Genomic DNA, 57,671 nt, shown 5'->3' on the forward strand with positions numbered 1-57,671 from the left:
ATTGACTCAGCAGCGTAGCGAAGTGTTTCAAATTTAATTTCTTTATTTTCTAATTCAATATGTTCAAATTTCACTGGAAACCTGCCTCCTATATCATGAATATGTACTCTACTTATGATAGTATGAAAAACAATCGGTTGCAATCTATAATAGTGAATCTTTTATGGAAATTGTCTCGTAAGTGTCTTTAACTTACCAGTTATCATTAAAAATAAAATGAATTAACAATAAAAAAGGACATGTTCGACATCATCGCTGTCTTGGCGACAGAACCTTACATAGTTGTCTAAAGGATTTTATGTTGTCTACTTCGAACTTTTTAGTAAGGAGTAAAGAGAGAGGGGTATGTATGAAAAAAACGTTTTTGTTTCTAGTCTGTATTATCATCTTAATTTCCATTGTGGCTTTTGAACAAAAGTATGAAGAGCAAATTTCACAGTGGTTTCAAGAACCAGAGGCAGTTGACTTATATGAGGAAGAAATGCCAGTTGAAGAAGTAACCTCAATCTTGGAGCCAGAGGTAGAAGAAGAGCTGTTTGTATTAGCAGAACATGAAAGATTTATTGGGTTAACGTCTCAACAAATAAAAAATGAATTTGGGGAACCAAGCCGAATAGATTTATCTGCTTATGGCTATGATTGGTGGATTTATCCTATGTCATCGACTTCTTATATGCAAATTGGTATAGCCGATAATGAAGTGGTCACCGTTTTTCTAACAGGTGAGATCAGAGAACAACCCTTTTCACTAGGAACCACATATGAAGAATTAAATGATTTTTTCCACTTTGAGAGAAACGTCGATGTAAGAACAACGAATGGAGGAATTTATCAATTTGAGTTAACAAGTGAGGATGTGTTAATGAGGCCTTTAACACAAGTAGACGGACATTGGGTGCAATTTTATTTTGATACGTACACAAACGAATTATCAAGTATTCGAATGATCAACGACGATATTTTAGTGAAACAACGTCCTTATTCTGTCTCTTATATTGGTGCAGCACCAGAGAGACCTAGTTTTTCTAGTGAGGAGTGGGAGAAGATAGAGGTAGGTAATGCAAGACAAATTTTCGATTTTACAAATGTAATTCGCGCACGGCATCAATTAGATTCATTTTTATGGGAAGAGAATGTTGCAGATGTTGCTTACCTACATAGTAAGGATATGAGTGAAAATAATTACTTCTCTCATACTTCTCCTACGTTCGGGGAAATCTCAGATCGTTTTGAAAGAGGAGAAATCCCTTTTCGACTTGCCGGGGAAAATATAGCAGCAAAATATATTGATGGTTTAGCATCGGTTGAAGGATGGTTAAATAGCGAGGGGCACCGAGTTAACCTGTTACATGAAGACTTTACTCATCTCGGGGTTGGAGTTTTTCAAGATTACTACACTCAAAATTTCCTTACGCCTTGGCAACTATAAAATGAAGAGTAGGCTGTTGAGATGACTCAACAGCCTACTTGTTATGAAGGGCGATTTATAATAAAAAAAGTTCCTGTTGCCATCGCTATAAGTTTATTTTGGTCACTATATACTTTAGCTTCTGTAACACATAGTTGTTTTCCTTGATGGGAAAGGGAAGCAACACAACGTAAAAACTTTCCCACCCCTGGTTTTATATAGTGGACATTCATTTCTGCTGTCACAGCAGCAAGATCCTGCGGTAGTGATTGATTTACCAAAGATCCCATTGCTGTATCAAGTAAGGTGGCAGTCATCCCGCCATGTACCATTTTCAATGGATTTTCAATTAAAGGTTGAATAGGTAACACGACTTCAAAGTCTCCGTTTTCAAGAAAACGTGTTTCAATTTGAGTCATTGCTGCTAAATAAGTTTTAAACTTTCCTGTGCGTTTATTCTCGAAGCCTTCAACTAAATTGAAGAGGATTTTTTTCTCTTCTTCATCAGCATCGTGGATAAAATCTTGTATTTTATGTAGTAGTTCGGTTGCTTCTATCGCCATCTCATTGGGCCTCCATTAGGTAAATTCTATGCTTTCTTATTGTATCAGGGAAGTAAGTTGTTTAGTCAACCTTGAAATCTATAGGAACGTTGGACTGGGCATTTGTGTAGTATAGAAATAAAGAGAATGAAAGGAGGATGAGGTAAGGTGAGTTCAAAACAAAACTTACATCCAACCGTTCAACAATTTAAACAGTTTATAAAAGAACACCCTCTACTTTTACAAGAAGTAAAGGAAGAACGAAAATCCTTACAAGAGCTCTTTGAGGAGTGGAGTATTTTGGGAGCAGAGAACGAACAATGGATACCTTATAAAAAAGCAACATCAAAAGAGGAGATTCCCTTGGAAAATGGCTCTAAAATCGAAAAAGAGTCTGTTAAGCAAGAAGAGACTCAAACTCAAAGTGCAACGGACGCTCTCGGTCAAATAATGGGCATTGTAAAAAGAATGAATGTTCAAGATTTACAAAATCATTTAGCACAATTCAGTTCTGTTTTGGGTAATGTACAGAATGTGATCCAATCATTTCAGAAGCCGAGTAATCCAACAAATCAAAGTCCTCAAGATCATCCATTTTCTTTTCGGCGTGATTAAAGGAGTGATAGGTAATGAGAGCAGACGTTCAGCGATTATTGTATGAACGACCCGATTTACGCTCGTATGTCCGACAACATCCGAATTGGTATCGGAAGCTTAGTAGAGATCCAAGTCAAATTTCTATGTTAGAAAAAGAAGCAAACCAATTTTATGGTAGAACATTGCCACAACGGGTCGAGAAAGTACAGAATTCTCTTGGCTTGGTGATGATGATGATGGAGATGTTGAAGATGGGACAGACAACAGGAGCCGCAGGGCCTAGTCAGTAACTGGCAGGGCCTTTTTTCCAGTTAAGGAGCATAAAGAAGCTAATAATTGGAAGACTAAAGGGAAAGTAAAGGAGGAGTGTTTTGTTGATGAAACTAGTGATCCCCATTATATTACTTGTAATGTGTGTCCCATCTCTGTGTGTTCAAGCTGCAGAATTGGAATCTTTAGAGAATGTTAAGATTGTTCCTTTACAAAGTACAGGAGTGGTGAACATTTCTCCATCTAGAAATATGGAAGTCAATTATGATAAAAAAGAAGATTGGGTTTATGTGGAGTGTTTTGTGGACGGTTTTAAATTTACAGAAAATAAAGTAGGGTCCCTCCACCAAGAAGGGGAAGGACATATTCGACTATATATAAATGATGAGCATGTCGACACGTTATTTCAACCGGCTTTTATAATTGAGAATTTGCCTGAGGGAGAACATGTCGTTAAAGTAGTAGTCGTAAAAAATGATAGATCACCTTATGACTTAGAAGAATCATTTACAGTTAAGATGGAACGATAACTTCTTGCAGGTATTGATAGATCTTTTGTTCAACTGAAACACCAAGCTGTTGAAAGCCTTGATTGCCAAATAAGGTATTAAATTCAAGAAAGTAAAACTTACCACCTGCTGAAATAACATCAAAACCAGCGTGATTGACGCCAAGGTCTCTTGCAGTTTTACGTACAAGCTCGATAGCTTCCTCAGGAATGTTATCAAAAGAAATTTGAGCTCCTTGTGCGACATTATTTCTAAAGGTATTTCGTTCATTAATCCTCCAATAAGCTGCAATAACATCATCACCAACGAAGCATACTCGTAAGTCACGGTCTATTGGTAAATATTCTTGAACATAGAAATAAGGGTTGGTCTCTGTGTATTCATTAAATTGTTTATGATCTTCAATTAAAAAAACACCTTTCCCCATCGAGTTTCGTATTTCTTTGGCTACGAAAGGAAATGGAAATTCAGCAAAAATGCGATTAATATTATCATCGTTTCGACCTAGAATCACAGTTTTAGGGACATGTTCAGGACAAACGCTCCAAAGTCCACGGGTCACTTCAATTTTATTAAAACCCATCTGGATTGATTGGATGCTAGGAAAGATTTGCTTTTTCATTCCGTAAACTAAAGCATTCACTTGCCAATTCTCTGGGAAAAGACAAACATCAGCTTCTGCAATTTTCCTTCTTTCTTCGTCTTCAAACATTCGCTCTGGTTTTACATATTTGATACCAGGCATGCCGATCGTTCGAAAGGGATTAAAAGTAACAATCTTCATTAGCTACACCTTCTTCTTATAAGCATTAAAATGGAACAAGCGTTGCGAAGTGAATGCCGTATATACGCTAGACTAGCGAATACATATTTCTAATGCTCGTACCATCATTAATTTTGATTAGTTAGTTTTTCAATTCGTGTGAATTATAGTCAAAGTTCAGGGGGAAGTCAATATGGAGCAAACATTATCACTTCGCTTAGGATATGTAGCCATGAGCGTTTTACTCTCAAATGCGTCACCTTCACAAACAATGACGGTCAAACAATTCGAACAAATTATAGATAAAGAAGCGGGGATTCGAAAGCTGGAGAGAATTGCAACTTCTAATTTGGAAAATTGCTTGAGAATTTTAAAGCATAACAAAGCTCATGAAATAGAGTTTTTCCGCTTATCATCTAGACTAGTTCCTTTAGCTAACCATCCGTTAACAGAAGGTTGGAAATACGAACGTGCTTTATCTCCATTACTTAAAGAGATCGGTGATTTTGTAAAAAAGGAAAATATGAGAATTGATTTCCACCCAGACCACTTTGTTGTACTTAATGGTCAGTCAAAAGAAATTCTACAACAATCATTACGTACATTAGTTATGCATTATAAGTTGTTAAAAGAAATGGGGATTTCTCCTATACATAGATGTGTTCTTCATGTAGGTGGGAAAAAGCAAGGAAGAGAAGAGGGGTTAGAACAGTTCATCGAAAACTTTTCAATGATTCCGGTTCCTATTCAAAAGATGATCATGATTGAAAATGATGATGTAAACTATCCAATAGAGGACGTTTTATATATAGGTGAGAAATTAAACATACCAGTTGTATTTGATTTACACCATTTTGATGTTTTACATGAGGAAGATCAGCTAAATTCCCTTTGGCAAAGAGTTGTCGCAACGTGGAAAGACAGTCCTTTACCCGTGAAAATGCATATTTCTAGTCCAAAAGAGGGGGAAACTGACCGCAGACACCATGATTACATTAATGCGGATAGATTTACAAGATTTATAACAACGATCACAGGAACTGTGGATCAATTAGATGTTATGATTGAAGCTAAGCAAAAAGACGCTGCATTACTGAGATTGTTGGAGGATCTTAAAACGATGAAGGAAATAACAGTAAAGTCACCATCTTCCATAACCGTTAAAGGTACAGTATTACCTTAATTTCCTTTTACATGTTATACTGTTTTTTAGGAGGTGAGAGTGATGCTCGCAACCATAACTACTATTGAGCTGCTAGATCACGCAAGCGAACTTGGTGAAGCAATCATTCAGTCTGAGACATATTTGGCTTATATAGAGGCAAAAGCTGACTTGAAAGCTGATAAAGAAGCTCAAGAACGAATTAGACAATTCAATATGATGAAAGATCAATATGAAGAAGTACAACGATTTGGGAAGTATCATCCTGATTATGACCAAATCTCAACTAATATACGGAAAAGCAAGAGAGAGGTTGACTTAACAGAGACAGTGGTCGCTTTCAAGAAAGCTGAAAAAGAGCTTGAATCCTTATTAAATGAAATTAGTGGTTTGATTGCTAGGTCTGTGTCTGAAACGATTAAAGTTCCAACTGGTAACCCATTTTTCGATAATATGTCATGTAGTGGTGGGTGTAGTACGGGTGGAGGCTGCGGTTGTGGCTAAAAAGCCGTTAAACGGCTTTTTACTACAAAGCTTCAGGGTTCTCTCAAGAGGTCTTTAAAGACCTTTTGAGAGAACCCTTTATTGTTGTTTTAATCTTACGCAATCTGTACAGCCGTTACCACAACAGAACAATTTCTCTTGTGGTACTTTAAAGCGAGCACGATAAACAAACGTTTGAGATTTCATACGAACGAACGAGAGGTCACATGAAAGTCTTTTACCTTTCATGGATTTAGCTGCAGCATAGCTTAAAAGGTCATTTAGTTTTTGGATTTGTATTGTTTCGCTAACAGGTGTTATATAGATAAAAGGTATACCAGTGAAAACTTGTTTAGTAACAGCCTTGATATTAGGGTCTTCATCAAGTATTGTGAGGAATTTTTCCCAGATTATATTAAGATCCATTACCCACCACCTTAGTTATTGTCCTTCTATTATAAAGCAAATGACATTGTCTAGCTAATGCTCTATTGAAGGATAGGATAGAACATGCTAGACTAAAATAAGATGAAGTAAAAGGAGACCGAAAACATGTTAGGTGCAAAGCGTCAGGGTGTTGCTGTTTGGCTCACATCTTTAAAATTTGCGAGGCAACTTCGTAGATTCGGAAATGTTCATTATGTTTCCAAAAAGATGAAATATGTTGTGTTTTATTGTGACCAAGACAAATTAGAAGAAACGGTAGAAAAGTTACAAAGCTTCACATTTGTTCGTGATGTTAAGCCTTCGATGCGTCCTTATATTGCTACAGAATATCAAAATGCAAAGCCAGATAAAGCGAAAGAATATGACTATAAGATGGGTATTTAAACTCGAATAACGGATACGGTTATTAAACCGTCCATTATTCGGGTTTTTTATTATGAAAAATGGAGGAAATGCCAACAAAGATGAGTAAATAAACCTTTTTACTTTTAAAACAAAGGTTATCACAGTTGGATATTTCGTTAAACGAAATATATAATGTAGGTATATAAAGGAAGTGGTTGTGATGACAAGTTGGAAACGAAATTTATTTATTCTAGTAATTAGTCAATTTTTCGTCATAAGTGCCATGACGATGATCATTCCGTTTTTGCCATTGTTTTTGCAGGAGTTAGGTGTAAATAATCCAGAGACTCTTGGTATTTGGGCCGGAGTAATTTTTGGAGCTAATTTTCTAACTGCTTTTTTGTTTTCTCCGTTTTGGGGACGAATGGGTGACAAATATGGTCGTAAGATGATGATCTTACGTTCAGGATTTGGTATGGCAGTGATAATTAGTTTAACAGCATTTGCTATTGGGCCAATCTCTCTTCTTCTACTAAGATTGTTAAACGGAGTTGTATCAGGTTTTATTCCAGCTTCTATTGGTTTAGTTTCGACAAATACACCGAAAGAAAAAGTAGGATATGCACTAGGAATCTTGCAATCGGGTTCTGTATCAGGAGCTATTTGCGGTCCTTTAATAGGAGGCGTATTAGCTTCGAATTTTGGGTATAGTATGGTTTTTATTATAACAGGTATCTGTATTTTTTTAGCTACCATGGTTGTTTTCTTCTTTGTGAAAGAAGAATTTACACCGATTAAGGTAAGTGAAAAAACGAGTACTCTCGCTGAATTCAAGATGATCACTGAGAAAAAGCCTGTTCTTTCTTTGTTTTTAGTTGTTTTTCTTATTCAGTTTGCCATTATGGGCGTAAACCCTCTCTTATCTTTATTTGTAGAAGAATTAACGACGCCTGAGACAGTAGCTTTTTACGCTGGTGTAGCATTATCTGTCATGGGTTTTGCTAATATGATAACTTCGCCGGTACTTGGAAAGCTTAGCGACAAAAAGGGAGCACAACATGTTCTCATTTTTTCAATGATTGGGGTGGCCGTGTTTTCGATTCCGCAAGCATTTGTAACAGACATTTGGCAATTAATTAGTTTGCGTTTTATGATAGGACTTTGTTTAGGTGGACTTTTGCCAGCTGTTAATACGCTTATTCGTATGCATGCCCCGTCTGGAATGGAAAGTAGAACATATGGGTTTTCGAACAGTGCGATGTATCTTGGAACAATGATTGGACCTATTCTAGGGGGGATCGTTGTATCAAACATTGGAGTAAGAGGATTGTTTTTTGTTTGTGCAATTGTACTTTTTATTAATGTCGGTATATTGAAAACAAAAGTAATGCCTACAGCTAATAAAACGTTTTATAAGCAAAAGCAAAAAAGAAATAAAGAGAAAATATTAACTCAATAAAACGAGCAACCAACTAGGAGGTTACCCTAGTCTCAAAATACTGACATTATGGGATAACCCCACTTTCATATTTACTATTATTGAAGAGGTGGAAGGTAGCGGTTCATTCTTAGAACACCGATTAAATATTGGTAAAAAAGCTCTTTCTCTTCAAATAAATTGGAGGATTTAACTTCTAATCTGTGAATGGGTTTTGAAAGCTCTTCAGATAATTGCTCAAATAATTGATAGCGAGCTGACTTTTTAACATCCGGATTGTGAATGCCTTCTAAGCAAACGTAAAGAGGCATCATTTTCCCAGGTGTTGCTGGTTGTAAAATAACGATAAGAGAGCTTTTTTCTTCATTATTTATTTTCGTATCAAGTCTAACAAGCATATGGACTCGCGTACGATTTGACTTAGCTATTTCAAGTAACTCATATAAGTCATTGTAACCTTCTCCAAGCAATACAAAGCGTTGAACCATTTAGAGACCTACTTTCATTAGTTGTTCGAATGAAATGTAGCATGAAACGACTTGTTTTGTCTAGAAAAAAAATCCTCGCAAGGAATTCCTTGCGAGGTGCCCATACACATACTTTGTATGTAATGAGGCTATGGGAGAGGAGAAACCGGAGGAAGAACTTATGGGGAAACGTAAGCCTTCTCCGCGGTTGTAGCAACACTTTGTGAGTGCTACTAGTTCAAGTATGGCCTCTTGCTTCTTATTTCATACGTAGAAAAAGGAAGAATTTATCAACCATTTTTAAAAAGACCAATATTCTTATTAGAATATGCTTTTTGAATGGTTTTTTGGTAGGATAAAGAAGAACTTGTTAGTAGAGGATAGGTGAAGAATTTGAGAGTCATTTCAGGTGAAAAACGTGGATTGCCGTTGAAAGCTGTACCAGGTACACAAACAAGGCCAACAACAGATAAAGTAAAAGAATCTATATTCAATATTATCGGACCTTATTTTACTGGAGGTTTAGTCCTAGATCTATATGCTGGTAGTGGGGGCTTAGGAATTGAAGCTTTAAGTCGTGGGGCGGAAAAGGCGATATTCGTTGACCAAAATAGGAAAGCTGTAGAAACCGTTAAGGGCAACTTGGAGCAATGTCAGTATACTGAAAAAGCGGAAGTCTATCGCAATGATGCAACCAGGGCTTTAAAAGCCCTTTTAAAAAGAGAGATAACATTTTCTTATATATTTCTCGATCCACCATATGCAAAACAGAATCTCGTCAATGAAATAAGCATAGTGCTCGATCATAACTTGCTTCATTCTGACGGTAAAATTGTTTGTGAACATGCTACATCTGTGTCTTTACCAGATGAAGTCGGTTTAGGCTCAAAAATACGTTCAGATACATATGGAGATACAACGATTACCATTTATACATACAAATAAAGGAGGAGTATGATGGCTAGCATTGCTGTTTGCCCAGGAAGTTTTGATCCAGTTACGTTAGGTCATATAGATATTATCACAAGAGGAGCTGCAGTTTTTGATAAGGTAATTGTTGCTGTTTTACACAATCGGAATAAACAGCCAATGTTCTCAATTGAAGAACGTGTTTCGTTACTGCAGGAAGCTACAAAAGATTTACCTAATGTTGAAATTGATTCTTTCAATGGACTATTAATTGAATACATGAAAGAAAAGAACGCCAATACAATCATTAGAGGGTTAAGAGCTGTTTCAGATTTCGAATATGAGATGCAGGCTGCCTCGATAAATAAGAAACTTGGTCCGAACATAGAAACTTTTTTTATGATGACTAATAATCATTATTCTTATCTGAGCTCGAGTATTGTAAAAGAGGTGGCTAAATATAATGCCGACGTTTCTGATATTGTACCAGAAGTGGTGGCAAAGGCTTTAAAAGAAAAGTTTCAACATACAACTTAAAATTCTTTTGGAACATAGAAGAGGCTGGGACATAATTAAAGTGTTTAAATGAGCATACGAACGATGCAGAGCCTTAGCGGAGGAAAGATACATAGACTCCTGCGAGACAAAAGGAAGGCCACTGAAAAAGGTGAGTTTTTCACCTTTTCTCAGTGGCCTCACCATCAGCGCGGGAAGCGAAGTGTATTTCCGGAGCGCTTGCTAGGCTGTAAACATCTTTTCGTTCGTATTTCTCGTTATTAAAACTCTTTTGTCCCAGCTTCTATTTATTACACCTAACACCTATATTTTTAATCAGAACAATAAGGCCGTTTTAAGTTATTTAAGTTGAAGTAACTTTTTTCTAGCCGTTATCGCGATAAATAAGCTAAGCATTAACAATGTAAATAACGGACCATATAGAATAACTATATCCCAAATAGAAGTAAACCAAGTTTGCGACGTCTCACGAACGAAAACTGGAATGGCCCCCCATTCATTACTTGTTGATTGTTGATTCATGTAAACAGGTTCCCAGAGGAGAACTACTAATGTTGCAGCGAAAAAGCCGTGTATAATCCGGGCAATAAAAAAGGGTTTGAATCGGATATCAGTTTCTGCTAAAAGACTTGCAACCTGTCCTTGGATGGAGAAACCACTAAAAGCTAAAATGAAACTAGCCACAATAACTTGTTCAAGTAACCCTACTTTATTTGTTTCACTAGCCATTTGCGCACCAAGGGTCATTTCAAATAAACCAGAAATAAGTGCTGCATTTAATTCGGTTGGTAGGTGGAAAAAAGCTAGTATAAAAGATAATAGAGCCGCTAACAGGGCAACAATACCGACTAAGCTTAATATTTTATTTAATACCGAAAATAAAATAATAAATCCACCAATCATTAATAGTGTTCTTACTGAAGATTGAACAGCGTCTCCTAATAGTTGACCAATAGGGCGCCCATCTTTTAATCTCTCTTTATGAAGTAATTTAAAGGCATCTGTGATACGAGTTTTTTTAGGTTTTTCTTTAAAGTTAATAGGTCCTTCTTCTTCTCTACCGTAAAACCGCATTAGTAAACCAACAAGAATATTGCCGCCATAATGAGCAAGGGCTAAAAGAATCCCTAAAGAAGCGTTGTGAAAAAAACCTACAGCTATTGCTCCAAAAATAAAGAGAGGGTTTGAGGAACTTGTAAACGACACAAGCCGTTCTGCTTCAATTCTAGTCACTTTATTTTCTTGACGTAAGCGGGCTGTTATTTTAGCTCCAGCAGGGTTCCCAGATGCTAACCCCATTGCCCAAACAAAGCCACCTACACCTGGTACACGGAATAATGGCCGCATAAGCGGTTCAAGTAATGCACCAATAAATGTAACAACCCCAAATCCTATTAGTAGTTCAGATACAATAAAGAAAGGTAGTAGCGAAGGGAATACAACGTTCCACCAGATTTCTAACCCTCGCACAGAACCTTCAAGTGCTTCTTGAGGAAAAGCCATTAGCGAGGCAGCTAATAAAATACTCATAAGAGCAAGGATGAGGGTTTTGGTCATTGATAAGCGCATTAGAAAGCGGCCTCCTTTATGTAACGATCGAGGAACATGTCCATAATATAACTATACGTATACAAGCTCATAATAGACCATATCTTTAAATAGTGACGTTAATAATGTGAGGAGAGGATCGTTATGGGGGGCACTCGTCCGAAGATTGGCTTAGCACTTGGGGCAGGTGGAGCACGTGGTTTCGCCCATATTGGGGTGTTAAAGGTTCTAGAAAAAGAAAATATACCTATTGATTACATTGCAGGAAGTAGTATGGGGGCTTTAGTAGGTAGCTTATATGGCGTTGGTCAAAGTCCAGCTAATTTAGAGAAGTTTGCTACTTTATTTAGAAGAAAATATTTTATGGATTTTATTGTCCCAAAACTTGGATTTGTCGCTGGTCATAAAGCCAAGGAAGTTATTAGGATGTTAGCCAAAGGAATGAAATTAGAAGAATTACCTATACCGGTTTCAATTGTCGCAACAGATATTAAAAGCGGAGAAAGGGTTATTTTAGATCATGGAGATGTCGCAACAGCCGTAAGAGCTAGTATTGCCATTCCAGGTATTTTTGTACCGGAAAAAATAGGAGATCGTCTTTTGGTTGATGGAGGCGTTATTGATCGAGTTCCACTTTCAGTTGTTAGACAAATGGGGGCAGATATAACAATTGGTGTCGATGTGTTTTATTTTCAGACAAAGCCTGAGTTGTATACGATTTATGATGTTATCATGCAGAGTATGGATATTATGGCAAAACAAATGGTAAGAGTGCATGAATTTAGTAATTCTGTTATGATTAGCCCTATCGTCAAACAAAAAAGTTCACTAGATTTCTCGGATGTAGAAAGCCTAATACGTCGAGGAGAAGAAGCAACGATGGAAAAAATAGAAGAGATTAAAAGCTGCATTGCTGATTGGAAGGAGAACAAACATGACATCAAGGATTAAGAAGAGATGGATTTTTCTTGTTATTGCATTTCTTTTTCTTCATTTTTATCAACTACCTTACTATTATTCACAACCTGGTGGTGCAAAAGTTTTGGATGAGGTCATTTCAGTAGAAGGTGGTTCCGACGAGGAAAATGGTACGTTTATGTTGACTACTGTTTCAATGGGAAAGGCTAATCTTTTCTTTTATGCTTGGGCTCATCTTAGTCCGTATCGTATTTTGTATCCTGAAGAGCAAATCCGTTATCAAGGGGAGACGGATGAAGATTATCAACATCGACAATTAATGGCAATGTCTGGATCGCAGGAAGTTGCTTCGATTGTTGCATACGAGAAAGCCGGAAGATCAATACAGTATGATTATAAAGGTGTGTTAGTAACTTCTATTATTGAGGGAATGCCTGCTCATGAATTATTGAAAGTGGGTGATCATATACTTGCGGTAGATGGCGTTGAAGTTCTTACAGCAAATCAGCTAATTGAATTTTTACAAGGAAAGAGTGAAGAGGATACGGTAGAGTTATCTGTTTTAAGAGAGAATAATTTAGAACAGGTTGAAATTGGTTTCTCTGCTTTTCCTGAGGAAATGAACGTCGAAGAAGGAAGAGTTGGGATTGGTATTTCTGCACCAATAACTGATCGTGAGGTTACATTCGACCCTCCCGTTAATATAGATACGAGTCAAATAGGAGGACCGTCAGCAGGATTGATGTTCTCACTAGAAATGTATAATCAGCTAACAGAAAGCGATATAACAAAGGGATATGACATTGCAGGAACCGGGACGATAAACGAAGAGGGAATTGTAGGTAGGATTGGTGGAGCAAGTCAGAAAGTAGTTGCCGCTGATAAGGCTGGAGCAGACTATTTCTTTGCTCCTAATGAGGGTGGTATAGAAGGTTCAAACTACCAAGAAGCTTTAGAAGCAGCGGAAGATATCGGAACTAAAATGAAAGTCATTCCAATAGATCATTTTGATGATGCAATAGCGTTTCTGGAATCACTAGAAAGAAAAAATTAAATAATTCTAGTTAAGTAAGCGAGCTACGAATTAAAGTGTAGCTCGTTTACTTTTTTTATAGGACTAGTGTGTTTTGAATTAGGGACTAGTAGATAATCGGTGACCTTGAGAACTCTTGCCTCATCTCATGTAACTGGTGTTTTTTTTGAAGTGGACTTAAATAAACATTTGTTATCCGTTCCTCGATTTGTGCTTGAATTCCTTCGGCTTTTGCAAATTTGGTGATGAGAGGAGTTTCTCGATGTTGTTTCGTTTTTTTTATGAAAGTTTGTCCGTTTCTCGTCATCCCTAAAAGCCTAATGTAAGAAGGTTTTACAAAGGCACATGCTTCTTCCATCTCGACTTTTGAAGTGTTTGTTAATATATGAGTGGCTAAACGTTGTAGACGAGTCCATGTGTAGCGTTTTGTCTTGAACTCTTGCATCCATTCAGCAAAAGAAGATGCTTTTTTAATCGTTTCATAAACTCGGTATTCAAGTCCTTCTTCACATTCGTAAATCTCCCGTAACTGTTCTCTATTTGTTGAGAGAACTTTGTATTGGAGTAAGTCGAAATAGTGTTCCCAAGTATGTAGGGTTAAATAATTTCTTTTATAGGTAGCTAAAAGATTAAAGGTTTGTTTAGGAACAACATGTTCAATCTGTTGTAAATCTGTTTCTGCTATTGCTTTGCGTATACTTGTAGCACTAGCAATTGGATGAGGCGAGATCGTTGACTCATGGTAATGAGCTTGACGCCGAAGGGTCGTGGTAGCTTGAATGGCAGATCTTTGTTCTTTAATTGCTTTTACGTAATGATAGCCAAGAATGTTGTTTGGTTCTGAGAGTTGTAACACGTTAGAGTCTGTTTGAAGTTTACTGAAAGCTGAACTAGTGGCACGAGGATAACTGTACCCCAATTTAGTAAACTCTTTAACTAGTTTGTTAAATTCAGTTTGATGTTGGTTCATAAACGATACTAATTGTTTAAAAGCCAGTATATCGCCGGATTCACTACCAAAATTCACATAGTCACAACCGATGGCATCTAATATTGCGATTGCTCCGTTCGCAAACGTTTCTGCTTTTTGGGTAGAATAAATATAAGGGAGTTCAAGAACTAAATCAACTCCATTTGCAAGTGCCATTTCTGTACGGGACCATTTAGAAACGATAGCAGGCTCTCCACGTTGTAAAAAAGAAGAGCTCATGACAACAATGACTACATCGGCACCTGTTATTTCTTTAGCTTGTTCTACTTGGTACAAATGCCCATTATGAAAAGGATTGTACTCAACTACAATTCCAACGGCTTTCAACCTTCCTCACCTTCTTTCTTTTTAGTTAATTGTTCTTTTGCTTTACTTTACTCTTCTTTTTTGTCATGCTACAATAAACGTCATGCTTTAAACAAGTATTACCCCGTTTTACAAAAAGTATAGACCATTTAGTGTAAAGAAAAAAGGTTGACATTCATTTGGTGTAGAGCTATACTTAATTTTGTTGTCTTAGAGGTGATCAGAAAATGAAATGGTCATTACAGCAATTATCAGTTGCCAAACATAAACCATTTACATTCGAAGAAACAATTGATTTGTCTAGCGTAATGAAGTTAAACACAGAAATTAGGTCTGTTTCTCCAATTTCAGTAAAAGGAGAAGTCGTGTATACTGGCTCGTTGATAACTTTCAAGCTAGATATCGACGGAGAGTTAATTCTTCCTTGTTCGAGAACTCTTGCGGACGTGAAGTTCCCGATTGATATTCACGAGACGATCTACTTTCATCCAGAAGATGTTTATGTTACTGCTAGTGTAGATCCTGATGACATTCACTTTTTTGAGGGAGATGTAATTGAACTACTTCCTGCGATAGAAGAGTTAGTGTTGTTAGAGATTCCAATTTCGATTTTTGCTGACGAAGATGTCGAGGGACCTGCTCCGAAATCAGGTAAAGATTGGGAATTGTTCAAGAAAGAAGAACAAAATAATAGGATTGATCCAAGACTAGCGGATCTAGCCAAGTTTTTTGAGAAGAAGGAATAGGAAAGTCGAAGCACCGGCAAAACGTTCGGGCCTTCATTTCATATAACCAACTAAATAAAGGTTGGAACGATTAGATTTTTAAGGAGGTGGGAATGATGGCAGTACCTTTTAGAAGAACATCTAAAACTCGCAAAAATAAGCGTCGTACTCACTACAAGTTAGCAGTACCTGGTATGGTTAAATGTCCTGAGTGTGGAGAAATGAAGCTAAGCCACCGTATTTGTAAAGAGTGTGGCTCTTACAAAGGCCAAGATGTGGTTAGCAAGTAATAAATAGGTTAAAAAAGACGAAGAGATTCTTCGTCTTTTTTTTATGCCTTCATTTACCTGTGTGCAAAGGTATTGGGAATGATTGATATTTGCCCCTGTTTATCTGAGAAACAGGAGAGGTGAGAATAAATGTCGAAAAAATATATATAAGGTTATGTCGAAAAGGGGAGCTTACATATGAAAAACGTATTAATTGAACAGGAAAAAAACGGTGCAACATGGATTGTAATTAATAGAGAAAATAAAAGGAATGCCATTAATTTTGAAGTGATTGAAGAGCTAAACATAGCTTTAACGAAAGCGGAGAATGATAATAGTGGGATTGTTATCATAACTGGAGCGGGTGATCGAGCCTTTTGTTCAGGAGGAGATCTAGAGTGTTTTCGTGATTTGAAAACAAAGGAAGAGGCAAGTGGCATGCTTACGCAAATGGGAAATATTTTAGAACGTCTCATGTTTTTTCCTAAAATAACAGTAGCTGCTCTTAATGGTACGGCTGTTGGAGGAGGTTGCGAGCTATCGATGGCTTGTGACTTCAGAGTGGCTGCGCCCCATGTGAAGATGGGATTTGTCCAGGGGAAATTAGGTATTACTACAGGTTGGGGAGGAGGAACCATTCTTCTTCAAAAAATAGCTAAAGTCCGAGCTATGGAAATGTTATTGTCAGCAAATATTTATTCAATCGACACTTTAGTAGAAATAGGTGTAGTGAACAAAATCATTAACGACCCTTTTCATGAAGGGGTTATGGGATGGATTTCTTCTTTCATTGATAATGTTGAGGTACAAAAATCATATAAAGCAAGGCTATTAGACAATGTCGACCGTCAATTAATTTCTCAAAATATGAAAAGAGAAATTGAACAATGTGCAAGTCTATGGGAAAGTGATGCTCATCATGAGGCAGTGGAACGATTTTTAAAGGGACCGAAGTAAATTAGTGAATAGATAGCAAGGTTTTCGGTAATAATTGATTATTAGACTAGTGTCATTAATGAAACAAGATTGAAAAATTTAAAGTCTAGTGATTTAAGCAGATTAATCTGTTTTTGTAAAAATAATAAGTCTTTTAACTCTACTAGATGCATAGTTATAAGCAAATAAAACTTTAAGGAGGGATTCTATGACAACGATTCGCCAGGATGCATGGAGTACAGATGAAGATTTAATACTAGCTGAAGTAGTGCTAAGACATATAAGAGAAGGTAGCACACAGCTCTCAGCATTTGAAGAAGTAGGAGAGCGACTGTCTAGAACAAGTGCTGCTTGTGGTTTTAGGTGGAATTCAGCAATTAGAAAGAAATATGAGTCAGCAATAGCATTAGCGAAAAAACAACGTTCTAAAGGGAAAAAAATACAGCTCGAACAGGATGAATGGACCGTGGAAACGAGTAAAGAGTTGATAGAACCTGTTGCGAATAAGCTGGAAACGGAAGAACCTAAGAAACTTAAAGAAGAACGTAGAGAAGAACCAAAAGAAGTTGTAACAAACAATGATCAATCTTTAACAATGGAAATGGTTCTATCCTTTTTAGAAGAATATCATGAAAATACAAAAACGCACATACCAAGAGAAGAACTAGAATTACTTAGAAATGAAAATGATCAACTACGCCAGGAACTTGAGAAAATAAAACAAGAAAAGAAAGTAATGACAGAAGATTATCGTGCTCTTCTTTCAATTATGGATCGTGCTAGAAAATTATCGATCTATGAGACTGTTCAAGAAACGTAATCCAGATTGAAAAGGTAAAAAGAACCTGCTATCAACTACATAGCAGGTTCTTTTCAATTTTAATCTTCGTCTTTTTCATGTTTAGCTTGCTCAGTTGCTTCCACATTGATTGGCTCTTGTCCTGAACTTTGCTCATGAACTCCAGCTGGGTACCAAACAAACGGACTTTCGCCGCGGTCTCTTGAAGCATCGTAAGTTGCTGCTTCAAAACCCATATGATTCCAGAATTCACTAGATCCTTGCCTAGCATTTGTTTTTATTGGAAGTTCAAATGACTTGGCGAAGTTAACTAATGCTTCTCCATACCCTTGTTTTCGGTAAGGCTCCAGAACTTCTAATTTCCAAAGCTCTAAATAATCTTGAGGTGGATCAAAGTAACGGTCAAATTTTCCGGCGATTCGATATAAGCTCATACGGGCAACAAGTTTTTTACCGTAGTAAATACCGTAAAAAGGTGATTCACTATCATTTTCGATGATATTAGCTTCAAGATCGCCCTTCATTGAAAGTTCGGCAGATCCGAATTCACGAAAATTCTTAAATTCTTCTAATGTTTTATAATTTACAAGTAAACGCTTAACTTTATAGTCGTTCATCATAAAAACCCCTTTCACAATATAATTCACCTACTTATTTTACTACAAATTTGATTGTAAGCGTTTAGTTTCGTCAAAAAAAATAATGAAAGTAAAAAAATAACCTTAATCTTCAGGAAAAAATATTAGTTATTGAAGATAATGTGGTACAATTTTCATAAAAAATTAAGGAGTGTTACTTGTGAGGATTGCTGTGGTAGGGTCTGGTTCAATCGGAATGCTAGTAACATTCTATTTGTCTAAGAGTGGACATGAGGTTATATTACTAACGAATCGTAAGCAACAAGAAAAATCGGTTAATGAAAACAGCCTTAATTTACTCAGAAATGATCAAAAATATAATAGTAGCAAAGTGTATGCCCATACTATCCATAAAATAGAAAATATTGAACCAATTGATCTATTAATTATAACTGTAAAAGCTTATCAGGTAGATGAGGTGTTAGCTCATTTAGAAAATAGACAAGTTCATGTTAAAGCAATACTGTTTATGCAAAATGGAATGTCGCATGTTGAAAACATCTCATATTTAGGTTTTTCAGAGGTTGCTGTGGCTGTTATAGAGCATGGTGCGGTTAGAATAAATGACTTTACCGTTCACCATACAGGGATTGGACAACTTAAATGGTCCTACATTCGAGAAGGAGACCAGGTTATTAAAGATGTTTTTAAAACTGTTTCAAGTGTGCACTTCAACATTTCTTATAGTAGAGAGTGGAGACAAATGTTAGAGGATAAATTAATCGTCAATGCTTGTATTAATCCGTTAACGGCTCTTTTTCTTTTGAAAAATGGAGAGTTACTTAATAATACTCATTATCAACAAATGATGAAAAGGGTATTTCAGGAGGTTTCTACTGTTCTGGAAATTAAAACAGAAAAACAAGCCGATTATTGGGGATATGTTAAAGATATATGTCTCAAAACCGCAGATAATCATTCTTCTATGGTGATGGATATTAAGCATAGAAGAAAAACAGAAATAGATAGTATTATCGGATATTTAATTCGCCGTGCTGAAAAAAAACAAACACAAGTTGCTATCTTACCTTTTTTATTAGAGGGGATACGAGCGAAGGAAGCGCAAATGGGGGTACTAGAAAATGGGTGATATAGTTGCTTGGGTGATTGCCACGATTGTAACCATTCCTTTAATAGGGTGGTATATCATTTACATTACAACGGTAAAGATATCAAAAAATAAATCTAAATCTATTCGATTAGCATCAGATTGGACAACGGTCTTATTTATGGCTGCTGTCTATTTTATTATGGTAGAGTTGTGGGAGAAATCTTTTTTTTGGATCATTTTAGCTTTGTTTTTCTTTATTGCTATTCTGTTTACTTGGATACATTGGAAATTATCTGGGGATATTGAAACGTCAAAATTGTTCAGAGGAATTTGGCGATTTAATTTTCTGTTGTTTTTTGTTGTCTATCTTTTATTATTCAGTTATGGATTATTGTCAAGAATATTCTTTTCATAAGCAAGTCGTAACAGTTGGAACATAACATCATACTTTGCTATGATGAAGAAGAATTTAGTTTTACGAAGGGGACGTCTAAAGATATGGAAGTGAAGGAGATTAACCTAGTAGGTAACAATGGTTTTCTGTATGACTATACAAATGGCATTCAAACATGTAATCAATTTTTTGATTATACATATACCGACGAATTAAAATATAAAGCTAGACTAGACCATCTTAATACACGCATCTTTCATCGAGCTGAATTGGCGGATTATTTTGAACAAATTCATTCCACTCTTACTTATGCGAAAGAAGCTAGCATTCAGATAGAGAAACTTAGACAACTTAATTCTGTTGTAGTAGTGGGGGGGCAACAAGCTGGTTTATTAACTGGGCCACTATATACAGTTTATAAGGCGATGTCCATCATTCTCTTAGCAAAACAACAAGAAGAAGAGTTGAACATACCAGTTGTACCGATCTTCTGGGTTGCAGGAGAAGATCATGATTTAGATGAAATTCGTTATGTGTATATTGAGCGAAATACGAACTGGAAAAAACATATGTACCATGAACCTGCTGTTAGCTCTGCTTCGAATATTAAGTTAAATCATGAAGAAATGAGAAAGTGGCTAAAAGGAGTTTATGCTTCTTTACCTGAGACTTCACATACAAATACATTGATAGATAAAGTAAATGTGATTGTCGAGCAGGCTAAAACGATTACAGACTTTTTTAAACGTATGATGAATTGGTTCTTTGGTTGTGAAGGTTTATTACTGCTAGATGCTCATGATCCTGAGATTAGAAAATTAGAGATACCCTTTTTTAAAGAGTTGATTAATAATGTCGAGCATGTACAAGAATTTCAACAGCAAGGTGCTCGCGCTTTTGCTAATTGTGGATATGGTGAGCCAGTTGTAACGGAGAGAGAAAATGCTCATTTATTTTTGGAAGTTAAAGATGAGCGAAGACGATTAGACTTCCAAGAAGGTCATTTTCTTGTCCGAGGAACTGATATGGTTTACTCGAAAGAACAACTTCTTCAATTACTCGAGGCGCACCCGGAGAGATTTAGTAATAATGTTGTGACTAGACCTTTAATGCAGGAGTGGTTATTGCCTGTACTAGCTTTTGTATCTGGTCCAGGAGAAATTAAGTACTGGGCAACAATTAAAGAAGTGTTTAATCATTTTCATTTTAAAATGCCACCTGTTATCCCTAGAATACAAATGACTGTTGTACCATCACGTGTGAATAAGTGGTTAAAGGAATTAAACTACGATATTTTACCTTTTATGAATGGTGAAATGAAATCGTTAAGGGATTCCTGGCTGGAGGAGATTACTCCTTATCCGATTGAAGACGTGATCAGTAAAGTAAAACAAGATATTGAATATCACCATGCTCCTCTCAGACAACTAGCAGAAGAAATGGATCCTACATTAAGAGAGTTGAGTGAGAAAAATTTAGTTATTTTAAATAATCAGATAGAATTTATGGAAAGAAAAATGAAAAATTTTCATCGACAAAAACATGAACAGACTCTTTCAAAATTTACTGAATCAGGTCGGTGGTTGGCTCCGTTGAATCGACCTCAGGAAAGAGTTTTTCATCCAATATTGTTGATGAATGTCATCGGTGAAGTTGATTTAAAGCGATTATTGTCAACTGAGATGTCGTTAAACGACACACACAAAATTGTTTATTTGTAAATTCGTGTAAAGTCATTCCGTCGAATTGTGGATAAAAAAAACCTGCCTTAGGGCAGGTTTTTTTTGTTGTGGATAAATTGAAAATTTATTGTGGTGTAAAGTGGTGGATTGTGGTAACTTAAGGGTAGTAAGTGGGGGGAGATGGGTAAGCGATGTTTATGGGTGAATATCGCCATAACGCAGATGAGAAAGGTAGAATGATTGTTCCGGCTAAGTTTCGGGATAATTTAGGCTCGTCTTTTGTTGTGACCCGAGGCCTTGACCGCTGTTTATTTGTTTATCCACAGGAAGAGTGGAAGAAGTTAGAGGATCAACTTAAAAATCTCCCTTTTACAAAAAAAGATGCCAGAGCTTTTACTCGTTTCTTCTTTTCGGGTGCTACTGAATGCGAACTTGATAAACAGGGGAGAGTAAATATAGCCTCTCCACTGAGGGAGTATGCTCAAATTGATAAGGAATGTGTTGTTATTGGTGTATCAAACCGTGTGGAGATTTGGAGTAAGGCCATTTGGGAAGAGTACTTTGCAGAATCGGAAGACTCTTTTAGTGAAATAGCTGAAAATATCGTTGATTTTGATTTATAAAGATTAAGCTGTGGATAATTTCCATTCTCTTAAGTTTAAGGTAAGAGAAGCAAAGGTTGGTCGTGAACTAGATAGGATAGTCAATTATCGCTAATTAGTTCTGCAACAAAGATTGTGGAGGGTGTAATTATGTTTCATCATGTAACGGTACTTAAAAAAGAGTCAGTGGAAGGGTTAAACATTAAACCGGACGGTATTTATGTTGATTGTACCTTGGGTGGAGCTGGACATTCATCTCTAATTGCTTCGCTGTTAGGAGAAACAGGGCATTTATATGCTTTTGATCAAGATGATAAAGCTTTAGCTCATGCAAAAGAACGACTCCAACCTTATGAAGATAAAGTAAGTTTTATTCGAAGTAATTTTAGATTTTTAAAAGAGGAACTAGAAAAGGTGGGAGTTACCGAAGTTGATGGGTTCTTATTTGATCTTGGTGTCTCAAGTCCCCAGTTAGATGAAGCGGAGAGAGGATTTAGTTATCATCAAGACGCGGCCCTTGATATGCGAATGGATCAAACAGCCGAGTTAACCGCATATACAGTAGTCAATGACTGGCCTTTTGCTAAGTTAGTTTCTATCATTTCTCGTTATGGGGAAGAAAAGTTCGCTAAACAAATCGCAAGAAAAATTGAGGCGCATCGTGAAAAGAAACGAATCGAGACCACTGGAGAATTGGTAGAAATCATTAAGGAAGCTATCCCTGCTCCGGCCAGAAGAACTGGTGGACATCCAGCAAAACGGACGTTCCAAGCTATAAGAATAGCTGTTAACGATGAATTAGGGGCTTTTGAGGATGCGTTAGAAGATGCGATAACAATGCTTAAAAAAGGCGGTCGTATTTCAGTAATCACTTTTCACTCTTTAGAAGATAGATTATGTAAAGAAGTATTTAAAGAAAAAAGCAAAGGACCTGATTTGCCACCTGGTTTGCCCGTGATACCAGAAGGTTATGAACCGATTCTGAAGTTAATTACAAGAAAACCTATTATCCCTTCTGAATTTGAGTTAGAAGAAAATAATCGTGCTAGGTCAGCGAAACTAAGAGTAGCAGAGAAGAATTAAAGGAGGTATTTACATGAGTATGGTAGCTCAAAGAGTTCAAGAACAAGAACAGCATAATAAACAACAACCTGAAAAACGTATTCGCCAAGTTAGAAACACGATCACCCTTGGAGAAAAAATGATTGGAGGTATGGTCGTTTTATTTTCAATCATATTCTTATGCCTAACAGTTAATAATTATGCTACAATTTATAGTATGAATCGAGAAGTTGTTCAATTACAGGGGACAGTTCATCAACAAACTCAGATAAATGAGGGACTTAATTTACAAGTGGTAGAGTTAAGTGCCCCTGATCGTATATTACATATTGCTTCTGAGAAGCTAGGAATGTCACTTGATGATAATAAGGTGAAGGTTGTTCAAAACTAGTTCATGTTGAGCTAGTTTTTTCAGCTAGTAAGCATAGTTGTCTTGGTTGGCTTACCACCTGCACATACGTAGTAAAGAGGTGAAAGTAAGTGGAGATAAAAAGATCTGTTACAAATAAACGAGCTGTTTTATTATTAGGAATTGTCATCATATTGTTTAGTGTTTTGCTAGGTAGAATTGTTTATATTCAAACAACAAAGGAAGTAAACGGTCAAGATTTACAAGTTTTAGCTCAAGAAAGATGGACAAGGTCTGAGGTTATAGAGGGAATAAGAGGGACCATTTATGACAGATCAGGTAGTGCCTTGGCCCAGGAGTTAAAATCTTACACAGTTTTTGCTGTTCTTGATCAGACTCAGACTAATTTTGTAGACGATGTAGAGGAAACAGCCGTCAAGTTAGCTCCTCTCATTAATATGCCTGAAGAACAGTTAAGAAAAGCCTTACTTACTGGACAAGAAGAAGGGAAATTTCAAATAGAGCTTGGATCTGGAGCGAGAAATTTAACTCATGAACAGGCAACTGATATAAGAAACTTACAGTTAAGGGGCATACATTTCCGTGATGAACCAAGACGTTATTATCCTAAGCAAACATATGCTTCTCATGTTATTGGTTATACAGAGCGAGATATGGGAGAAGCGCGTATGGGGCTTGAACGTAGTTTAAATGATCTGTTAACAGCAGAAAATGGACTTTTGCATTATCAGAGTGATCGAAGAGGAATTCCTTTACCGAATCCAAATCAGCATATCACACCAGCTAAAAATGGACATGATGTCTACTTAACACTAGACTCCAATATTCAAACAGCTTTAGAACAGGTAATGACACAAGTTGAAATGGAATTTGAACCAGAAAAGATGATTGCCATTGTAGCGGACCCTAAAACAGGCGAAATTTTGGCCATGAGCAATCGGCCAAGTTTTAATCCTAATCAATATGAGCAAATTACAAACTACTTGAATTTTGCTATATCTGATCGGTTTGAGCCTGGTTCAACGATGAAAATCTTTACAGTTGCAGCAGCAATAGAAGAAGGCGTTTATAATGGTCAGGAACATTATAGATCTGGTTCGATTGAGATAGCTGACCGAACAATTAGAGACCACAATGATGCAAGAGGCTGGGGAGAGATTACTTATGATGAAGGTTTTTTAAGATCTTCTAATGTAGCGATGTCAAAGCTAGCACTTGAAAAATTAGGTGTAGAGAAACTATATGACTATCTGCATCGTTTTGGGTTTGATAGTGTTACAGGAATTGACCTTCCAAACGAAGCGAATAGTTTACTGGCGCGTAATGGCAGAATAGATGCAGCAACAACTGCATTTGGCCAAGGTTCAGCAGTAACGCCGATTCAGCAAATTCAAGCAGCAACCGCTATTGCGAATGATGGAAAAATGATGAAGCCATACATTGTAGATCGAATTGTAGACAAAGAAACAAATAAAGTAATTTCAAAAAATGAGCCGGAAGTGGTTGGGGAGCCAATTTCGAAACAAACGGCAGAACAAGTTAAGGATTTATTAGAGCAAGTGGTTACTTCTTCAGCAGGAACAGGAACTCCATATTACATTGAAGGATTTGATGTAGCAGGTAAGACAGGTACTGCTCAAATTAGAGATCCAAATGCTCCAGGTTATCTACAGGGGCATGGTAAAAATATATTCTCCTTCTTAGGAATGGCGCCAAAAGAAGATCCGCGATTAGTTGTTTATGTGGCAGTTGAAAGACCTAAAATTGATTTAACCGAAACAGGGTCTATTCCAACGTCAATGATATTCAACACCATTATGAAACATAGCTTGCAATATTTAAATATTTCTCCTAATGCTGAAAACAAAATGACCAATGTGGAAAAACAATTTGAAACAAAAGATTATGCAAAAACAACCATAGCCAAAGTTAAAGATGACCTAAATGGTAAAGAGATTGAATTAGTGCTGTTAGGGGATGGAGATAAAATAGAGGCACAACAACCTCAAGCGGGAAGAGCATTACTTCCAGGCGAGCGTTTGTTTATTAGAACAAATAGTGAATCCTATAAGATGCCTGACCTAACAGGTTGGTCTAACCGTGACGTAAGAAGGTTTGCTCAAGTTTTAGAACTTTCTCCAACATTTTTTGGGAATGGATACGTAAAAACTCAAAGTATTGATCCGGGGACGAAAATAGAAAAAGGAGATTATTTAATAATAGAACTTGAGATGACTGAATCGACGGAAGAAGTAAAAATAGACGAGGAAATAGAACAAACAGTTGAATAGTTGATACCATAGGCTCGCACTTAGTTCTAACCTTTAGCGTACAAGCATACGTTTAAACATGTTGACAAATGTTTGTAGGAGGTATAGACGGTGCGAGTTTCTAATGTAACGGTAAGAAAAAGGCTTATTCTTGTATTGTTTTTTGGACTTGCTATGTTCTTAATCATTGCCCTCAGGTTGGGTTATGTTCAATTTGCGTTAGGAGACTGGTTAACGGATAGAGCAGAGGATTCTTGGAGTCGTGATGTTCCGTTTGAAGCGAAAAGAGGAGAGATTAGAGATCGTAATGACGTGGTTCTAGCTACCAATGTTAGTGCTCCTTCGATTTTAGTCGTTCCCCGTCAAGTGAAAGATCCAGTAGATACTGCAGAAAGATTAGCACAAGTACTAAATATGGACCGAAAAAAAGCATATGAATTCGTCACTAAAAACTCTTCCATTGTTCGAATCAATCCTGAAGGCAGAAAGGTAACGAAAGAGAAAGCAAGTGAAGTTAGAGAGCTACGTTTACCAGGAGTGTATATTGCCGAAGATAGTAAAAGACATTATCCATTTGGAAGTTATTTATCCCATGTACTAGGATTTGCCGGTATAGATAATCAAGGCTTAACGGGCCTTGAGCTCTACTATGATGACCATTTAAAAGGTGAAAGTGGACATGTTTCGTTTTTCTCTACGGCTAAAGGGAATCGAATGCCAAACTTAGCTGATGAATATACTGCTCCGCGAAATGGTTTGGATTTAAGGTTGACGATTGATAGTCGAGTGCAAACGATTATTGAACGTGAACTAGATATCGCTGAAGCTACTTATAATCCTGACGGTGCCATTGCTATTGCTATGAATCCGAATACGGGAGAAGTTCTTGGGATGAGTAGCAGACCACATTACAACCCTGAAAATTTTAGAAATGTTCCACCTGAAATTTATAATCAAAATAAACCAGTATGGATGCAGTATGAACCAGGGTCAACCTTTAAAATTATTACTCTTGCTGCTGCTCTAGAAGAAGGAGAAGTAGATCTTGAAAAAGATACTTTTAATGACCCAGGCTACATTGAGGTAGCTGGTAGAAATTTAAGGTGTTGGAAAAAAGGTGGGCATGGTCATCAAACATTCTTAGAAGTTGTACAAAATTCTTGTAATCCAGGCTTTGTTGTCTTAGGTGAAAGGTTAGGTAAAGATCGTCTTTTTGACTACATCGAAGATTTTGGATTTGGGAAAAAAACGGGAATAGATTTACAAGGTGAGGGGACAGGAATTCTCTTTAATCGAGATAGAGTTGGTCCTCTTGAACAAGCGACAACAGCTTTTGGTCAAGGGGTTGCAGTAACGCCAATTCAGCAGGTAGCGGCTGTTAGTGCAGCGATCAACGGAGGCTATCTGTATCAACCATACTTAGCGAAAGAATGGGTTGATCCTCTTACAGGTGAAGTGGTTGAAAGGCAGTCTTCTATTTTGAAAAGAAGAGTAGTTTCTGAAGAAACGTCTAAAGAAGTTCGCTTTGCGCTTGAACATGTTGTTGCACTCGGATCTGGTAAAGGTGCTTACATTGATGGTTATCGTGTTGGGGGAAAAACAGGGACAGCTCAGAAAGCGAAAGATGGTCGTTATCTTGAAAATAACCATATTGTATCCTTTATTGGCTTTGCACCTGCTGATGATCCTCAGATTGTGGTATATGTGGCGATTGATAACCCGAAAAACACGGTTCAATTTGGTGGTGTAGTTGCTGCTCCGATAGTAGGCAATATTATTGGAGATAGCTTATTGGCGCTCGGTGTTGAAAAAAGAGATGGGCAGATTGAAAAAGAATTAACGTGGTCTGATGAGCCATTAATTGAGGTGCCAGATTTAGTCGGGAGAACGATGCGTGAGATCCACGAATCGTATTATGAACTTAAAGTAGAACTTGATGGCGAAGGTAAACATGTTCTTGCTCAATCTCCTGAACCTGGTGTAAAAGTGACGCAAGGTTCTACAATTCGTCTTTATATGGGTGACAAATCCGATTAGAACGTCTAAAATAATGAATGGCACGATAATCCAATTTGTAATGGATAGATAGAGAGGTTTATATGATGATGACACTACAAGAGCTTATAGAGCCCTTACGATTTCAAACAAATAAAATACATGAAAATCCACAAGTTTCTTCACTTGAGATGGATTCTAGGCAAGTTAAAGAAGGTACCGTCTTTATTTGTATTAAAGGTTATACAGTAGATGGACATGACTTTGCACAGCAGGCAGAAAAACAAGGGGCGGTCGCGATTATCGCTGAACGTCCTCTTGCTGTATCAATTCCTGTGATCATTGTCAGAGATTCTAAAAGGGCAATGGCGAGACTTGCTAGTCACTTTTACAACAATCCAACCAGTCAATTACAATTAATCGGAGTAACAGGAACAAACGGTAAAACAACGGTTACCCACTTGATAGAAGATATTATGCAAGAAGCTGGAAAGAAAACTGGGTTGATTGGGACGATGTATACGAAGGTGGGGCTCGCTGAAAAACAGACAAATAATACGACTCCTGAGTCTCTCCCCCTTCAACAATTGTTTAAAGAAATGGTTGATGAGCAGGTTGAAGTGGCGATGATGGAAGTTTCATCACACGCTCTTCATATGGGTAGAGTTCGTGGTTGTGACTTCAATGTTGCTGTTTTTACTAACTTATCTCAAGATCATTTAGATTATCATCAATCTATGGAAGCATACCTTTATGCAAAAGGCTTATTATTTGCTCAGATGGGTAATACTTTTTCCGATAAGACAGCAGTCTTTAACGCAGATGACCAAGCTTCAGTGGAATTAGCTCGTTTAACAACTGTAGATGTTATTACATATGGAATTGAAAAAGAAGCGGATGTTAAAGCAAGCAATATTAAAATTACACCGACAGGTACTAGTTTCGAATTAGATATCTTGGGAGAGAAAATAATCATTTCAATGAACTTAATTGGAATGTTCAGTGTATATAACGCTTTAGCAGCAACAGCGGCTGCTTATGTTTCAGGGATTTCACTACCGATAATTAAAGCGAGCCTTGAGAAGATTGAAGGTGTATCAGGACGATTTGAGCCTGTAGATGCTGGTCAAGACTTCACTGTAATTGTTGACTATGCCCATACAAGCGATAGCTTAGAAAATGTATTAAAAACAGTAAAAGATTTTGCGGAACAAGACATAATCGCCATTGTCGGATGTGGTGGTGATCGTGACAAAACAAAGCGACCTATTATGGCTAAGGTAGCCGTTAAATATGCTGATCGTTCGATCTTTACTTCCGATAACCCTCGATCAGAGGATCCAAAAGAGATTATAAAAGATATGGTCGTTGGTTTGAAGGAAGAGAACTATGGTGTGATTGTCGATAGGCAACAAGCGATTAGGCAGGCAATTAATGAGGCAAAGAAAGACGATATTATCGTCATTGCAGGAAAAGGCCATGAGACGTATCAAGAAATTAATGGCGTCAGAACACACTTTGATGATCGTGAAGTAGCACGTCAAGCAATTACTGACCGCTTAAATAGAAATTAACACTAGGTAAATTTGTTTTTTGGGAGAAAGAGACATATAAAAAGCGGACGAACGATAACAATAGTAGAGGCAATGTTAAAATTCGTTCGCTTATCAAATGACTGGGAAAGTTTAATAGAAAGGGGGAATGATCAGTAATGTTAGAACGCGTATTACTTCTTACCTTGCTGCTTTCATTTCTAATTGCAGTCCTCCTCTCGCCGATCTTTATTCCTTTTTTAAGAAGGTTAAAATTTGGGCAAAGTATTCGTGAAGAAGGACCTAAATCACATCAAAAGAAAACAGGTACTCCAACTATGGGTGGTATTGTCATTGTCTTATCTATTTTAGTGACAACACTCTTTATATCTAATCGGTTTTTATCATTTAGTCCAGAAATCTTATTATTACTTTTAGTAACTGTCGGATTTGGTTTGGTTGGCTTTTTAGACGATTACATCAAAGTCGTACTAAAAAGAAACTTAGGTTTAACTTCAAAACAAAAATTAGCTGGGCAATTATTAATATCAATCCTTTTTTATTTTGGACTTATTCAAATGGATATTTCTACTGCGATAAACATACCAGCTACGACTATATCAATTGATTTAGGTTGGTTATACTTACCTTTAGTGATTATCATGTTAGTAGGGGCTTCAAATGCTGTAAATTTAACAGATGGTTTAGATGGTTTACTTGCAGGGACTGGTGCGATTGCTTTTGGAGCATTTGCCATTCTAGCTTGGCATTTGGGTTATATTGATGTATCTATTTTTAGTGCTGCTATAGTTGGTGCTGTGTTAGGGTTCTTAGTTTTTAATGCACATCCAGCTAAGGTGTTTATGGGAGATACTGGTTCGCTTGCTCTTGGAGGGGCCATTGCTGCCATTGCAATTATGACGAAGCTTGAGATTCTTCTTGTCATCATAGGTGGAGTGTTTGTTATTGAAACATTGTCAGTCATTATTCAAGTGATCTCCTTTAAGACAAGAGGGAAACGTATATTTAAGATGAGCCCGTTACATCATCATTATGAATTATCTGGTTGGTCAGAGTGGCGAGTTGTTGTAACATTTTGGTTTGTTGGTATGATATTCTCTGTTATTGGAATCTATTTAGAGGTGTGGTTGTAGATGACTAAACAACAATACAACGGAAAGAACGTATTAGTCCTAGGGTTAGCGAAAAGTGGAGAAGCGGCTGCAAAGTTACTACATAGATTAGGAGCATCTGTAACCATTAATGACGCAAAGCCTTATGGGGATAACAGTCAGGCGCAAAAGTTAGAGGCATTAGGGATGACTGTCATTTGTGGTCATCATCCTCTTGAACTGCTAGATCAAGACCTAGACTTCATTGTCAAAAATCCTGGTATCCCTTATCATAATCCAATTGTAAATGAAGCAATAACCAGAGGGATACCGGTTGTAACAGAAATTGAACTTGCAGCTGCGATTACTCAAGCTGAAATTGTTGCTATTACAGGTTCTAATGGTAAAACGACGACAACTACATTAATTTTTGAGATGTTAAAAAATAGTAAACGCGAGCCTTTAGTAGCTGGGAATATAGGAACAGTTGCTTGTGAGGTGGCTGAGAAAGCTACAGAAAATAATGTAATTGTTCTTGAAGTATCTAGTTTCCAACTACTTGGAACAGAGAAATTCGCACCTAAAGTGAGTGTGTTTTTAAATTTATTTGATGCGCATCTTGATTACCACGGGACACGGAGTGACTACCAGGATGCTAAAGCTCGGGTTACGGTTAACCAAACGGATTCCGAATATCTCGTCTATAATGCTGATGACACAGATGTTTCGAATGTTGCGAAAGTGAGCAAGGCAAACCTAATACCTTTTTCAACCAGAAAGAAAGTAGACAAGGGTTTATATGTAGAAAATAACGTAATCTTTTTCGATGGACAACCAATAATTGGGCTAGAAAAAATTGTTTTACCAGGTAAACACAATATTGAAAATGTGTTAGCAGCCATAGGTGCTTCTTTGATAATGGGAGCTGAAATCGCTCAAATTCAACACGTACTTCAGACTTTTACGGGAGTAGAGCATAGATTACAGTTTGTTAAAGAGTTAGATGGAAGGCGTTTTTACAACGATTCAAAAGCGACAAACATTCTTGCTTCTCAAAAAGCGTTAGAAGCGTTTAATCAACCAACGATTTTATTAGCTGGAGGATTAGATCGTGGTAACGAATTTGATGAACTAAAAGCTTCTTTATCTCATGTTAAAGTTTTAATAACGTTTGGGGAAACAAAAGATAAATTAACTAGAGTTGCCACAGAAGCTGGTGTTAAAACAATTATTCCCGTGGAAAATATGGAGGAAGCGGTATCGCTTGCCTATGAACAATCATTACCGGGTGACGTTGTATTATTATCTCCAGCTTGTGCGAGTTGGGACCAATACAAAACGTTTGAGGAACGTGGTAAGCGATTTGTTGAAGCTGTAGAAAGTTTATCGGTTTAAAATCAAGAAAGGAGAATCATTAGGGAAATGAGCACCCTAAATGATTCTTTTTTTTCTTTTTGCTAATGAACGAATAGAGGGACATGTTTCTCTCATCTCGTGCATACGATTAGGTTGAGGGGTTGTACAGTGTACCTTTTTTCTTAATTCGTGGTGGATGAGGTGTTATTATGCCAAAGATGAAAACAGCGCCCGATTATGTTCTATTGGTTGCTACGATTGCTCTTCTCGCGATCGGGCTAATCATGGTATATAGTGCGAGTGCTGCCTGGGCCAATTATAGGTTCGATGATTCGTTTTTCTTTGCTAAGCGTCAGTTGTTTTTTGCGGGCGTTGGTGTAATCGCGATGCTGTTTATGATGCGGGTTGATTATTGGACATGGAGAACATGGTCTAAAGTTATTGTGATCGTTTGTTTTATTTTACTTGTAATTGTGTTAATACCTGGAGTTGGACTAGTTCGTGGTGGGGCAAGAAGTTGGCTTGGGGTTGGAGCTTTTTCAATTCAACCTTCAGAGTTTATGAAAATGGCTATGATTGCTTTTTTAGCAAAATACCTATCTGAAAATCAAAAGAAAATTGTTTCGTTTAAACAGGGTCTCGTTCCATCTCTTTCATTAGTAATGGTAGCTTTTGGAATGATTATGCTTCAACCAGATTTGGGTACAGGTGCGGTAATGGTTGGAACATGTGTAATCATGATTTTTGTTGCTGGAGCCAGAATAAGTCATTTCGCTTGGTTAGGAGTTGTAGGTTTACTCGGTTTTGTTGCCTTAATTGCTTCTGCTCCTTACCGAATAAAGCGAATTACCTCGTTCCTAGATCCGTGGTCTGATCCGCTAGGGAGCGGTTTTCAGATCATTCAATCTTTGTATGCTATTGGACCAGGTGGGCTAATGGGCATGGGACTAGGAGAAAGTAGACAGAAATATTTTTATTTGCCAGAACCACAAACAGATTTCATTTTTGCGATATTGTCAGAGGAATTGGGTTTTATCGGGGGATTTGTTGTCTTGTTTTTATTTGGAATCCTTTTATGGAGAGGAATTCGAATTGCTCTTGGGGCTCCAGACTTATTTGGTAGTTTCCTAGCTGTAGGTATTATTTCAATGGTTGCCATTCAAGTTATGATTAACATTGGCGTTGTAACTGGACTTATGCCAGTTACAGGCATCACTTTGCCTTTATTAAGTTATGGAGGTTCCTCGTTAACTCTTATGTTAGTATCGCTAGGAGTACTTTTGAATATTAGTAGGTATGTAAGGTAAGTAGGATGAAAACTGAGTGAAAGGCTAATCGCCATACTCAGTTTTTTTACTTTTATAATGACTAAACAAGAACCCTAGCTTCAGTGTAAAATTATGAAAGAAAATAGAATAACAAAAAACAAATAGGAATCGTGTATAATACAAGTTCTGTTCATGATAAAATGATAATAATCAATTTTTTCTGGGAGGAAACAAATGAGAGTAATAGTAAGTGGAGGCGGTACGGGAGGGCATATTTACCCTGCTTTATCTCTTATTAATGAAATTAAAAGAAAACATAAAAATGCTGAAATCTTATATATCGGTACAGAAAAGGGGCTTGAAGCTGATATTGTTCCAAGAGCAGGAATTCCATTTGAAACTATACATATCTCTGGATTTCAACGAAAACTTTCTGTAGAGAATGTGAAAACCATTGCTCGTTTTATAACGGGAACACAAAAAGCAAAAAAAATAATAAAAAACTTCAAACCAGATGTAGTGATAGGTACTGGGGGATATGTGTGTGGTCCTGTTGTTTATGCAGCCTCCAAGTTAAAAATCCCTACAGTAATACATGAGCAAAATAGCGTACCAGGTTTAACAAATAAGTTTCTGAGTAAATATGTTGATAAGGTTGCTATTTGTTTTGAGGAAGCAAGGTCTTTTTTTCCAAATAAAAAAGTTGTGTTTACTGGAAATCCGAGAGCATCCGATGTTATGCATGTTGACCCTGTAGCTGGTCGTACATCGCTAGGGTTAGATGCTAGCAAGAGAACGGTTTTAATTGTAGGTGGAAGTAGAGGGGCACGTCCAATAAATGATGCTTTTACTTCTGTTATTGATGAATGGACTCATAAGAATTACCAGGTTGTTTATGTAACGGGTGCTGTTCACTATGATACTGTAATGGAAAAAGTAAAATTGGCTGCTCAATCTAAAAATGTTATTATAAAACCGTTTATTCATAATATGCCCGATGTTCTTGGGGCGGTTGATTTAATCGTGGCGCGTGCTGGAGCAACGACACTAGCTGAAATAACGGCGCTAGGATTGCCTAGCATATTAATTCCAAGTCCATATGTGACAAACAATCATCAAGAAAAAAATGCCCTCTCCTTGAAAAATACTGGAGCCGCCATCGTATATAACGAAAAAGAAATGAATGGTCAATTATTATTAAAAGATATTGATCAAATCTTTAATGAACAAGGTAAATGGGATAAGATGCATACGGCAGCTGAAAAGCTCGGTGTGCCGGATGCCGCGGAAAATGTATATCAACTTCTAGTAGAAGTATCAACTGTATAATGTTATAAAAATAAACAATAACTGAACGAATTGTTAGGTGTGCAACATGAATGCACATATTATGGGCTCATGCATAGTTTAACAATAGTTAGTTACTTCTTAGAGCATGAAATGAGGGAACTATTATGGAACAATTTCTAAATCAATTGAAAAAAGAGAATATTGGTGTTGTAAAAGAACAGGAATCTCTAGCTAATCACACAACTTGGAGAATAGGTGGTCCTGCTGATGTGCTTGTGGAGCCTGATGGCTTAGAAAACCTTAAACGTCTAATGGAGCTTGTTAATGAGCACCAAGTTGAGTGGCGGGTTATTGGGCGCGGCTCTAATCTATTGGTTGCTGATGGTGGTATTGAAGGTGTTGTGATCAAGCTAGGTAAAGGAATGGATCATCTTAAGATTGATGAAGATGTAATTAAAGTCGGTGGTGGATATCCGTTAATTAAATTAGCAACTTTAATTAGTCGTGAAGGTCTTTCTGGACTAGAGTTTGCAGGAGGGATACCTGGTTCTGTTGGTGGAGCTGTTTTCATGAATGCAGGTGCGCATGGATCTGACATTTCGAAGATTTTAAAGGAAGCACTTATTCTTTTTCCTGATGGACGACTAGAGTGGATTAAAGCTGAAGAGATGGGGTTCTCATATCGCACATCAAGACTTCAAAAAGAAAAAGGAATTTGTGTAGAAGCTATTTTTCAATTAGAAAAAGGTGAAAAAGAAGAGATCGTAAAACATATGCAAGCCAATAAGGATTATCGTCGTGATTCACAGCCTTGGAAGCATCCAACTTGTGGAAGTGTGTTTAGAAACCCATTACCTAACTATGCTGGACAATTAATAGAAGAAGCTGGGTTAAAAGGGTTCCAAATTGGTGGAGCGCAAATTTCACCTATGCATGCTAATTTTATTGTGAATGTTGAAGATGCAAAAGCACAAGATGTTTTAGATCTGATTACACATGTAAAAGAGACAATAAAGACTAAACATAATATTGAGATTGAAACAGAAGTAGAAATGATTGGGCGCTCAAAAGAAAACGAAAAATAGCTTAAATTTATCCAAATATATGGTACAATTGATCGTATCATTATACTCCTTCCACAAAATCACAAAAGGGTGGAAGGAGTCATTTATGTTAGTCTGTAAGTTAGTCGGGGGAATCAAAGATGAGCAAGGAAAAGGTAATTACCATAAATGAGAGAATTCCATCGCTGAAAGAGCAGCGAAAACAGCGTGCTAACAGGCGTTTGCTGTTTTTTTTATCTTTCTTTTTCCTACTTTTGTTATTAATGGTTTATTTTCAATCTCCTTTAAGCCATGTAAGAAATGTTATTGTTGAAGAAAACTATTTTGTTACAGATGATGAGATCATTAGGCTTAGTAACATAGATAGTGGGACAAGTATGTGGTCGATTGAAAAACAAGAGATTGAAAATAGACTTGTTAATCATAGAGAAATTGCCTCAGCGAGCGTTGAACAGCGCTTTCCTAATACAATCAGAATTCAAATTAAGGAATACGCTAGAATTGGATATCTATATCAAGAGGATAAGTACTTTCCAATACTAGAAACAGGCCTTTATTTAGATGAACTTCCTAGACATGTTTTTCCTTCAGATGCACCATTGTTAATTGGTTTTGAGCAAGGAGATGAATTGAAAGAACTTTCTGCTGAACTACAAAAAGTTCCTAGTGAATTAATTGAGCGTATTTCTGAGATCTTCTATCGGCCTACAGATCATGATGCTTTCGCTATTGTGTTATTGATGACAGATGGGATTGAAGTTCATACTTCAATAAGAGATTTCTCAGGAAATTTATCTTCATATGCTGCGATTGTTAAGGAGTTAGATACCAATAAAAAAGGAATTCTTCATTTAAGAATGAGTCCATATTTTGAAGAATTTGAGTCAGAAGAGGAGGAGTTAAAAAGTGAGAGTGAGGGGTAAACATGTTATCTTATCCTTTGTCTTACTTGTGACTGGCTTTATCTTAGCACTTAGTTATGATACGACGAGTGAACGTAATATGTCTCTTATACCTGGGTATGAACGTCAGTGGGATCTTGAAGATGAGCTTAGAAATCAAGTGATTATGGAACAAACGGCGAATCGTAACTTGCAAGAAGAGCTTCGTTTATATCAAGCACAGGTTAGAGAACTCGAAAATAACTTAGCTTCCATGGATGAGGAGCAAGAAGTAAAAGCTCAGAATTTATTAGAAGATATTGAGAGGTTAAGAAAGCTAGTTGGTCAAGTAAAGGTACAAGGGCCTGGAATTGAAATATCTTTAGAAGACGCAGAATATGTACCAGATGGTGAAAACCCAAATAATTATATTGTTCATGAATTTCATATTCAACGGGTGGTCCACGAATTATTTGTAGCTGGAGCAGAAGCTATCGCGATAAATGGGTTTAGACTTTCTCACCAATCTTATATTCAATGTACGGGTCCGGTTATTCGAGTAGATGGAAATACATCTTCAGCTCCTTTCGTTATAACCGCAATAGGAGACGCAGATCATTTAGAATCAGCGATTACGCTAACAGGTGGGGTGCAACAGCAACTATTAAATGATGAGATTAGCGTTAGGCTTCAAAAGAAAAACTCAATAACACTAGATCCTCATTTGGTAGAAAGAGGGTGAGCATCTATGAATAAAAAATATACCTTTACGATTGTTACATTTATCATTGGTTTTATGCTTGCCATCCAATTTCAATCCACTCAAGAACCAGTCGTGCGAGACACAAGGGACATTCGAGAAATAAGGAGAGAACTTTTAGCAGAACAAGAAAAGAGACAAGCACTGAACTTAGAAGTTGAAAAGGTGCAATCTCTCCTTGCTCAGTATGAGAGTGCTTCGCTAGACCGAGAACAAGATATAACAGAAGTGTTGTTACAACAAGTAGAAGAGCTAAGAAAAGAAGCCGGCTTGCTAGCTGTCAATGGAGAAGGTGTGGTTATTACGATTGATACGGCATATAACGACCAATTTTTTGGTCAAGCTCGTAGAACACCTCCGCCAGATGTTTTTCGGTTTCTTATCAACGAATTAAATATTTATGGGGCTCAGGAAATTGCTGTAGGAAACGAAAGAATCATTGCAAACTCAGCTTTTCGAAGTGTGAACGGTATAACCTACTTAAACAACCGGAGACTCCCCCCTCTTCCTATAGAGATTAAGATCGTGTCGGACAAAGCCGAGAAACTTCAAAATCAAATGATTGTCTCCGCTTCTGTAGAAGAGTTTGAAATTGAAGGATATACGTTAACGATTGAGAAAATGGATGAAGTGGAAGTTCCGGCATACGATCAAACTAGACGTGTCCGATTTATGGAAGAAGTAAAGGAGGGGTAATTTATGTGGGTTCCGATTATTGGTTTGATCATCGGGGTTATTTTAGGATTAATGACAGACTTTCGTGTGCCTGCTGAATACTCAAGTTATTTATCAATTGCAGTCTTAGCAGCTTTAGATACATTGTTCGGGGGCATAAGAGCTTATTTACAAGATACGTTTGATTCAAATGTGTTTTTGACAGGATTTTTCTTTAATATACTTTTAGCTGCAGGTTTAGCTTTTCTAGGTGTCCATCTTGGTGTAGACTTATACTTAGCAGCAATATTTGCCTTTGGTGTTCGTTTATTTAATAACATAGCTGTAATTCGAAGGTTATTGCTCTCAAATTGGCAATCTAAGCCTTCGAAATGGTGAATTGATACTAGACGAGTGTAAGGCATTGTGAAAAAATATAAAAATTTTAGAAATCAGCGTTTATAAAAAGGATAACTGTATTTAATGTTGAATTAGTCTATAATCTATCAATTATGCAAAATGAAACTTAATTTAATAGAGAATATAGTTATCTTATTAGACGCATGAATTACAAGGAGGTGCCACAGATTGAACAACAACGAGATTTACGTAAGTTTAGACATCGGTACATCCAATGTCAGAGTGATAATTGGAGAAATGTCAAATGGTTCAATGAATATTATTGGAGTTGGAAAGTCAAACTCAGAAGGAATAAAAAAAGGTTCAATTGTTGATATTGACGAAACAGTGCAATCTATTCGAAGAGCGGTTGAACAAGCTGAACGAATGGTTGGACTTTCGATAAAACAAGTGGTAGTTGGAGTAAATGGAAATCATGTCCAACTTCAGCCATGTCATGGAGTAGTGGCTGTCTCTAGTTCCGATAGAGAAATTGGAGATGATGACATCACTCGAGTGATTGATGCAGCTCAAGTGGTCTCTATTCCTCCAGAAAGAGAAATTATTGATGTAATTCCAAAACAATTTGTAGTTGATGGATTGGATGAAATTAATGATCCTCGTGGTATGATAGGTGTTAGATTGGAAATGGAAGGTATGATTATCACAGGGTCGAAAACGGTCTTACATAACCTCCTTCGCTGTGTAGAACGAGCTGGACTCCAAGTTGCCGATATTTGCTTGCAACCATTAGCCACTAGTTCTGTCGCGATTTCTAAAGACGAAAAAAGCTTAGGTGTTTGTTTAGTAGATATTGGTGGCGGTTCTACCACGATCTCTATCTTTGAACAAGGAACTTTGCAACAAACATCTGTTTTGCCAATTGGTGGAGATCATATTACAAATGATATTGCTATTGGTTTACGCACTTCTACAGATGAAGCAGAACGCCTTAAAACAAAACACGGTCATTCATTTATTGAAGATGCTTCACAAGATGAAAGATTTGATGTTACGACAATTGGACGTTCAGAAACAGAAGAATGTACACAATATGATCTTGCTCATATTATAGAACCTAGAGTTGAAGAAATCTTCGAACTAGTTTACCGTGAAGTAAACAGATTTGGGTATCGTGATTTCCCTAGTGGTTATGTGTTAACTGGAGGGACAGTCATGATTCCAGGCGTTCTTGATTTAGCGAGTGAGCTGTTACAAGGGAATGTGAGAATTGCCGTTCCTGATTATTTAGGTGTTAGAGAACCACAGTATACTGCTGGGGTTGGGTTAATTCAATTTGCTTATAAAAACGTGAAGGTTCAAGGAAAAGAAGTCGCAGCTGCTGTGAGTGTAGCCGAAACTTATCAAGAATCTAAGCCAAAGCGTGAAAGTAACGAAACTGCTTCAAAATCAAAAAATAATGAAAAATCAAATTCAAAAGGCAAAATGAAAAACTGGTTTAAAGTCTTTTTTGAATAGAAACAATCGGGATTTAGTCTGATTAGGGGGACCTTACATGTTAGAGTTTGAAATGGATATGGATCAATTAGCACAAATAAAAGTTATCGGAGTTGGCGGTGGCGGAAGCAACGCTGTTAATCGTATGATCGAAAATGGGTTACAAGGTGTAGATTTTATTGCCGTTAATACGGATGCACAGGCCCTTCATCTATCGAAAGCTGAAGCGAAATTACAACTTGGCGGTAAACTTACTAGAGGTTTAGGAGCAGGTGCTAATCCTGATATTGGTAAAAAGGCGGCTGAAGAAAGTCGCGAGCAACTTGAAGAAGTATTGCAAGGTGCTGATATGGTCTTCATAACAGCTGGAATGGGTGGAGGAACTGGTACAGGTGCTGCCCCAGTAATTGCTGAAGTCGCAAAAGAATTAGGCGCGTTAACGGTTGGAGTTGTTACACGTCCGTTTACATTTGAAGGCCGCAAACGCTCTACGCACGCTGCTGCGGGTATTCAAGCGTTAAAAGAAAAAGTTGATACGCTGATTGTCATTCCAAATGATCGTTTACTTGAAATTGTTGACAAGAATACGCCTATGTTAGAAGCTTTTAGAGAAGCGGATAACGTCTTACGTCAAGGTGTACAAGGTATTTCTGATTTGATTGCCGTTCCTGGACTAATTAACCTTGATTTTGCAGATGTTAAAACAATCATGAGTGAAAAAGGATCTGCATTAATGGGGATTGGAATTGCAACTGGTGAGAACCGTGCTAGTGAAGCAGCTAAAAAAGCTATTTCAAGTCCGCTATTAGAAACGTCAGTGGATGGTGCACAAGGTGTTCTTATGAACATTACAGGTGGTTCTAACTTATCGCTTTACGAAGTACATGAGGCAGCAGAGATTGTTTCAGCAGCTTCTGATACGGAAGTAAATATGATTTTTGGATCAGTTATTAATGAAAATTTAAAAGATGAAATTGTCGTTACGGTTATCGCAACAGGCTTTGATGATGTGCCGGGCCCTGTTAACAATCACAATCAACGACCAGTTGTCTCTAAAGTAAATAAGGGACAAGCTAGTCAACCGCAAGCACAAGAAGAACCAAAAGAAAGCCGTTTTGCCCAACCAAGTCCTTCAACTCCAGAGCCAACAGATACACTAGATATTCCTACATTTTTACGTAATCGTAGAAACCGAAATCGTTAAAAACAAGGCTGAACTTGTTTGTCTTTATAAAAAAGGCAAATTGGTTTAGCTTTTTCTTTTCTCATTACTTCGTTCACACCACAATCTAGCTTTTATTATTTCCCAGTTATCCAGCTGACAATATCTCTTAAAATTTCTCAAAATAACCCCCACTTGCTTGTCATGAAGCGACAGACTTCTTAATAGAATGTGTAATATACTTGTTTCAAATCAATGGATGTGGAGATTGATATGACCTTATATCTTGATGTGATCTGGTTTCTAAATCTTTTAATTGATTATCTACTCATTTCTTTAACAGCTCTAGTTTTAAAACGTCGTTTTCAACACATTCGTATGATCCTAGCAGCACTTTTTGCATCTTTAATTGTGTTTCTTATGTTTAGTCCTATTTCAGATTTGTTTTATCAACCGTGGATGAAATTTCTTTATTCAGCAGGAATCGTATTTATTGCTTTTGGTTATAAACGATTTCGATATTTCATTCAAGGATTACTTATGTTCTACTTTGTCGCTTTTATGACTGGTGGTGGATTGTTTGCCCTTCATTTTTTTTGGCAGACTGAGATCACTGTATTAGATGGAATGGTTCAAGCGAATTCAGGATACTTTGGAAGTGGAATTAGTTGGGTCTTTGTATTAATTGGTTTTCCGTTAATTTGGTTTTTCTCAAAACATCGATTTGAAGACATTGAAATCAAACAAGTTCAATATGAATCGCTTGTGGATGTTTTTATTACAATTTCTGGTTACACGATTAGTGTTAGAGGGTTAGTTGATAGTGGAAATCAGTTATCTGACCCATTGACAAAAAAGCCTGTCATGATCATTGAGGCATCCTTACTTTACCCGCATTTTGGGAAGGAGGTTATTGATCATCTGATAACTTTTCATGAGCATCCAGAAATTGAAATAAATTCCGAGCACAAGTTAATTGAAAGAGCTAGCATCATTCCTTATCGGGTTATCGGACAATCTTCACCATTTATTACAGGACTAAAACCAGATCATGTTAAAATTCATTATCAAAATCAAGTATTTGAAACAAAAAATGTTTTGCTAGGATTACACGATAAGGAATTATCTCCGGATGGGGCATTTACATGTATTGTTCATCCAAAGTTAGTACTCGGTGTTTCCACTGATAAGCTAGCATAATCCAGTATTTAGGGGGCACACAGCATGTTAAAGCTAAAACTAACCTTACTATGGTACAAATTAATGTACCGACTCGGAATGAAGGCAGATGAGATTTACTACATAGGAGGAAGCGAGGCCTTACCACCACCGCTTTCCAAAGAAGAAGAAGCAGTTTTACTGAAAAAATTACCTTCAGGTGATAAAGCTGTTAGATCGATGTTGATTGAAAGAAACTTACGATTAGTCGTTTACATTGCTAGAAAATTTGAAAATACAGGAATAAATATTGAAGATTTAATTAGTATTGGTACAATTGGTCTAATTAAAGCAGTTAATACGTTTAATCCTGAAAAGAAAATTAAGCTAGCAACTTATGCCTCTAGGTGTATTGAAAATGAAATATTGATGTATTTGAGACGTAATAATAAAACGAGGTCTGAAGTCTCTTTCGATGAACCTTTAAATATTGACTGGGATGGCAATGAGCTACTTCTCTCCGATGTTTTAGGGACAGAAGAAGATATCATTACAAGAGGGATTGAAGAAAAGGTTGATAGAAGATTATTAGTAAAAGCACTGCATACATTAAATGATCGAGAGAAACAAATTATGGAATTAAGGTTCGGACTAGCTGGAGATGAAGAAAAAACGCAAAAAGATGTTGCAGATATGTTAGGTATATCTCAATCCTACATTTCTAGGCTCGAAAAAAGAATTATAAAAAGACTACAAAAAGAATTTAATAAGATGGTATAACGTTAATATACTAATACTCTCTTGTAAGTAATATTCATGATGTACACCTTCTATGAGCAAATATACTTACAGAAGGTGTACAGTGAGAGAATGCGAACTTACATGGAAAAGATTTTTTTACGATAAGAGTTGTTTGTGAACCCCTTTATGGTTTTCTATTCATAAAGGGGTTCTTTTTTATGAATATTTAATGATATCTGAAAACAATTTAATAGGTCGGGATTTATTCAATAATAAAAAAAATTTTTTAGTCATTTTCGTTGTCATGACGTGGATGAGCTAATTCTGTAATTTGATACCGACAAAGCTCGTGCATATTTTTTCCTGCAGAGGAGATACTTTTCTTAGACATCATCTCCCGCGATAGGAGGGAAAGAATTGACACGAAATAAAGTTGAGATTTGCGGTGTAGATACCTCAAAGTTACCTGTTCTTAAGAACACTGAAATGCGAGAGTTATTTCAGCGATTGCAAAGTGGTGAAACAAGTGCACGTGAAACGTTAGTGAATGGGAATTTACGTCTGGTGCTAAGTGTTATCCAACGTTTTAACAATCGCGGAGAATACGTTGACGATCTATTTCAAGTAGGTTGTATTGGGTTGATGAAGTCAATTGATAATTTTGATTTAAGTCAGAACGTTAAATTCTCTACATACGCGGTTCCTATGATTATAGGTGAAATCAGGCGTTATTTAAGAGACAATAATCCGATTCGAGTATCTCGGTCTTTACGAGATATTGCTTACAAGGCTCTTCAAGTTCGAGATCAGATTATGTCAGAAAAAAAGCGTGAGAAAGAGCCTACTGTCCAAGAGATTGCCAAGGTGTTAGATGTACCGAAAGAGGACGTTGTATTTGCGTTAGACGCGATACAAGATCCTGTATCTCTATTTGAGCCAATCTATAATGATGGCGGGGATCCGATTTTCGTCATGGATCAGATCAGTGACGAGCGGAATAAAGATGTCAATTGGGTAGAAGAAATCGCTTTAAAAGAGGCGATGGTAAGATTGAATGATCGTGAAAAAATGATTTTGAATATGCGATTCTTTCAAGGGAAAACACAAATGGAAGTAGCCGATGAAATTGGGATTTCGCAAGCTCAAGTATCTCGATTAGAGAAAGCAGCTATTCAACAAATGAATAAACACGCTCAAATTTAAAACAGGGCAAGAGGATGACTCAGGACGGGTTTTCTACGAGTTAAAGTATCGTAGAAACTGTTAGAGCATCCTCTTTTTTGGGCTTTGTTTCATAAACCTAACACGATCCCGCATATAGTAGAACAGGTAGTATTAATTGGGGTGAGGTGTTAAATATGATGAAAATATCTGATCTACAAGTTAAAGACATTGTTAACATGGAAAATGGGAAAAGACTAGGTCAATTAACAGATTTAGATATCAACTTATCAACAGGCACAATAGAGGCATTAGTGATAAATGCCTCCGGTAAAATGATGGGGCTGTTTGGTAAAGAATCAGAAGAAATTGTTATACCTTGGAAGAATATTATTAGAATCGGCTCTGATGTTATTTTAGTAGAGGTTCCTTCAGCATACGAACGAAAACCGATTAATTTCGCGCCACCTTCGACACCTAGAAAGCGATGATTGCAAAAGAAAGTCGTTTCTTGTATCTATATACCTGTGTTAAAATAGAAGTTGAGTAATTTAATTTACCAACATTCTCCAACCAAACATTAAAGATTGCTGATAAAGTGATCTGTAATCAGTTTATAAGTTTTAAATTTTTTGATAATCATTGAGATCGAAAGTGGATTGAAGCGGAAGCCACTTGACTCCTGCGGGGATAGAGGAAAAGGCAAGTCACCACGGACAAAACGACGTGGGGGCTTGGCAACACCCCTCGGAAAGCAAGTGGTTGAAGCTCAATGTAATGGGCCTACTAAGGTGAATATGATTAAACATATAACGAAGTATCGAACAGTCTTTAATAGAACGCCGTAACAAGCAAAGGGGGAATGTGAGGATGGATCCGTTTGTTGAAACGAATGAAAGGTATTTGTCTATCCATCAATGGGAAAAGCTGAACCCTGATTTAGTCACTGGGTTCACAACTAGAAATGGTGGACAAAGTACCTTTCCATATCATAGTTTAAATATGGGCTTTCATGTTGGAGACAATGAGAAAGACGTATGGGAGAACAGAAAAAGATTAGCCAAGGATATAAAGGTTCCACTATCCAATTGGATAGGTTCTGAGCAGGTTCATGAGGCTACCATTCAAAGAGTAACTAGAACGGATGCCGGAAAAGGAAGCGCAGATTTAAATACTGCTATAAGCGAAACCGATGGTCTTTATACATTTGATACAAACTTGCTACTTACAAGTTTGTATGCAGATTGTGTCCCATTATACTTTTTTGCACCAGATGCTGGAGCCGTTGGACTTGCACATGCTGGTTGGCGCGGAACGGTTAAAGGTATAGCTACAAAAATGGTTCATCAGTGGATTAAAGAAGGCATTTCTCAAGAAGAAATTGAAGTTGCGATTGGTCCTTCAATCAGTAAAAAGATGTACGAGGTAGATAAAAAAGTAATTAAAGAAATTCAATCCTGCTTACCGAAAAATGTGGATCGCTTGCCCTATCAGGAATTGTCAAATGAGAAATATTTACTTGATTTACGTGAGGTTAACAAGATATTGCTAATTCAAGAGGGAATTAAACCTTCTAATATTCTTGTATCTAACATTTGTACGTCTCTCGATGAGCAAATGTTTTCACACAGAGCGGAAAATGGTAAAACGGGGAGAATGATGAGTTTTATTGGTTTGAGATCGGGTGGTGCGTTAGAATGACAATTAAACAAAGGCTTGAGCTAATACAAGCTGAAATTAAACATGCTTGTAACAAAGTGGACAGGGACGCTTCTGAAGTTAAAATTATTGCTGTGACAAAATACGTTAGTAGTGAAACTACAAAAGCAACTCTAGATTGTGGGTTAATACATATAGGAGAAAATCGAGTCGAGGGTGCGATTGAAAAGTGGGAAGCCTTTAATGAAAGAGGGATCTGGCATTTCATCGGCTCATTACAAACACGTAAAGCCAAAAAAATTATTAATAAATATGAGTATTTGCATTCTCTTGACCGACTTTCTTTAGCTGAGGAAGTGGACAAGCGTTTAGAACAAGGTGTGATGAAATGCTTTGTGCAAGTTAATGTATCAGGAGAGGAATCAAAAGCGGGTGTTGATCCAGAAGACCTACTTCCATTTATTAACGAACTTGCTCAATATAAGAAAATACAAGTAATTGGTTTAATGACGATGGCTCCTTTCTATGAAGACCCAGAGATGACGCGGCCAGTTTTTAGGAAGTTGAGAGAACTGAGAACGGAAATTCAAGATTTAAAACTTGAACATGCTCCTTGTACAGAATTATCAATGGGAATGTCAAATGATTACATCGTTGCTGTTGAAGAAGGAGCAACTTTTATTAGGCTAGGGTCAGCATTAGTAGGAAGAGAATAAAAGTAAGAGAGGAGAATAAATATGGGGATGAAGTCTAAATTAAAGCGTTTTTTTGAGTTAGAGGATGAATTTGAGGAAGTTGAAGAATATGATGAACGGTTTGTTAATGAGGAGATTGAACCAAAGCGAAGATCGCGTAGTCAACAAACTAAACCACAAGCGGCTCCTCAAAATGTGGTCAGCTTACAAAGCGTCCAAAAAGGAACGAAGGTTATTCTCCTTGAGCCAACCACGTATGATGAGGCTCAAGAAATTGCAGATCATCTAAAAAATAGAAAAGCGGTCATTATTAATTTACAGCGTATTTCTTATGATCAAGCTAAGCGAATAGTCGATTTTTTAAGTGGAACAGTGTATGCTATTGGGGGAGACATTCAAAAAGTTGGTTCGAATATTTTTCTTTGTACACCTGATAATGTTGATGTATCAGGAACGATAACTGAAATGATTCAGGAATTTGAAGCATAGTATTTGAAGGTGGTGAATGGAAAGTGCAAACTATTGGTTTATTAATTTATAATGCGTTATATATTTATTCATTTTTTATAATTGGGTATATTTTGATGTCTTGGTTTCCTAATGCTCGTGAGTCCTCAGTGGGACAGTTTATTGGTAGAATTGTCGAGCCGTACCTCGAGCCATTTAGAAAATTTGTTCCCCCACTTGGAATGATTGACTTATCTCCGATTGTGGCTATTATCGTTTTGAGATTAGCAAGCACGGGAGTTCGATCCCTTTTCGGTATTTAATAGTTAGGAGTGAACGGCGATTAGTATTTACCAGCACTTTCGCGAGGAAGAGCGTACTTTCGTTGACCAAGTTCTTGAATGGCTCGATGCTGTAAAGGTTCGCCATGATGATCGACTAAGTGACTTCTTAGATCCTAGGCAGCAAGAGATCGTTCGAACAATAATAGGACATGATGATGATTTGAGCCTCTCATTTGCGGGAGGCTCTCATTATGCAGAGCGAAGTCGGATGCGTTTAACTCCTCAGTATTTAGAAACAACTATAGATGATTTTCAACTAACATTATTTTCGGTTGAGTATCCAACTAAATTTATTACGATCGAGCATCGAGATGTACTTGGGGCTCTAATGAATCTCGGATTAAAACGTGAGAAATTTGGTGACATTTTTATAAGTGATGATGTTGTACAAATTGTTGTGGCAACGGAAATCGCTGATTATGTAGAAATGAATGTTCAGACAATCGGAAAAGCAACCGTTCGTTTGAATCGAATCCCATTATCTGAGCACATTAAGCCTAAAGATGATTGGGAAGAAGGAAAAGCAACCGTTTCTTCGATGCGCCTTGACGTTGTAATCGCCCAAATGTACAAGCTTTCACGCACAAAAGTCTCTCCTTTAATTGAAAAAGGTTTAGTAAAAGTCAACTGGAAGACTGTAGATAGACCTGATTTTATTATCGCTGATGGTGATTACATATCAGTTCGACAATTTGGTCGTGCCAAGGTTATTGGCATAGAAGGAATTACTAAGAAAGATAAATATCGTATACGTTATGGACGAAAACGATAAGAAAATCAGAAAAATGAGCAGGAATTTAGTTGTTCTTGTCGAATGGTATATAAATAACAGTGATTTTAGGACTCATGAAATCCAAACATAATAACAAATACAACCATATGGAGGTGGCGACCATGCCTTTAACCCCTTTAGATATTCACAACAAGGAATTTACAAGAGGATTTCGCGGTTATGACGAAGACGAAGTCAATGAATTTTTAGATCAAGTTATAAAAGACTATGAAGCCGTACTTCGAGAGAAAAAAGAACTCTTCGAACAAGTACAAGATTTAGATGAAAAATTAGGTCACTTTAAGAATATTGAAGAGACATTAAATAAATCTATTCTAATTGCTCAAGAGGCAGCTGAAGAAGTAAGAAGTAATGCTCAGAAAGAAGCTCAGCTTATAGTAAAGGAAGCAGAAAAAAATGCTGATCGTATTATAAATGATGCTCTTTCTAAATCTAGAAAAGTTATGATGGATATGGAAGAATTGAAAAAACAAGCCTCCGTTTATAAAATGCGTTTCAAGATGTTAATTGAAGCACAACTCGAAATGCTTCAAACAGATGATTGGAATGATGTAACTGAAAAAGAAGAGGTATATGAAGAACGCTAAAACGTTTTTTGTTTTCAGCTTGCACTTCTGAACCGGCTGTCATATAATGATATTCATTAAAATATGTTGATAAAGACGATGATCAGGGAAGAGTACAATGTATTCAACGTGTTAAGCGATTCAGGGGCGGTGGAAGCCTGAAGACGTTCACATTGGAAAATCACCCTTTAGTTTTGCGCTGAAACAAAGTAAGCGGCAACGTTTCATTCACGTTACGAATTTCAAGTGGAAAGGATTAGTCCTTTTCAACAGGGTGGTACCACGGGTAAGCTTCTCGTCCCTATTTGGGAGAGGAGTTTTTTTGTGTTCTCTGCAATGACCTTTTAAGGAACATGGTTTACATAGTTATCAGCTGAAAGTAAATAGGAGGAAGAAAAAATGGATTATAAAGACACGTTATTAATGCCTAAAACAGATTTTCCGATGAGAGGAAATTTACCTAATCGAGAACCTGAAAGACAAAAACAATGGGCTGAGCTTGACATTTATAAAAAAGTTCAAGAGCGTACAGCAAGTCGCCCGATGTTTATTTTACATGATGGCCCGCCTTATGCGAATGGTGACATTCACATGGGGCACGCACTAAATAAAATCTTAAAAGATTTTATTGTTCGATATAAGTCAATGAGTGGGTATAATGCTCCTTATGTTCCAGGTTGGGACACACATGGACTTCCAATTGAGACGGCTTTAACGAAAAGTGGGAAAGTTGATCGTAAGAAGATGAGTGTCGCTGATTTTCGTAAACTTTGTGAAGAGTATGCTAGAGAACAAATTAATCGTCAACGTGAGCAATTTTTACGTCTTGGGGTAAGAGGTGACTGGTGGAATCCATATGTAACATTAGATAAATCTTATGAAGCTCAACAAATCAAGGTTTTTGGAGAAATGGCAAAAAAAGGTTATATCTATAAAGGGAAAAAACCGGTTTATTGGTCTCCTTCTTCTGAGTCTGCTCTTGCAGAGGCTGAGATTGAGTATCAAGATAAGCGCTCACCATCTATTTATGTAGCTTTTAAAGTTGGGGATGGAAATGGTGTTTTAGATGGGGATGAACATATCATTATCTGGACAACAACTCCTTGGACGATTCCAGCAAACTTAGGTATTGCCGTTCATCCAGAATTAGATTATAACGTTGTTCTAGTCGAAGACAAGAAGTATGTAGTGGCTGCTGGACTATTAGAAACACTTGAGAAAGAATTCGAATGGGAAAACACGAAGATAGTAAAGACTGTTAAAGGCTCAGATTTAGAGTATGTAAAAGCCATTCATCCTATTTATGGACGAGAATCATTAGTAATGTGTGGAGATCATGTGACATTAGATGCAGGTACAGGCTGTGTTCATACAGCTCCTGGGCATGGTGAGGAAGACTTTATTGTCGGACAAAAATATGGATTAGATGTTTTATGTCCAGTCGATGATAAAGGGCATATGACTGAAGAAGCACCAGGATTTGAAGGGCTATTTTACGACGCTGCTAATAAACCAATTTCTGAAAAATTAAAAGAAGTTGGAGCATTGATGAAATTAACATTTATCACTCACTCATATGCGCATGATTGGCGTACTAAAAAACCAGTTATCTATCGTGCTACTGCTCAGTGGTTTGCTTCAATTGAGAATTTCCGTGATCAATTACTGAAAGCCATTGAAGAAGTAGAATGGATTCCTAAATGGGGAGAAACTAGGTTATTTAATATGGTACGTGACAGAGGAGATTGGTGTATTTCTCGTCAAAGAGCATGGGGTGTTCCAATTCCTGTTTTTTATGGTGAAAATGGTGAACCGATCATCACTGATGAAACGATTGATCATGTATCAAATTTATTTAGACAACATGGATCAAATATTTGGTTTGAATGGGAAACAGCCCAACTTCTGCCTGAAGGTTTTAAATCAGAACATAGTCCAAATGGAACCTTTACACGTGAAATGGATATTATGGATGTTTGGTTTGACTCAGGCTCTTCTCATCAAGCTGTTCTGGAAGAACGTGAAGATTTAGTACGTCCTGCTGACCTTTATTTAGAAGGATCTGATCAATATCGTGGTTGGTTTAATTCTTCTTTATCTACAGGGGTTGCTGTAACGGGTAAATCACCATACAAAGGTGTTTTAAGTCACGGATTTGCTCTTGATGGTGAAGGACGTAAAATGAGTAAATCAATTGGAAATGTGGTTATTCCAAATGATGTTATGAAGCAATTAGGTGCTGATATTTTAAGACTTTGGGTTGCCTCAGTTGATTATCAAGCTGATGTTCGTGTATCAGATAAAATTTTAAAGCAAGTATCTGAGTCGTACCGGAAAATTCGTAATACATTCAGGTTTTTACTTGGAAATCTACATGATTTTGATCCTAAGACGAATTATATAAAGGATTTAGACGGTGTTGATCTTTTCATGGTTGTTAAATTAAATGAAGTAGTGGAGAAAGCTAAACAAGGTTATGAACAGTATCAATTTTCAAATGTGTATCATACAATCCACAATTTTTGTACGATTGATCTAAGCTCTTTTTACATGGATTTGGCAAAAGATACATTGTATATTGAGCATGCTGACCACCCTGCAAGGCGTGCTATTCAAACGGTCATGTATGAGGTACTTGTTGCTTTAACTAAATTAGTATCTCCAATTTTGACTCATACGGCTGACGAAGTGTGGGAACATATTCCTGGCGTAAGCGAAGAAAGTGTACAGCTTACTGATATGCCAGAAGTAAAAACTTTTGGTGAAGTTGAGGAGCTAAAAGCTAAGTGGAGCCATTTTATGAATGTACGAGATGATGTTCTAAAAGCTCTTGAACAAGCTAGAAACGATAAGAAAATCGGTAAATCATTAACAGCTGCTATTACGTTATATTCAAGTGGAGATGTTCGTCAATTATTAACTGCCATTCCAGCTCTTGAGAAATTATTTATTGTATCTCATGTTGAATTAGCTGGGGAAGTAAGTGAAGCTCCTGAGGATGCAGTGAGATTCGACCAATTGGCTATCGTTGTAGAACAAGCTCAAGGAGAAACTTGTGAACGTTGCTGGGTTGTTTCAACAACTGTTGGGGCGAATCAAGACCATCCAAGTTTATGTACTTCTTGTGCAGAGACTGTTTCAAATTATTATGTGTAATGATGAAAACCACTGTTATTATAACAGTGGTTTTTGCCTGTTGTTAAATGTTGTGTTGGCTATATCTCCTTATCATGGTCACAATATTAAATGAACGTTCTAATAACGTTAGTTGTTTAATGGGGGAGATGACATGATAAATTACAACGAGATAAAACAAGCCTTACAAGATCGAAAACAAACAGTTGAAGATCATATTAATTATCACTTTAAAGAAGAACAAAATCGTACGTTATCTTTTTCTACAGGAGAGTTGTCGCAATATGATAACCATCCAGCTGATGCGGCGACTGATTTATATGAACGTGAAAAAGATTTTGCTTTACTCGAACAAGCTGAAAGAGAGCTTGAAGAAATAAAACATGCTCTAGCCAAATTTGAAGAAGGAACGTTTGGGATTTGTGAGGTGACAGGACAAACAATCCCATATGAACGATTAGAGGCTAATCCTGCTGCTAGAACCGTTGTAGAAGCAGTAGATAATCGGATCACTGATGAACGTCCTTCGGAAGAAGCTGTGTTAGGTGGTTTCAGAAAGTATCAATTTGACGGTGATGATGATGGAACTGAATTTGATGCAGAAGATGCTTATCAGTCAGTTGCAGAATTCAATGAATTGCCGATGGTCTTTGAAGATTCATCTTTAGAAGAAACAGGTGAGTTAATCGGTTATGTGGAACAAATCGAAGGATTTTTATCAACTGGAATTGAAGGTTACACAGGTGATGAGGATGTTGTTTTTCAGCGTAATGTTCATTATGACCAATACTTGAATGGAAAGTAGGGGCTCTTGCCCTCTTTTTATGCTATAATGCTTATCGTATGGAAGTTGGACAGGATCGGGGGAAATGACGATGAAGTATTATTTATTGGCACTAATCATTATAGTTTTGGATCAAATTACTAAATGGGTCGTTGTAACAGAAATGGCTCTAGGTGAGAAAATTACGTTAATTGAGAATGTTTTATATTTCACATCACATCGTAATCAAGGTGCTGCTTTTGGAATTCTGCAAGGTCAAATGTGGTTTTTCTATATTATAACAGTCATAGTTATTGTCGGAATTGTTTATTATATGCAAAAAGAAGGCAGGCATAGTCCCTTGTTAGGAATTTCCTTAGGTCTTGTTCTTGGTGGGGCTATTGGAAACTTTATTGATAGACTTTTCCGTGGAGAAGTCGTTGATTTTGTGGATACATACATTTTTACGTACAATTTCCCCATTTTCAACGTAGCAGATGCAGCATTATGTGTTGGGGTAGGTCTTTTATTTATAAAAATGATTCAAGACGAACGTCAACAAAAGAAGGAGCAAAAGTAAATGGAAAGTTTTGATTGGAAAGTAACAGAACAACAAAAATCAAATCGTATTGACAAGTTGCTTACAACTTTAAATGAAGACTGGTCTAGAACACAAATCCAATTATGGATTAAAGACGAGCATTTAAAAGTTAATAACAACAAAGTTAAAAGCAATTATAAAGTTGAAGAGGGAGATCACATTACCCTTGTGATACCAGAACCTGAAGAGTTGGAAATAACAGCAGAGAATATAAAGTTAGACATTGTTTTTGAGGATGAAGATGTCATTGTTATAAATAAGCCTAGAGGGATGGTTGTTCATCCTGCCCCAGGCCACTATTCGGGAACACTTGTTAATGCATTAATGTACCACTGCAAAGATTTATCTGGTATTAATGGGGTGATTAGGCCCGGTATTGTCCATAGAATTGATAAAGACACATCTGGCCTCATTATGGTTGCTAAAAACGATATGGCTCATGAGTCGTTAGTAGATCAATTAAAAGCTAAAACGACGAGAAGGCTATACAAAGCGGTTGTTCATGGTATCATTCCACATGAGCATGGAACAATTGATGCTCCAATTGGTCGGGATAAAAAAGATAGACAGAGTATGACTGTGACAGAAGACAACAGTCGGGACGCAGTCACTCATTTTACTGTTCTAGAACGATTTGATAATTACACGTATGTTCAATGTGAATTAGAAACTGGTAGAACACACCAAATACGTGTTCATATGAAATACATTGGATACCCATTAGTAGGTGATCCGAAATACGGTCCGAAAAAGAATTCATTTGATATCGAGGGCCAAGCACTTCATGCGGCTGTTCTTGGGTTCATTCACCCACGCACCAAGGAAGAATTAACATTTGAGGTTCCAAATCCAACTGATCTAGAGGATCTTTTGCATTTACTACGTACAAAATAATGATTGACATGACGAAAAATGTCGGGCATACTAAATAAGAATTAAATAGTCCTTTAACTACAGTCCCGTGAGGCTGAGAAGGAAACGGTTTGAAAACAGAGGCAAAATCTGTCTGTTTTCACTTGTGTTTTAACCTCTCAGTTCATTTTGGACAGAGAGGTTTTTTCGTTTTCATAAATATGGAGGTGTGAAAATTGACTAGAGTGATTTTAGATGAACAAGCTATTAGAAGAGCTACTACACGAATTGCTCATGAAATAATTGAGCACAATAAAGGTATTGAAAATTGTATCTTAATTGGAATTAAGACTAGAGGAATTTATTTAGCAAAGCGTTTAGCTGAACGAATTGAACAAATTGAAGGAACAAAAATTCCAGTTGGAGAAATTGATATTACCCTCTATCGTGATGACTTAACGGTGAAGTCGAATAATGAAGAACCAATTATTCAAGGGACTGATATTCCAGTTGATATAAGAGATCGAAAGGTAATATTAGTTGATGATGTGCTTTACACAGGTCGTACAGTAAGAGCTGGATTAGACGCTTTAATTGATATCGGTAGGCCGGAACAAATTCAACTAGCTGTGCTCATAGACCGAGGACATCGTGAATTGCCGATAAGGCCTGATTATGTTGGTAAAAATGTTCCTACTTCTAAAAGTGAAAAGATTGTAGCAAAGCTTTCTGAAGTAGATTTAACAGATGAAGTAACAATTGAGCAAAACAATAAAATACCTCTTTAATCTAGTCCTGAGAGACTAAAAAGAGGTTTACACTCCTTATAAACTAAGGTGATGTACTCCTCTTTGCTTAAGCAGAGAGGTTTTTTTATAAGCATTGGAGGAAAAGTGAATGGCATCAGAGACAAAAGAAATTGGAGTTAGAGAAATACCGAGATATGATAAATGGCTTGTTTTTAGTTTGCAGCACTTATTTGCGATGTTTGGAGCAACCATTTTAGTTCCATATCTAGTCGGGTTAAGCCCCGCAGTAGCATTACTTTCAAGTGGACTAGGAACAATAGCTTACCTACTAATTACAAGAGGACAAATCCCAGCTTATCTAGGTTCATCTTTCGCATTTATTGCTCCGATCTTGGCTGCATCAGCTATGAGTGGACCAGAAGGAGCTATGGTAGGGTCTTTCTTAGCAGGTATTGTTTATGGGCTCGTAGCACTTTTAATTAAAACAAGTGGTGTTGGTTGGGTACTTAGAATCTTACCACCGATTGTTGTAGGTCCTGTTATAATTGTCATCGGATTAGGATTAGCAGGAGTTGCGATTGATATGGCAATGAATGACCCAGCTGCTGGGACATATAGTACAACTCATTTTCTAGTTGCTCTCATTACCTTAACTATTACGATTTTAGCGACAATGTTCTTTAAAGGATTTTTCAGCTTAGTTCCGATCATGTTTGGAATTATCGGGGGCTATATCACTGCTTTTCTATTTGGACTTGTAGATTATTCTCCTGTTCAAGAAGCTAAATGGTTTGCTTTACCAGATGTCCTTGTTCCTTTTGTAACTTATACTCCAGTATTTTCTAAGGAGATTGTCTTCATTATGGTTCCTATAGCAGTAGTAACAATAGCGGAACATATTGGAGATCAGATGGTACTTAGTAAAGTAGTTGGAAAGAACTTTATCAAAACTCCTGGCTTACATCGCTCATTATTAGGTGATGGTGCAGCTACTATTATAGCTTCACTAATCGGTGGGCCACCAAATACAACTTATGGTGAGAATATCGGTGTACTTGCTATTACTCGTGTCTTTAGTGTATTTGTTATAGCTGGTGCAGCTGTACTTGCGATTACATTTGCTTTCATTGGCAAATTCGCTGCACTGATAACGACAATTCCAACTGCGGTTATGGGTGGAGTGTCCATCCTACTTTTCGGGGTTATTGCTTCTTCGGGATTACGAATGCTAATAGATAATGAAATTAACATAGGTTTAAAAAGGAATCTAATTATATCATCAGTTATATTAGTCATCGGGATCGGCGGTGCGTTTATTCAAGTGACTGAGCAAGTGCAAATTGCAGGTATGGCTCTTGCAACCATTATCGGTATGATTCTTCATCAAATCTTACCTGAAAAAGAAGTTAGTTACGGTAAAAAAGCAATGTTTGAAGCTGAATAAAATATCATCCCTTTTAAAAGGAGTACAGAGAGACTTCAAAGGGGGTAAGGTCTTTAACTAGAGGGTTTTTTACCTTTCTAGTTCCTTATGCCCTGAGAGTAGGTTACTCTCAGGGTTTTTTCTATAAAAAAGATTAAAAGTACATAAAACTGAGGAGGCTGGATTTGAATGGTGACAATGACAGAAGTACAGGCAATCAAAGGTGAATTATTAACATTAGAAACAATGTCAACCGTCGAAATTTCAACTATCTTACAAGAAGCTGAGCAATTTGCAAACGGAAAGCAATGGAGCCCTAATACAAATTTAGTGGTTGCTAATTTGTTCTTTGAGCCAAGTACTAGAACACGGTATAGCTTTGAAGTTGCTGAGAAATTGCTTGGAATTCATGTTCTGTCCTTTTCAGAAGAAAGCTCAAGTGTTCAAAAAGGTGAATCGCTACTTGATACAGTAAAAACGTTTGAAGCCATAGGAGCTAATGCACTTGTCATTAGACATCCAGAGAATGAATATTACAAACACATTCGCGAAGAACTAAATATACCTATCATTAACGGAGGAGATGGAAGTGGACATCACCCTACACAATCGCTTCTTGACCTCCTGACTATTAAACAAGAATTCACAAGTTTTAAAGGACTTAATGTGGTTATAGTTGGTGATTTAAGACATAGTCGTGTTGCCCGTTCAAATGCAGATGTTCTTAAAAGGTTGGGAGCTAAAGTGAAAATTGCTGGACCAAAACCATGGATGGCTGGATTTGATTCACAGTATGAACATATTGACATGGATCAAGCTGTTGCAGAATCGGATGTTGTTATGTTACTCAGAATTCAACATGAACGTCATGAAGGAACGATGCAATTTACAAAAGAAGAGTACCATCAACAATTTGGTTTAACGATAGAGCGTGAAAAGCATATGAAAAATGAGGCAATTATTCTTCATCCAGCACCTGTTAATCGTGATGTTGAGCTAGCTAGTGAACTAGTTGAATGCGAACGTTCGCGAATATTTAAACAAATGAAAAACGGTGTTTCAGTTCGAAAAGCAGTAATAAAAAGAGCTCTATCAAATTAAGGGGGAAGCAAGATGACAGTTAAACTCGAAGGTGGATTTATTTTAGATAATGATGGATCAATGGTTGAAAAAGATGTTTATATTGTTGATGGAAAAGTTAGTTTTAAGAAACCTAATGTAACTGAAGATATCAAAGTGGTAGAAGTTCAAGGGAAGTTAGTAACAGCAGGATTAGTTGATGTTCATGTTCATTTACGCGAGCCAGGAGGCGAACAGAAAGAAACGATCGAAACAGGAACTAAAGCAGCTGCAGCTGGTGGCTTCACGACAATTTGCTCAATGCCTAATACTAGACCAGTGCCAGACACTAAAGAGCAAATGGAATGGTTACAGGAGCGAATAAAAACGACTGGACATGTGCGGGTTTTACCATATGCGGCCATTACAACAAGACAGCTTGGAAAGGAACTTACCGATTTTGAGGCTCTAAAAGCAGCTGGTGCATTTGCATTTACTGATGATGGTGTCGGAGTACAATCTGCGGATATGATGCTTCAGGCAATGAAGAAAGCGGCCGAAGTCAACATGGCAGTTGTTGCACATTGTGAAGAGGATACACTCATTCATGGAGGCTGTGTTCATGAAGGTAAATTCTCTGCCGAACATAATTTACCTGGAATCCCTTCTGTATGTGAATCCGTACACATTGCACGTGACGTATTATTAGCAGAAGCAGCAGGAGCACATTATCATGTCTGTCATGTAAGTACGAAGGAGTCGGTACGAGTCATTCGTGATGCAAAAAAAGCAGGGATAAAAGTGACGGCTGAAGTTTCCCCTCATCATTTATTGTTGTGTGAAGATGATATTCCCGGACTTGATTCTAATTACAAAATGAATCCGCCTCTTCGAGCGAAAGAAGATCAAATCGCTCTTTGGGAAGGTTTAGTTGATGGAACGATTGACTTTATTGCAACAGACCATGCCCCGCATACGGAAGAAGAAAAAGCACAAGGGATGGACAGAGCACCGCTCGGGATTGTCGGACTTGAAACTGCTTTTCCTCTACTGTACACGCATTTAGTTAAAACGGAGAGAGCGTCTTTAAAACAGCTTGTTGATTGGCTGACAGTTAAGCCAGCTAAAACATTCAACTTACCAT

Annotated in this window: 62 protein-coding genes and 1 other annotated feature (2 of these 63 cut by a window edge); of the genes, 54 read left to right on the forward strand and 8 right to left on the reverse strand. The window is 37.1% G+C overall.

Features of this window, described 5'->3' with window-relative positions:
* Nucleotides 1-74: the start of a YugN family protein gene (locus tag JCM9157_RS03900; RefSeq protein ID WP_035662379.1), read on the reverse strand. It extends 277 nt beyond the left edge of the window; 74 of the gene's 351 nt are visible here — the first part of the coding sequence; the start codon lies at nt 72-74; its stop codon lies beyond the left edge, outside the window.
* A 275-nt stretch (nt 75-349) separates the two neighbouring features.
* Between JCM9157_RS03900 and JCM9157_RS03905 the strand changes: the two genes are divergently transcribed.
* The gene (locus JCM9157_RS03905) at nt 350-1,429 is read left to right on the forward strand and encodes a CAP domain-containing protein (RefSeq protein WP_035662382.1); all 1,080 of its coding nucleotides are present in this window, start codon (nt 350-352) and stop codon (nt 1,427-1,429) included.
* A gap of 41 nt (nt 1,430-1,470) precedes the next feature.
* On the opposite strand, the gene JCM9157_RS03910 is transcribed toward JCM9157_RS03905, so the two are convergent.
* On the reverse strand, nt 1,471-1,971 hold the full coding sequence (locus tag JCM9157_RS03910; RefSeq protein ID WP_035662384.1) for a PaaI family thioesterase: 501 nt from the start codon (nt 1,969-1,971) through the stop codon (nt 1,471-1,473).
* Between the two features lie 147 nt (nt 1,972-2,118).
* Here JCM9157_RS03910 and JCM9157_RS03915 point away from each other — a divergent pair, with 147 nt between their 5' ends.
* The 3 genes from JCM9157_RS03915 (at nt 2,119) to JCM9157_RS03925 (ending at nt 3,347) form a co-directional block, all read left to right on the forward strand.
* Nucleotides 2,119-2,565, forward strand: a complete 447-nt coding sequence (locus JCM9157_RS03915; protein ID WP_035662386.1) for a YlbD family protein — start codon at nt 2,119-2,121, stop codon at nt 2,563-2,565.
* Nucleotides 2,566-2,579: 14 nt separating this feature from the next.
* Entirely contained in the window at nt 2,580-2,837 is a 258-nt protein-coding gene (locus JCM9157_RS03920; RefSeq protein ID WP_035662388.1) for a YlbE-like family protein, read from the forward strand.
* 87 nt (nt 2,838-2,924) lie between these two features.
* A complete protein-coding gene (locus JCM9157_RS03925; RefSeq protein WP_148296802.1) occupies nt 2,925-3,347 on the forward strand; it encodes a hypothetical protein in 423 nt (140 codons plus the stop codon).
* On the opposite strand, the gene JCM9157_RS03930 is transcribed toward JCM9157_RS03925, so the two are convergent.
* Nucleotides 3,331-4,110, reverse strand: a complete 780-nt coding sequence (locus tag JCM9157_RS03930; RefSeq protein ID WP_035662391.1) for an ATP-grasp domain-containing protein — start codon at nt 4,108-4,110, stop codon at nt 3,331-3,333. The two genes, JCM9157_RS03925 and JCM9157_RS03930, sit on opposite strands and share 17 nt — an antisense overlap.
* Before the next feature lie 172 nt (nt 4,111-4,282).
* Here JCM9157_RS03930 and uvsE point away from each other — a divergent pair, with 172 nt between their 5' ends.
* Nucleotides 4,283-5,272 carry a UV DNA damage repair endonuclease UvsE gene (gene uvsE, locus JCM9157_RS03935; RefSeq protein WP_035662392.1) on the forward strand — a complete coding sequence of 330 codons (990 nt, stop codon included), beginning with the start codon at nt 4,283-4,285 and terminating at the stop codon, nt 5,270-5,272.
* A gap of 42 nt (nt 5,273-5,314) precedes the next feature.
* Nucleotides 5,315-5,755 carry a YlbF/YmcA family competence regulator gene (locus tag JCM9157_RS03940; RefSeq protein ID WP_081734034.1) on the forward strand — a complete coding sequence of 147 codons (441 nt, stop codon included), beginning with the start codon at nt 5,315-5,317 and terminating at the stop codon, nt 5,753-5,755.
* 78 nt (nt 5,756-5,833) lie between these two features.
* Here the strand turns inward: JCM9157_RS03940 and JCM9157_RS03945 are convergent, their stop codons facing one another.
* Nucleotides 5,834-6,160 (reverse strand): hypothetical protein, encoded by a 327-nt coding sequence (locus tag JCM9157_RS03945; RefSeq protein WP_035662396.1) that lies wholly within the window; start codon nt 6,158-6,160, stop codon nt 5,834-5,836.
* A 126-nt stretch (nt 6,161-6,286) separates the two neighbouring features.
* On the opposite strand from JCM9157_RS03945, the gene JCM9157_RS03950 reads away from it, so the two are divergent.
* Both JCM9157_RS03950 and JCM9157_RS03955 read left to right on the forward strand, forming a co-directional pair.
* The gene (locus tag JCM9157_RS03950; RefSeq protein WP_035662398.1) at nt 6,287-6,565 is read left to right on the forward strand and encodes a YlbG family protein; all 279 of its coding nucleotides are present in this window, start codon (nt 6,287-6,289) and stop codon (nt 6,563-6,565) included.
* 181 nt (nt 6,566-6,746) lie between these two features.
* Nucleotides 6,747-7,985 (forward strand): MFS transporter, encoded by a 1,239-nt coding sequence (locus JCM9157_RS03955; RefSeq protein ID WP_035662399.1) that lies wholly within the window; start codon nt 6,747-6,749, stop codon nt 7,983-7,985.
* A gap of 77 nt (nt 7,986-8,062) precedes the next feature.
* On the opposite strand, the gene JCM9157_RS03960 is transcribed toward JCM9157_RS03955, so the two are convergent.
* Nucleotides 8,063-8,452: a DUF7147 family protein gene (locus JCM9157_RS03960; protein WP_035662400.1), complete on the reverse strand. Its 390-nt coding sequence runs from the start codon at nt 8,450-8,452 to the stop codon at nt 8,063-8,065.
* A 372-nt stretch (nt 8,453-8,824) separates the two neighbouring features.
* On the opposite strand from JCM9157_RS03960, the gene rsmD reads away from it, so the two are divergent.
* Nucleotides 8,825-9,376 carry a 16S rRNA (guanine(966)-N(2))-methyltransferase RsmD gene (gene rsmD / locus JCM9157_RS03965; RefSeq protein ID WP_035662402.1) on the forward strand — a complete coding sequence of 184 codons (552 nt, stop codon included), beginning with the start codon at nt 8,825-8,827 and terminating at the stop codon, nt 9,374-9,376.
* A gap of 12 nt (nt 9,377-9,388) precedes the next feature.
* Complete coding sequence (coaD, locus tag JCM9157_RS03970) at nt 9,389-9,877, forward strand: pantetheine-phosphate adenylyltransferase (protein ID WP_035662403.1); 489 nt, start codon at nt 9,389-9,391, stop codon at nt 9,875-9,877.
* Nucleotides 9,878-10,195: 318 nt separating this feature from the next.
* Here coaD and spoVV read toward each other — a convergent pair whose 3' ends face one another.
* On the reverse strand, nt 10,196-11,425 hold the full coding sequence (spoVV, locus tag JCM9157_RS03975) for a dipicolinic acid transporter SpoVV (RefSeq protein WP_035662405.1): 1,230 nt from the start codon (nt 11,423-11,425) through the stop codon (nt 10,196-10,198).
* 123 nt (nt 11,426-11,548) lie between these two features.
* Between spoVV and JCM9157_RS03980 the strand changes: the two genes are divergently transcribed.
* Both JCM9157_RS03980 and JCM9157_RS03985 read left to right on the forward strand, forming a co-directional pair.
* Complete coding sequence (locus JCM9157_RS03980; RefSeq protein ID WP_035662406.1) at nt 11,549-12,355, forward strand: patatin-like phospholipase family protein; 807 nt, start codon at nt 11,549-11,551, stop codon at nt 12,353-12,355.
* Entirely contained in the window at nt 12,339-13,376 is a 1,038-nt protein-coding gene (locus JCM9157_RS03985) for a SepM family pheromone-processing serine protease (RefSeq protein ID WP_035662409.1), read from the forward strand. Before JCM9157_RS03980 ends, JCM9157_RS03985 begins: the two co-directional genes overlap by 17 nt.
* An 85-nt stretch (nt 13,377-13,461) precedes the next feature.
* Here the strand turns inward: JCM9157_RS03985 and JCM9157_RS03990 are convergent, their stop codons facing one another.
* Complete coding sequence (locus tag JCM9157_RS03990) at nt 13,462-14,673, reverse strand: nucleotidyltransferase (protein ID WP_035662411.1); 1,212 nt, start codon at nt 14,671-14,673, stop codon at nt 13,462-13,464.
* Nucleotides 14,674-14,879: 206 nt separating this feature from the next.
* Between JCM9157_RS03990 and JCM9157_RS03995 the strand changes: the two genes are divergently transcribed.
* The 4 genes from JCM9157_RS03995 to JCM9157_RS04010 all read left to right on the forward strand — a co-directional run bounded on the left by JCM9157_RS03995 (nt 14,880) and on the right by JCM9157_RS04010 (nt 17,402).
* Nucleotides 14,880-15,398, forward strand: a complete 519-nt coding sequence (locus JCM9157_RS03995) for a YceD family protein (RefSeq protein WP_035662413.1) — start codon at nt 14,880-14,882, stop codon at nt 15,396-15,398.
* A gap of 95 nt (nt 15,399-15,493) precedes the next feature.
* Complete coding sequence (gene rpmF / locus JCM9157_RS04000; protein ID WP_035662415.1) at nt 15,494-15,667, forward strand: 50S ribosomal protein L32; 174 nt, start codon at nt 15,494-15,496, stop codon at nt 15,665-15,667.
* A 177-nt stretch (nt 15,668-15,844) separates the two neighbouring features.
* Nucleotides 15,845-16,603, forward strand: a complete 759-nt coding sequence (locus JCM9157_RS04005) for an enoyl-CoA hydratase/isomerase family protein (RefSeq protein ID WP_035662419.1) — start codon at nt 15,845-15,847, stop codon at nt 16,601-16,603.
* Between the two features lie 187 nt (nt 16,604-16,790).
* Nucleotides 16,791-17,402, forward strand: coding sequence for an RsfA family transcriptional regulator (locus JCM9157_RS04010; protein ID WP_035662421.1), 612 nt, complete (start codon nt 16,791-16,793; stop codon nt 17,400-17,402).
* A 59-nt stretch (nt 17,403-17,461) separates the two neighbouring features.
* Here JCM9157_RS04010 and JCM9157_RS04015 read toward each other — a convergent pair whose 3' ends face one another.
* On the reverse strand, nt 17,462-17,998 hold the full coding sequence (locus tag JCM9157_RS04015; protein ID WP_035662640.1) for an N-acetyltransferase: 537 nt from the start codon (nt 17,996-17,998) through the stop codon (nt 17,462-17,464).
* Between the two features lie 181 nt (nt 17,999-18,179).
* Between JCM9157_RS04015 and JCM9157_RS04020 the strand changes: the two genes are divergently transcribed.
* The 38 genes from JCM9157_RS04020 to pyrC all read left to right on the forward strand — a co-directional run.
* On the forward strand, nt 18,180-19,109 hold the full coding sequence (locus JCM9157_RS04020) for a 2-dehydropantoate 2-reductase (protein ID WP_035662423.1): 930 nt from the start codon (nt 18,180-18,182) through the stop codon (nt 19,107-19,109).
* Nucleotides 19,102-19,485, forward strand: coding sequence for a DUF3397 domain-containing protein (locus JCM9157_RS04025; RefSeq protein ID WP_035662424.1), 384 nt, complete (start codon nt 19,102-19,104; stop codon nt 19,483-19,485). Before JCM9157_RS04020 ends, JCM9157_RS04025 begins: the two co-directional genes overlap by 8 nt.
* Nucleotides 19,486-19,499: 14 nt before the next feature.
* Complete coding sequence (gene bshC, locus JCM9157_RS04030; RefSeq protein WP_148296803.1) at nt 19,500-21,185, forward strand: bacillithiol biosynthesis cysteine-adding enzyme BshC; 1,686 nt, start codon at nt 19,500-19,502, stop codon at nt 21,183-21,185.
* A gap of 152 nt (nt 21,186-21,337) precedes the next feature.
* Entirely contained in the window at nt 21,338-21,769 is a 432-nt protein-coding gene (gene mraZ, locus JCM9157_RS04035; RefSeq protein ID WP_035662429.1) for a division/cell wall cluster transcriptional repressor MraZ, read from the forward strand.
* A gap of 129 nt (nt 21,770-21,898) precedes the next feature.
* Nucleotides 21,899-22,831 (forward strand): 16S rRNA (cytosine(1402)-N(4))-methyltransferase RsmH, encoded by a 933-nt coding sequence (gene rsmH / locus JCM9157_RS04040; protein ID WP_035662431.1) that lies wholly within the window; start codon nt 21,899-21,901, stop codon nt 22,829-22,831.
* A gap of 13 nt (nt 22,832-22,844) precedes the next feature.
* Nucleotides 22,845-23,201 (forward strand): cell division protein FtsL, encoded by a 357-nt coding sequence (gene ftsL, locus JCM9157_RS04045; protein ID WP_035662441.1) that lies wholly within the window; start codon nt 22,845-22,847, stop codon nt 23,199-23,201.
* An 89-nt stretch (nt 23,202-23,290) separates the two neighbouring features.
* Nucleotides 23,291-25,471 (forward strand): penicillin-binding transpeptidase domain-containing protein, encoded by a 2,181-nt coding sequence (locus JCM9157_RS04050; protein WP_035662444.1) that lies wholly within the window; start codon nt 23,291-23,293, stop codon nt 25,469-25,471.
* 90 nt (nt 25,472-25,561) lie between these two features.
* Nucleotides 25,562-27,487: a stage V sporulation protein D gene (locus tag JCM9157_RS04055; protein ID WP_035662446.1), complete on the forward strand. Its 1,926-nt coding sequence runs from the start codon at nt 25,562-25,564 to the stop codon at nt 27,485-27,487.
* Nucleotides 27,488-27,555: 68 nt separating this feature from the next.
* Nucleotides 27,556-29,019 (forward strand): UDP-N-acetylmuramoyl-L-alanyl-D-glutamate--2,6-diaminopimelate ligase, encoded by a 1,464-nt coding sequence (locus JCM9157_RS04060; RefSeq protein ID WP_035662642.1) that lies wholly within the window; start codon nt 27,556-27,558, stop codon nt 29,017-29,019.
* A 137-nt stretch (nt 29,020-29,156) separates the two neighbouring features.
* A complete protein-coding gene (gene mraY / locus JCM9157_RS04065; RefSeq protein WP_035662449.1) occupies nt 29,157-30,131 on the forward strand; it encodes a phospho-N-acetylmuramoyl-pentapeptide-transferase in 975 nt (324 codons plus the stop codon).
* Nucleotides 30,132-31,484 carry a UDP-N-acetylmuramoyl-L-alanine--D-glutamate ligase gene (gene murD / locus JCM9157_RS04070; RefSeq protein ID WP_035662450.1) on the forward strand — a complete coding sequence of 451 codons (1,353 nt, stop codon included), beginning with the start codon at nt 30,132-30,134 and terminating at the stop codon, nt 31,482-31,484.
* A gap of 170 nt (nt 31,485-31,654) precedes the next feature.
* Entirely contained in the window at nt 31,655-32,752 is a 1,098-nt protein-coding gene (gene spoVE / locus JCM9157_RS04075; RefSeq protein WP_035662452.1) for a stage V sporulation protein E, read from the forward strand.
* 195 nt (nt 32,753-32,947) lie between these two features.
* The gene (gene murG / locus JCM9157_RS04080; protein ID WP_035662454.1) at nt 32,948-34,042 is read left to right on the forward strand and encodes an undecaprenyldiphospho-muramoylpentapeptide beta-N-acetylglucosaminyltransferase; all 1,095 of its coding nucleotides are present in this window, start codon (nt 32,948-32,950) and stop codon (nt 34,040-34,042) included.
* Nucleotides 34,043-34,167: 125 nt separating this feature from the next.
* Nucleotides 34,168-35,088 (forward strand): UDP-N-acetylmuramate dehydrogenase, encoded by a 921-nt coding sequence (murB, locus tag JCM9157_RS04085; RefSeq protein ID WP_035662456.1) that lies wholly within the window; start codon nt 34,168-34,170, stop codon nt 35,086-35,088.
* A 119-nt stretch (nt 35,089-35,207) separates the two neighbouring features.
* Entirely contained in the window at nt 35,208-35,990 is a 783-nt protein-coding gene (locus JCM9157_RS04090; RefSeq protein ID WP_035662458.1) for a cell division protein FtsQ/DivIB, read from the forward strand.
* Nucleotides 35,974-36,690: a DUF881 domain-containing protein gene (locus tag JCM9157_RS04095; protein ID WP_035662460.1), complete on the forward strand. Its 717-nt coding sequence runs from the start codon at nt 35,974-35,976 to the stop codon at nt 36,688-36,690. Before JCM9157_RS04090 ends, JCM9157_RS04095 begins: the two co-directional genes overlap by 17 nt.
* 6 nt (nt 36,691-36,696) lie before the next feature.
* Nucleotides 36,697-37,404, forward strand: coding sequence for a DUF881 domain-containing protein (locus JCM9157_RS04100; RefSeq protein ID WP_035662462.1), 708 nt, complete (start codon nt 36,697-36,699; stop codon nt 37,402-37,404).
* 3 nt (nt 37,405-37,407) lie between these two features.
* Nucleotides 37,408-37,761: a small basic family protein gene (locus tag JCM9157_RS04105; RefSeq protein WP_035662464.1), complete on the forward strand. Its 354-nt coding sequence runs from the start codon at nt 37,408-37,410 to the stop codon at nt 37,759-37,761.
* A gap of 189 nt (nt 37,762-37,950) precedes the next feature.
* Nucleotides 37,951-39,240: a cell division protein FtsA gene (gene ftsA / locus JCM9157_RS04110; RefSeq protein WP_035662466.1), complete on the forward strand. Its 1,290-nt coding sequence runs from the start codon at nt 37,951-37,953 to the stop codon at nt 39,238-39,240.
* A gap of 37 nt (nt 39,241-39,277) precedes the next feature.
* Nucleotides 39,278-40,423: a cell division protein FtsZ gene (ftsZ, locus tag JCM9157_RS04115; protein WP_035662468.1), complete on the forward strand. Its 1,146-nt coding sequence runs from the start codon at nt 39,278-39,280 to the stop codon at nt 40,421-40,423.
* A gap of 231 nt (nt 40,424-40,654) precedes the next feature.
* Nucleotides 40,655-41,581 (forward strand): sigma-E processing peptidase SpoIIGA, encoded by a 927-nt coding sequence (spoIIGA, locus tag JCM9157_RS04120; RefSeq protein ID WP_035662470.1) that lies wholly within the window; start codon nt 40,655-40,657, stop codon nt 41,579-41,581.
* A gap of 24 nt (nt 41,582-41,605) precedes the next feature.
* On the forward strand, nt 41,606-42,319 hold the full coding sequence (sigE, locus tag JCM9157_RS04125; RefSeq protein WP_035662472.1) for an RNA polymerase sporulation sigma factor SigE: 714 nt from the start codon (nt 41,606-41,608) through the stop codon (nt 42,317-42,319).
* Nucleotides 42,320-42,697: 378 nt separating this feature from the next.
* Nucleotides 42,698-43,483, forward strand: a complete 786-nt coding sequence (gene sigG / locus JCM9157_RS04130; RefSeq protein WP_035662474.1) for an RNA polymerase sporulation sigma factor SigG — start codon at nt 42,698-42,700, stop codon at nt 43,481-43,483.
* Between the two features lie 155 nt (nt 43,484-43,638).
* Nucleotides 43,639-43,932: a YlmC/YmxH family sporulation protein gene (locus JCM9157_RS04135; RefSeq protein ID WP_035662476.1), complete on the forward strand. Its 294-nt coding sequence runs from the start codon at nt 43,639-43,641 to the stop codon at nt 43,930-43,932.
* A 379-nt stretch (nt 43,933-44,311) separates the two neighbouring features.
* On the forward strand, nt 44,312-45,142 hold the full coding sequence (pgeF, locus tag JCM9157_RS04140) for a peptidoglycan editing factor PgeF (RefSeq protein WP_035662478.1): 831 nt from the start codon (nt 44,312-44,314) through the stop codon (nt 45,140-45,142).
* On the forward strand, nt 45,139-45,816 hold the full coding sequence (locus JCM9157_RS04145) for a YggS family pyridoxal phosphate-dependent enzyme (protein ID WP_035662481.1): 678 nt from the start codon (nt 45,139-45,141) through the stop codon (nt 45,814-45,816). The genes pgeF and JCM9157_RS04145 overlap by 4 nt, the downstream gene beginning before the upstream one ends.
* Nucleotides 45,817-45,837: 21 nt before the next feature.
* Nucleotides 45,838-46,284: a cell division protein SepF gene (locus tag JCM9157_RS04150; RefSeq protein WP_035662484.1), complete on the forward strand. Its 447-nt coding sequence runs from the start codon at nt 45,838-45,840 to the stop codon at nt 46,282-46,284.
* A gap of 23 nt (nt 46,285-46,307) precedes the next feature.
* On the forward strand, nt 46,308-46,565 hold the full coding sequence (locus tag JCM9157_RS04155) for a YggT family protein (protein WP_035662486.1): 258 nt from the start codon (nt 46,308-46,310) through the stop codon (nt 46,563-46,565).
* 19 nt (nt 46,566-46,584) lie between these two features.
* Nucleotides 46,585-47,358 carry a YlmH family RNA-binding protein gene (locus JCM9157_RS04160; protein ID WP_035662489.1) on the forward strand — a complete coding sequence of 258 codons (774 nt, stop codon included), beginning with the start codon at nt 46,585-46,587 and terminating at the stop codon, nt 47,356-47,358.
* Nucleotides 47,359-47,480: 122 nt separating this feature from the next.
* Nucleotides 47,481-47,966, forward strand: coding sequence for a DivIVA domain-containing protein (locus tag JCM9157_RS04165; protein WP_035662490.1), 486 nt, complete (start codon nt 47,481-47,483; stop codon nt 47,964-47,966).
* Nucleotides 47,967-48,035: 69 nt separating this feature from the next.
* Nucleotides 48,036-48,251 (forward strand) — a binding site (T-box leader).
* 93 nt (nt 48,252-48,344) lie between these two features.
* A complete protein-coding gene (ileS, locus tag JCM9157_RS04170; RefSeq protein ID WP_035662492.1) occupies nt 48,345-51,101 on the forward strand; it encodes an isoleucine--tRNA ligase in 2,757 nt (918 codons plus the stop codon).
* 133 nt (nt 51,102-51,234) lie between these two features.
* Entirely contained in the window at nt 51,235-51,885 is a 651-nt protein-coding gene (locus JCM9157_RS04175; RefSeq protein WP_035662494.1) for a TraR/DksA C4-type zinc finger protein, read from the forward strand.
* 70 nt (nt 51,886-51,955) lie between these two features.
* Nucleotides 51,956-52,423, forward strand: coding sequence for a signal peptidase II (gene lspA, locus JCM9157_RS04180; RefSeq protein WP_035662496.1), 468 nt, complete (start codon nt 51,956-51,958; stop codon nt 52,421-52,423).
* Nucleotides 52,424-53,338 carry an RluA family pseudouridine synthase gene (locus JCM9157_RS04185; RefSeq protein ID WP_035662498.1) on the forward strand — a complete coding sequence of 305 codons (915 nt, stop codon included), beginning with the start codon at nt 52,424-52,426 and terminating at the stop codon, nt 53,336-53,338.
* A 194-nt stretch (nt 53,339-53,532) separates the two neighbouring features.
* Nucleotides 53,533-54,084, forward strand: a complete 552-nt coding sequence (gene pyrR, locus JCM9157_RS04190; protein ID WP_035662501.1) for a bifunctional pyr operon transcriptional regulator/uracil phosphoribosyltransferase PyrR — start codon at nt 53,533-53,535, stop codon at nt 54,082-54,084.
* 109 nt (nt 54,085-54,193) lie between these two features.
* On the forward strand, nt 54,194-55,489 hold the full coding sequence (locus JCM9157_RS04195; protein WP_035662502.1) for a solute carrier family 23 protein: 1,296 nt from the start codon (nt 54,194-54,196) through the stop codon (nt 55,487-55,489).
* Nucleotides 55,490-55,666: 177 nt separating this feature from the next.
* Entirely contained in the window at nt 55,667-56,569 is a 903-nt protein-coding gene (locus tag JCM9157_RS04200; protein WP_035662643.1) for an aspartate carbamoyltransferase catalytic subunit, read from the forward strand.
* A gap of 12 nt (nt 56,570-56,581) precedes the next feature.
* Nucleotides 56,582-57,671: the 5' portion of a dihydroorotase gene (gene pyrC, locus JCM9157_RS04205; RefSeq protein WP_035662504.1), read on the forward strand. 194 nt of this gene lie beyond the right edge of the window; the window shows 1,090 of its 1,284 coding nt (coding positions 1-1,090); it begins with the start codon at nt 56,582-56,584; its stop codon lies off the right edge, out of view.

The sequence above is a fragment of the Halalkalibacter akibai JCM 9157 genome (assembly GCF_000513135.1).
GTDB classification, from domain to species: Bacteria; Bacillota; Bacilli; order Bacillales; family Bacillaceae_D; genus Halalkalibacter; species Halalkalibacter akibai.

Bases quoted from the DNA above. Each gene is read 5' to 3' on its own strand.
- JCM9157_RS03905 (WP_035662382.1), top strand. From the start codon at position 350: ATGAAAAAAACGTTTTTGTTTCTAGTCTGTATTATCATCTTAATTTCC.
- JCM9157_RS03910 (WP_035662384.1), bottom strand. From the start codon at position 1,971: ATGGCGATAGAAGCAACCGAACTACTACATAAAATACAAGATTTTATC.
- JCM9157_RS03920 (WP_035662388.1), top strand. From the start codon at position 2,580: ATGAGAGCAGACGTTCAGCGATTATTGTATGAACGACCCGATTTACGC.
- JCM9157_RS03925 (WP_148296802.1), top strand. From the start codon at position 2,925: ATGAAACTAGTGATCCCCATTATATTACTTGTAATGTGTGTCCCATCT.
- JCM9157_RS03930 (WP_035662391.1), bottom strand. From the start codon at position 4,110: ATGAAGATTGTTACTTTTAATCCCTTTCGAACGATCGGCATGCCTGGT.
- uvsE (WP_035662392.1), top strand. From the start codon at position 4,283: ATGGAGCAAACATTATCACTTCGCTTAGGATATGTAGCCATGAGCGTT.
- JCM9157_RS03940 (WP_081734034.1), top strand. From the start codon at position 5,315: ATGCTCGCAACCATAACTACTATTGAGCTGCTAGATCACGCAAGCGAA.
- JCM9157_RS03945 (WP_035662396.1), bottom strand. From the start codon at position 6,160: ATGGATCTTAATATAATCTGGGAAAAATTCCTCACAATACTTGATGAA.
- JCM9157_RS03950 (WP_035662398.1), top strand. From the start codon at position 6,287: ATGTTAGGTGCAAAGCGTCAGGGTGTTGCTGTTTGGCTCACATCTTTA.
- JCM9157_RS03955 (WP_035662399.1), top strand. From the start codon at position 6,747: ATGACAAGTTGGAAACGAAATTTATTTATTCTAGTAATTAGTCAATTT.
- JCM9157_RS03960 (WP_035662400.1), bottom strand. From the start codon at position 8,452: ATGGTTCAACGCTTTGTATTGCTTGGAGAAGGTTACAATGACTTATAT.
- coaD (WP_035662403.1), top strand. From the start codon at position 9,389: ATGGCTAGCATTGCTGTTTGCCCAGGAAGTTTTGATCCAGTTACGTTA.
- spoVV (WP_035662405.1), bottom strand. From the start codon at position 11,425: ATGCGCTTATCAATGACCAAAACCCTCATCCTTGCTCTTATGAGTATT.
- JCM9157_RS03980 (WP_035662406.1), top strand. From the start codon at position 11,549: ATGGGGGGCACTCGTCCGAAGATTGGCTTAGCACTTGGGGCAGGTGGA.
- JCM9157_RS03985 (WP_035662409.1), top strand. From the start codon at position 12,339: ATGACATCAAGGATTAAGAAGAGATGGATTTTTCTTGTTATTGCATTT.
- JCM9157_RS03995 (WP_035662413.1), top strand. From the start codon at position 14,880: ATGAAATGGTCATTACAGCAATTATCAGTTGCCAAACATAAACCATTT.
- rpmF (WP_035662415.1), top strand. From the start codon at position 15,494: ATGGCAGTACCTTTTAGAAGAACATCTAAAACTCGCAAAAATAAGCGT.
- JCM9157_RS04005 (WP_035662419.1), top strand. From the start codon at position 15,845: ATGAAAAACGTATTAATTGAACAGGAAAAAAACGGTGCAACATGGATT.
- JCM9157_RS04010 (WP_035662421.1), top strand. From the start codon at position 16,791: ATGACAACGATTCGCCAGGATGCATGGAGTACAGATGAAGATTTAATA.
- JCM9157_RS04015 (WP_035662640.1), bottom strand. From the start codon at position 17,998: ATGAACGACTATAAAGTTAAGCGTTTACTTGTAAATTATAAAACATTA.
- JCM9157_RS04025 (WP_035662424.1), top strand. From the start codon at position 19,102: ATGGGTGATATAGTTGCTTGGGTGATTGCCACGATTGTAACCATTCCT.
- mraZ (WP_035662429.1), top strand. From the start codon at position 21,338: ATGTTTATGGGTGAATATCGCCATAACGCAGATGAGAAAGGTAGAATG.
- rsmH (WP_035662431.1), top strand. From the start codon at position 21,899: ATGTTTCATCATGTAACGGTACTTAAAAAAGAGTCAGTGGAAGGGTTA.
- ftsL (WP_035662441.1), top strand. From the start codon at position 22,845: ATGAGTATGGTAGCTCAAAGAGTTCAAGAACAAGAACAGCATAATAAA.
- JCM9157_RS04060 (WP_035662642.1), top strand. From the start codon at position 27,556: ATGACACTACAAGAGCTTATAGAGCCCTTACGATTTCAAACAAATAAA.
- mraY (WP_035662449.1), top strand. From the start codon at position 29,157: ATGTTAGAACGCGTATTACTTCTTACCTTGCTGCTTTCATTTCTAATT.
- murD (WP_035662450.1), top strand. From the start codon at position 30,132: ATGACTAAACAACAATACAACGGAAAGAACGTATTAGTCCTAGGGTTA.
- spoVE (WP_035662452.1), top strand. From the start codon at position 31,655: ATGCCAAAGATGAAAACAGCGCCCGATTATGTTCTATTGGTTGCTACG.
- murG (WP_035662454.1), top strand. From the start codon at position 32,948: ATGAGAGTAATAGTAAGTGGAGGCGGTACGGGAGGGCATATTTACCCT.
- murB (WP_035662456.1), top strand. From the start codon at position 34,168: ATGGAACAATTTCTAAATCAATTGAAAAAAGAGAATATTGGTGTTGTA.
- JCM9157_RS04090 (WP_035662458.1), top strand. From the start codon at position 35,208: ATGAGCAAGGAAAAGGTAATTACCATAAATGAGAGAATTCCATCGCTG.
- JCM9157_RS04100 (WP_035662462.1), top strand. From the start codon at position 36,697: ATGAATAAAAAATATACCTTTACGATTGTTACATTTATCATTGGTTTT.
- JCM9157_RS04105 (WP_035662464.1), top strand. From the start codon at position 37,408: ATGTGGGTTCCGATTATTGGTTTGATCATCGGGGTTATTTTAGGATTA.
- ftsZ (WP_035662468.1), top strand. From the start codon at position 39,278: ATGTTAGAGTTTGAAATGGATATGGATCAATTAGCACAAATAAAAGTT.
- spoIIGA (WP_035662470.1), top strand. From the start codon at position 40,655: ATGACCTTATATCTTGATGTGATCTGGTTTCTAAATCTTTTAATTGAT.
- sigE (WP_035662472.1), top strand. From the start codon at position 41,606: ATGTTAAAGCTAAAACTAACCTTACTATGGTACAAATTAATGTACCGA.
- JCM9157_RS04135 (WP_035662476.1), top strand. From the start codon at position 43,639: ATGATGAAAATATCTGATCTACAAGTTAAAGACATTGTTAACATGGAA.
- pgeF (WP_035662478.1), top strand. From the start codon at position 44,312: ATGGATCCGTTTGTTGAAACGAATGAAAGGTATTTGTCTATCCATCAA.
- JCM9157_RS04145 (WP_035662481.1), top strand. From the start codon at position 45,139: ATGACAATTAAACAAAGGCTTGAGCTAATACAAGCTGAAATTAAACAT.
- JCM9157_RS04150 (WP_035662484.1), top strand. From the start codon at position 45,838: ATGGGGATGAAGTCTAAATTAAAGCGTTTTTTTGAGTTAGAGGATGAA.
- JCM9157_RS04165 (WP_035662490.1), top strand. From the start codon at position 47,481: ATGCCTTTAACCCCTTTAGATATTCACAACAAGGAATTTACAAGAGGA.
- ileS (WP_035662492.1), top strand. From the start codon at position 48,345: ATGGATTATAAAGACACGTTATTAATGCCTAAAACAGATTTTCCGATG.
- JCM9157_RS04175 (WP_035662494.1), top strand. From the start codon at position 51,235: ATGATAAATTACAACGAGATAAAACAAGCCTTACAAGATCGAAAACAA.
- lspA (WP_035662496.1), top strand. From the start codon at position 51,956: ATGAAGTATTATTTATTGGCACTAATCATTATAGTTTTGGATCAAATT.
- JCM9157_RS04185 (WP_035662498.1), top strand. From the start codon at position 52,424: ATGGAAAGTTTTGATTGGAAAGTAACAGAACAACAAAAATCAAATCGT.
- JCM9157_RS04195 (WP_035662502.1), top strand. From the start codon at position 54,194: ATGGCATCAGAGACAAAAGAAATTGGAGTTAGAGAAATACCGAGATAT.
- JCM9157_RS04200 (WP_035662643.1), top strand. From the start codon at position 55,667: ATGACAGAAGTACAGGCAATCAAAGGTGAATTATTAACATTAGAAACA.